At 41.7% G+C, this 57671-nt stretch carries 47 protein-coding genes (1 of these 47 running past the window's edge); 19 read left to right on the top strand and 28 right to left on the bottom strand.

Annotation, left to right across the window (positions count from 1 at the left end):
- The 3 genes from OOA_RS18945 to OOA_RS18935 form a co-directional block, all read left to right on the top strand.
- Positions 1 to 102: the end of a TetR/AcrR family transcriptional regulator gene (locus OOA_RS18945; protein WP_008913788.1), read on the top strand. Its footprint begins 498 nt before the window's first position; 102 of the gene's 600 nt are visible here — the last part of the coding sequence; its start codon lies beyond the left edge, outside the window; its stop codon occupies positions 100 to 102.
- 57 nt (positions 103 to 159) lie between these two features.
- Entirely contained in the window at positions 160 to 1257 is a 1098-nt protein-coding gene (gene nemA / locus OOA_RS18940) for an alkene reductase (RefSeq protein ID WP_008913787.1), read from the top strand.
- A 271-nt stretch (positions 1258 to 1528) separates the two neighbouring features.
- On the top strand, positions 1529 to 2149 hold the full coding sequence (locus tag OOA_RS18935; RefSeq protein ID WP_008913786.1) for a flavin reductase family protein: 621 nt from the start codon (positions 1529 to 1531) through the stop codon (positions 2147 to 2149).
- Positions 2150 to 2417: 268 nt separating this feature from the next.
- Here OOA_RS18935 and OOA_RS20375 read toward each other — a convergent pair whose 3' ends face one another.
- The 11 genes from OOA_RS20375 to OOA_RS18875 all read right to left on the bottom strand — a co-directional run bounded on the left by OOA_RS20375 (position 2418) and on the right by OOA_RS18875 (position 16319).
- Positions 2418 to 3212, bottom strand: a complete 795-nt coding sequence (locus OOA_RS20375) for an AAA family ATPase (protein ID WP_008913785.1) — start codon at positions 3210 to 3212, stop codon at positions 2418 to 2420.
- 229 nt (positions 3213 to 3441) lie between these two features.
- Entirely contained in the window at positions 3442 to 5088 is a 1647-nt protein-coding gene (locus OOA_RS18920) for a Na+/H+ antiporter (RefSeq protein WP_008913784.1), read from the bottom strand.
- Positions 5089 to 5361: 273 nt separating this feature from the next.
- Positions 5362 to 5820 (bottom strand): MarR family winged helix-turn-helix transcriptional regulator, encoded by a 459-nt coding sequence (locus OOA_RS18915; RefSeq protein WP_040691975.1) that lies wholly within the window; start codon positions 5818 to 5820, stop codon positions 5362 to 5364.
- 85 nt (positions 5821 to 5905) lie between these two features.
- A complete protein-coding gene (locus OOA_RS18910; RefSeq protein ID WP_008913782.1) occupies positions 5906 to 6661 on the bottom strand; it encodes a maleate cis-trans isomerase family protein in 756 nt (251 codons plus the stop codon).
- Positions 6658 to 7689, bottom strand: coding sequence for a carbon-nitrogen hydrolase family protein (locus OOA_RS18905; protein WP_008913781.1), 1032 nt, complete (start codon positions 7687 to 7689; stop codon positions 6658 to 6660). Before OOA_RS18905 ends, OOA_RS18910 begins: the two co-directional genes overlap by 4 nt.
- An 18-nt stretch (positions 7690 to 7707) precedes the next feature.
- Positions 7708 to 8619, bottom strand: a complete 912-nt coding sequence (locus OOA_RS18900) for a fumarylacetoacetate hydrolase family protein (protein WP_008913780.1) — start codon at positions 8617 to 8619, stop codon at positions 7708 to 7710.
- A 60-nt stretch (positions 8620 to 8679) separates the two neighbouring features.
- Complete coding sequence (locus tag OOA_RS18895; protein ID WP_008913779.1) at positions 8680 to 9807, bottom strand: cupin domain-containing protein; 1128 nt, start codon at positions 9805 to 9807, stop codon at positions 8680 to 8682.
- A 29-nt stretch (positions 9808 to 9836) separates the two neighbouring features.
- Positions 9837 to 12152, bottom strand: coding sequence for a bifunctional salicylyl-CoA 5-hydroxylase/oxidoreductase (locus OOA_RS18890; protein ID WP_008913778.1), 2316 nt, complete (start codon positions 12150 to 12152; stop codon positions 9837 to 9839).
- A gap of 28 nt (positions 12153 to 12180) precedes the next feature.
- On the bottom strand, positions 12181 to 12603 hold the full coding sequence (locus OOA_RS18885) for an acyl-CoA thioesterase (protein ID WP_008913777.1): 423 nt from the start codon (positions 12601 to 12603) through the stop codon (positions 12181 to 12183).
- A 10-nt stretch (positions 12604 to 12613) separates the two neighbouring features.
- On the bottom strand, positions 12614 to 14110 hold the full coding sequence (locus OOA_RS18880; RefSeq protein ID WP_008913776.1) for an indolepyruvate oxidoreductase subunit beta family protein: 1497 nt from the start codon (positions 14108 to 14110) through the stop codon (positions 12614 to 12616).
- Positions 14111 to 14120: 10 nt separating this feature from the next.
- The gene (locus OOA_RS18875; RefSeq protein WP_008913775.1) at positions 14121 to 16319 is read right to left on the bottom strand and encodes a thiamine pyrophosphate-dependent enzyme; all 2199 of its coding nucleotides are present in this window, start codon (positions 16317 to 16319) and stop codon (positions 14121 to 14123) included.
- 727 nt (positions 16320 to 17046) lie between these two features.
- Here OOA_RS18875 and OOA_RS18870 point away from each other — a divergent pair.
- A complete protein-coding gene (locus tag OOA_RS18870) occupies positions 17047 to 18132 on the top strand; it encodes an AraC family transcriptional regulator (RefSeq protein ID WP_008913774.1) in 1086 nt (361 codons plus the stop codon).
- Between the two features lie 420 nt (positions 18133 to 18552).
- On the opposite strand, the gene OOA_RS18865 is transcribed toward OOA_RS18870, so the two are convergent.
- From OOA_RS18865 to soxR, 9 genes are all read right to left on the bottom strand, one after another.
- Complete coding sequence (locus OOA_RS18865; protein WP_008913773.1) at positions 18553 to 19977, bottom strand: carbohydrate porin; 1425 nt, start codon at positions 19975 to 19977, stop codon at positions 18553 to 18555.
- Positions 19978 to 20224: 247 nt separating this feature from the next.
- On the bottom strand, positions 20225 to 21118 hold the full coding sequence (locus OOA_RS18860; RefSeq protein ID WP_008913772.1) for a SphA family protein: 894 nt from the start codon (positions 21116 to 21118) through the stop codon (positions 20225 to 20227).
- A gap of 81 nt (positions 21119 to 21199) precedes the next feature.
- Complete coding sequence (locus OOA_RS18855) at positions 21200 to 22813, bottom strand: phytoene desaturase family protein (RefSeq protein WP_008913771.1); 1614 nt, start codon at positions 22811 to 22813, stop codon at positions 21200 to 21202.
- A gap of 3 nt (positions 22814 to 22816) precedes the next feature.
- Entirely contained in the window at positions 22817 to 23599 is a 783-nt protein-coding gene (locus OOA_RS21325) for a cyclase family protein (RefSeq protein WP_008913770.1), read from the bottom strand.
- Complete coding sequence (locus tag OOA_RS18845) at positions 23596 to 24156, bottom strand: flavin reductase family protein (protein ID WP_008913769.1); 561 nt, start codon at positions 24154 to 24156, stop codon at positions 23596 to 23598. The genes OOA_RS21325 and OOA_RS18845 overlap by 4 nt, the downstream gene beginning before the upstream one ends.
- Before the next feature lie 9 nt (positions 24157 to 24165).
- Positions 24166 to 25410 (bottom strand): styrene monooxygenase/indole monooxygenase family protein, encoded by a 1245-nt coding sequence (locus OOA_RS18840; protein WP_008913768.1) that lies wholly within the window; start codon positions 25408 to 25410, stop codon positions 24166 to 24168.
- A gap of 46 nt (positions 25411 to 25456) precedes the next feature.
- Positions 25457 to 26242, bottom strand: coding sequence for an SDR family oxidoreductase (locus OOA_RS18835; RefSeq protein WP_008913767.1), 786 nt, complete (start codon positions 26240 to 26242; stop codon positions 25457 to 25459).
- Positions 26243 to 26674: 432 nt separating this feature from the next.
- Entirely contained in the window at positions 26675 to 27145 is a 471-nt protein-coding gene (locus tag OOA_RS18830) for an SMI1/KNR4 family protein (protein ID WP_008913766.1), read from the bottom strand.
- A gap of 58 nt (positions 27146 to 27203) precedes the next feature.
- Positions 27204 to 27701, bottom strand: a complete 498-nt coding sequence (gene soxR, locus OOA_RS18825; RefSeq protein ID WP_008913765.1) for a redox-sensitive transcriptional activator SoxR — start codon at positions 27699 to 27701, stop codon at positions 27204 to 27206.
- A 153-nt stretch (positions 27702 to 27854) separates the two neighbouring features.
- Between soxR and OOA_RS18820 the strand changes: the two genes are divergently transcribed.
- Genes OOA_RS18820 through OOA_RS18805 form a run of 4 tightly spaced genes read left to right on the top strand, consistent with a single transcriptional unit; the run spans position 27855 to position 32699 of the window.
- Complete coding sequence (locus OOA_RS18820) at positions 27855 to 28286, top strand: DoxX family protein (RefSeq protein WP_008913764.1); 432 nt, start codon at positions 27855 to 27857, stop codon at positions 28284 to 28286.
- A 9-nt stretch (positions 28287 to 28295) separates the two neighbouring features.
- Positions 28296 to 29405 carry an efflux RND transporter periplasmic adaptor subunit gene (locus tag OOA_RS18815; RefSeq protein ID WP_008913763.1) on the top strand — a complete coding sequence of 370 codons (1110 nt, stop codon included), beginning with the start codon at positions 28296 to 28298 and terminating at the stop codon, positions 29403 to 29405.
- Between the two features lie 10 nt (positions 29406 to 29415).
- Positions 29416 to 32520, top strand: a complete 3105-nt coding sequence (locus OOA_RS18810) for a MexW/MexI family multidrug efflux RND transporter permease subunit (protein ID WP_008913762.1) — start codon at positions 29416 to 29418, stop codon at positions 32518 to 32520.
- Positions 32517 to 32699: a hypothetical protein gene (locus tag OOA_RS18805; RefSeq protein ID WP_008913761.1), complete on the top strand. Its 183-nt coding sequence runs from the start codon at positions 32517 to 32519 to the stop codon at positions 32697 to 32699. Before OOA_RS18810 ends, OOA_RS18805 begins: the two co-directional genes overlap by 4 nt.
- A 198-nt stretch (positions 32700 to 32897) precedes the next feature.
- Here OOA_RS18805 and arnT read toward each other — a convergent pair whose 3' ends face one another.
- The 5 genes from arnT to OOA_RS18780 all read right to left on the bottom strand — a co-directional run bounded on the left by arnT (position 32898) and on the right by OOA_RS18780 (position 41070).
- Complete coding sequence (gene arnT, locus OOA_RS18800; RefSeq protein ID WP_008913760.1) at positions 32898 to 34547, bottom strand: lipid IV(A) 4-amino-4-deoxy-L-arabinosyltransferase; 1650 nt, start codon at positions 34545 to 34547, stop codon at positions 32898 to 32900.
- Positions 34548 to 35176: 629 nt separating this feature from the next.
- On the bottom strand, positions 35177 to 36451 hold the full coding sequence (locus tag OOA_RS18795; RefSeq protein WP_008913759.1) for a bifunctional O-acetylhomoserine aminocarboxypropyltransferase/cysteine synthase: 1275 nt from the start codon (positions 36449 to 36451) through the stop codon (positions 35177 to 35179).
- Between the two features lie 406 nt (positions 36452 to 36857).
- Entirely contained in the window at positions 36858 to 38216 is a 1359-nt protein-coding gene (dcuC, locus tag OOA_RS18790) for an anaerobic C4-dicarboxylate transporter DcuC (RefSeq protein ID WP_008913758.1), read from the bottom strand.
- A gap of 567 nt (positions 38217 to 38783) precedes the next feature.
- Positions 38784 to 39239: a regulatory protein RecX gene (locus tag OOA_RS18785; RefSeq protein ID WP_008913757.1), complete on the bottom strand. Its 456-nt coding sequence runs from the start codon at positions 39237 to 39239 to the stop codon at positions 38784 to 38786.
- 376 nt (positions 39240 to 39615) lie between these two features.
- A complete protein-coding gene (locus OOA_RS18780) occupies positions 39616 to 41070 on the bottom strand; it encodes a DUF4026 domain-containing protein (protein ID WP_008913756.1) in 1455 nt (484 codons plus the stop codon).
- A gap of 411 nt (positions 41071 to 41481) precedes the next feature.
- Here OOA_RS18780 and OOA_RS18775 point away from each other — a divergent pair, with 411 nt between their 5' ends.
- From OOA_RS18775 to OOA_RS18755, 5 genes are all read left to right on the top strand, one after another.
- Positions 41482 to 41664 carry a hypothetical protein gene (locus tag OOA_RS18775; RefSeq protein ID WP_008913755.1) on the top strand — a complete coding sequence of 61 codons (183 nt, stop codon included), beginning with the start codon at positions 41482 to 41484 and terminating at the stop codon, positions 41662 to 41664.
- Between the two features lie 699 nt (positions 41665 to 42363).
- Entirely contained in the window at positions 42364 to 43170 is an 807-nt protein-coding gene (locus OOA_RS18770; RefSeq protein ID WP_008913754.1) for a protein bax, read from the top strand.
- 272 nt (positions 43171 to 43442) lie between these two features.
- Positions 43443 to 44861, top strand: a complete 1419-nt coding sequence (locus OOA_RS18765) for an MBOAT family O-acyltransferase (RefSeq protein WP_008913753.1) — start codon at positions 43443 to 43445, stop codon at positions 44859 to 44861.
- Positions 44848 to 46014 (top strand): SGNH/GDSL hydrolase family protein, encoded by a 1167-nt coding sequence (locus OOA_RS18760; RefSeq protein ID WP_008913752.1) that lies wholly within the window; start codon positions 44848 to 44850, stop codon positions 46012 to 46014. Before OOA_RS18765 ends, OOA_RS18760 begins: the two co-directional genes overlap by 14 nt.
- A complete protein-coding gene (locus OOA_RS18755) occupies positions 45986 to 47218 on the top strand; it encodes an SGNH/GDSL hydrolase family protein (protein ID WP_008913751.1) in 1233 nt (410 codons plus the stop codon). Before OOA_RS18760 ends, OOA_RS18755 begins: the two co-directional genes overlap by 29 nt.
- A gap of 57 nt (positions 47219 to 47275) precedes the next feature.
- On the opposite strand, the gene gntU is transcribed toward OOA_RS18755, so the two are convergent.
- The 3 genes from gntU to gntR form a co-directional block, all read right to left on the bottom strand.
- Positions 47276 to 48634, bottom strand: coding sequence for a gluconate transporter (gene gntU, locus OOA_RS18750; protein WP_008913750.1), 1359 nt, complete (start codon positions 48632 to 48634; stop codon positions 47276 to 47278).
- Positions 48631 to 49173: a gluconokinase gene (gntK, locus tag OOA_RS18745; protein ID WP_008913749.1), complete on the bottom strand. Its 543-nt coding sequence runs from the start codon at positions 49171 to 49173 to the stop codon at positions 48631 to 48633. Before gntK ends, gntU begins: the two co-directional genes overlap by 4 nt.
- A gap of 193 nt (positions 49174 to 49366) precedes the next feature.
- A complete protein-coding gene (gntR, locus tag OOA_RS18740) occupies positions 49367 to 50362 on the bottom strand; it encodes a gluconate operon transcriptional repressor GntR (RefSeq protein WP_008913748.1) in 996 nt (331 codons plus the stop codon).
- Between the two features lie 324 nt (positions 50363 to 50686).
- Between gntR and OOA_RS18735 the strand changes: the two genes are divergently transcribed.
- The 6 genes from OOA_RS18735 to OOA_RS18710 all read left to right on the top strand — a co-directional run bounded on the left by OOA_RS18735 (position 50687) and on the right by OOA_RS18710 (position 57314).
- Positions 50687 to 51724 carry an ABC transporter substrate-binding protein gene (locus OOA_RS18735; protein ID WP_008913747.1) on the top strand — a complete coding sequence of 346 codons (1038 nt, stop codon included), beginning with the start codon at positions 50687 to 50689 and terminating at the stop codon, positions 51722 to 51724.
- Positions 51721 to 52725, top strand: coding sequence for a FecCD family ABC transporter permease (locus OOA_RS18730; RefSeq protein WP_008913746.1), 1005 nt, complete (start codon positions 51721 to 51723; stop codon positions 52723 to 52725). The genes OOA_RS18735 and OOA_RS18730 overlap by 4 nt, the downstream gene beginning before the upstream one ends.
- Complete coding sequence (locus tag OOA_RS18725) at positions 52722 to 53489, top strand: ABC transporter ATP-binding protein (RefSeq protein WP_008913745.1); 768 nt, start codon at positions 52722 to 52724, stop codon at positions 53487 to 53489. Before OOA_RS18730 ends, OOA_RS18725 begins: the two co-directional genes overlap by 4 nt.
- A 10-nt stretch (positions 53490 to 53499) precedes the next feature.
- Complete coding sequence (locus OOA_RS18720) at positions 53500 to 54318, top strand: class I SAM-dependent methyltransferase (protein WP_008913744.1); 819 nt, start codon at positions 53500 to 53502, stop codon at positions 54316 to 54318.
- Complete coding sequence (gene modD, locus OOA_RS18715; RefSeq protein WP_008913743.1) at positions 54315 to 55169, top strand: ModD protein; 855 nt, start codon at positions 54315 to 54317, stop codon at positions 55167 to 55169. The genes OOA_RS18720 and modD overlap by 4 nt, the downstream gene beginning before the upstream one ends.
- Positions 55170 to 55304: 135 nt before the next feature.
- Complete coding sequence (locus tag OOA_RS18710) at positions 55305 to 57314, top strand: TonB-dependent receptor plug domain-containing protein (RefSeq protein ID WP_008913742.1); 2010 nt, start codon at positions 55305 to 55307, stop codon at positions 57312 to 57314.
- Positions 57315 to 57671 lie beyond the last annotated feature (357 nt).

Raw genomic sequence — 57671 nt, 5'->3', positions numbered from 1 at the left:
TGGCTGGGGGCGAATTTACAGGCTAAAATTTCGCGTAATGCTAGCTCACTTGAAAGTGCGTTAGCCCATGTGAAAACTATTATTGCAGTGCCGAGCCCATAATCGCTGGCACTTTTTATTTATGTCATCACTAATCGACCGGTCTATTAAGGAAGCGATATGTCACAAGAAAAGTTGTTTACGCCGTTGAAAGTGGGAGCGATTACTACACCAAACCGTATATTCATGGCACCACTAACTCGCCTGCGTAGTATTGAGCCAGGTGATATTCCAACACCATTAATGGGTGAATATTATCGTCAACGCGCTAGTGCCGGATTGATTATCTCTGAAGCAACGCAAATTTCTGCTCAAGCTAAAGGTTATGCAGGTGCTCCAGGATTACATAGCCCAGAACAGATAGCAGCATGGAAAAAAATTACCGCAGGTGTTCATGCTGAAGGTGGTCGTATTGCAGTACAGCTTTGGCATACAGGCCGAATCTCTCATACTAGCCTCCAACCTAACGGCGCAGCACCGGTTGCACCTTCAGCTCTTAGTGCTGGTACTCGTACCTCTCTTCGTGATGAAAATGGTCACCCAAACCGTGTTGATACCTCAATGCCACGCGCATTGGAGTTGAATGAAATTCCGGGAATTGTTAACGATTTTCGTCAAGCCGTTGCGAACGCCCGTGAAGCCGGATTTGATATGGTTGAGCTTCATGGAGCCCATGGTTATCTATTGCATCAGTTTCTTTCACCTTCTTCTAATCATCGTACTGATCAATATGGTGGCAGTGTCGAAAATCGTGCTCGCCTCGTCTTAGAAGTCATCGATGCAGTCAGCAAAGAGTGGAGTCCTGAACGAATTGGCATTCGTGTTTCTCCGATTGGGTCTTTCCAAAATGTTGATAATGGCCCGAATGAAGAAGCAGATGCGCTATATTTGATTGAAGAATTAGCGAAACGTGGCATAGCTTACTTGCATATGTCTGAACCAGATTGGGCTGGTGGCGAACCGTATAGCGAAGATTTCCGCCACAAAGTACGTGAACGTTTTCAAGGTGTGATTATTGGTGCAGGCGCTTATACCGTAGAGAAAGCTGAAGATTTGATTGCTAAAGGCCTGATTGATGCCGTTGCATTCGGCCGTGATTTCATTTCCAATCCGGATCTGGTCGCTCGTTTACAACGTAAAGCTGAGCTTAATCCAAGTCGACCAGAAACCTTTTATGGTGGTAGTGCGGAAGGTTATACCGATTATCCATCGTTATAATTCTTCCATTATTCCTCTATTCATCGCATGACATTAATAGCGGCAAGTTTTGCCGCTATTATTTTAATTCTGCCAATCTTCTTAATAAATTTTTCTCTCAACGTTATGACAACTATCAGTATTAGAGATACTCGAGAAGAGATTAGTCCACTCGCCAAAAACAACTCAGTTATCCGATTACTGCCATCGCTGTACTTTGACTGCCTTTTTCATGCATCATCTCGACGTATTAAATCAATATCCGTTAGGATAGCTTAAAAAGGAGCCCACAATGACAACTGAATTTTATAGCTATCAACCCACAAAGGGACATGAATTACCCCATGACCCCATTCCAGCTTTAATTGGTCCACGCCCTATTGGCTGGATATCGACCAGTGATAAACAAGGTCGCACTAATCTTGCGCCCTATAGCTTTTTTAATATTTTTAATTACTCACCACCGATATTGGTATTTTCAAGTGTAGGTAAAAAAGATACGGTCACGAATGCTATCGAAACCGGCGAATTTGTTTATAACCTTGCTACGCGCGCATTAGGTGAGCAGGTTAATATTAGCAGTGCCAGTTTACAAGCTGGTGAAAGTGAGTTCCCATTGACGGGGCTTACTACGTTACCTTCTACTCTTATTGCCCCGCCACGTATCGCACAAACTCCAGTTTCGATGGAATGTGTCGTAACGCAATACCAACAACTAAAGCGTGCCGATGGCAGTTTATTAGATACTTGGATGGTGATGGGGGAAGTTGTTATGGTACACATTAACCAGCAAGTACTCGAGCAAGGTGAATATAACACCGCACAACAACAGCCTTTATTACGTGCCGGTGGGCCTGCTGACTATTTCTGGATAGAAGAACAACAAAAACTGCAAATGTATCGACCAAAATAATTCAAATTTCATGTATGTATTAAGCAAAGCTAGCCCTAGCTTTGCTGCTTATTTTTACTGCATCAATCGGTTTAAATAACAGCAATTTAACGATACCAAATATTAAAATAATTAAAAAACATCACCACAAATTAAAATGCCCTTCGGGTTCGAATAAAAATTGACCTTCAAAGATCAACAGTCCCTCGGATAGTTGAATGAGATCACTGTGGATACAACTTAAAGCATGACGAATAGATTTTTAAGTCTAAACTTCAGAGATATCAACTCAATCATCTTGGCAAATAAGCTGCTCATCATCACTTGGATAAGAGAAATGTTGGGTAATCAAATCAAACTCCGCATCTGAGGTTTTAAACGGATTATCCCCGACTTCATTTCGCTTAGATAATCGTCGTTTACATTCATCTGAATCAACTTTAAGCACGTGAAAGACATAAGGGACACCAGATGATTCGGCTAATGATTTTAGCCACTTTCGTTGTGCTGGCGTATTGGCAGGAAAATCCATTACCACTGTATTTCCCGCTTTTACCAATTGCGGGATATGCGTTTCTAATACGCTTTTTATCAACGTACTTTTCTCAATGTAGTGAGAAAGCTCCGTGATCTGCCCCGGATACAATGTTGATAACCACGCATCTTCACTGATTAAAACTGTACGTGCTTTATAGGCTAAAGTCTTGGCGAGCGTCGATTTACCTGAAGCAATTTTCCCACATAAAAAATGTAACCGCGCTTCCGCTGCCGATTTTAATAAATCTGTTCCGTAGGAATTATCAATAACACACAGCCATTGGTCTTCTATGAATTTAAAAACATAGGTCGCCTCTCGCACAGTGTCAAAATCGGCACCATTGTGCATTTTGGCGTTCAGTAAGGTTTCGGCTAAAACCAATGCGCAGTCTTCTCCAAAAATAACTTTCACAGTACCTTGAGCGACCTGCAAAGTATGATTAAAAAATTCGGCAATCGCGATAAATGCTTTTCGTAGGCTTTCTTTTCCGCTGACATGTAAATCATCTTTAACGACTAGCGAACCATTTTCAGAGTAAAAATTCATCAAATAGGTAAAATCTTCATTAGTGATAGCTTGATCAGCTTTGGCGATTAATTCAACTAATTGCTGTTTATGTAATTCGATATTTGATGGATTAAATATAGTGGCCCCTCACTGAGATTTTTAGTATTTTATTGTTTTTTTACTCAGAAAATTACTTATCATCCGTGTTTAATTTTCTATTTTTCAGGCTTAAAAAAAGCCAGAATAGATATTCTGGCCATTATTTTAATTAATGCTTTTTACTTTTATGATGATTTAGTGTCTCTTCTTTGAGGTCTAACTCATCGCGCAGTCGATGGTAAACGCGCTCATTGATATTTTTGCCTTTACGCATTTGATACAGTGCATCGCGTTTTACTTGTAAGGCTGAGCGAGACATTGCGCGCTCCATATCAATCATTCTATGAAGGTCATAAATATCAGATTCAGTTTCATCTGTGTTATCTAAACGTCTACCATAGATTTCTAATAACTGTGCGCCCACTTCAGTACGCATCGCAATTTCATCCATGTTTTCCGATGGATGGTTCATCAGTTCACGTAGGTGTGCCATTGCAGCTTCATTCAATGCCATTCGAGCACGAATTTCGTCATTATCATAAGGCAAATCCTGCACAAGACCTTTCGTTAGAACAGGTAATGCAATACTCGCAATGAGCAATGAACATAAAATAACGCCCATCGCTAAGAAGATAGCCAAATCACGATTTGGAAATAATGTGTTATCTGGCATTAACAGTGGCAAGGTCAAAATACCTGCTAAGGTAATCGCCCCCCGGACACCTGCTGTTGCCATAATAGCCATCATTCGGATGTGTAATACATCAGCATCTTTACCACGACGACGCTTGTGGAATACCGTTAATGTCATCGATATCCATACCCAGCTAAAACGTAATACAGCCAGCGATACCGTAATGACTATTACATACACAAACAACATCCATGGATGACTTGCTCCAGCTGCTTCAGCAACTTGTGGCATGTTATTCCACATACTAGGAAGTTGCTCGCCCAGTAAAATAAAGATCATACCGTTAAGTGCAGTTTGTACTGTGTCCCACACTGCTTTGCTTTGCATACGCGTTGCCGCCTGCATACGCCCCGCGATTTTCTCATAGTGCATTGCGATACCCGCAACCACTGCAGCCAAAATACCCGACACATGAAGATGTTCAGCCACTAAATAAGCACTGAATGGCATCAATAGGCTGATCATAATCTGAATGGCAGGTTCTTCACCGGTACGCTTAACCAAAAATTGGTTTAACCAGCCAATGACCCAAGCAACCAACAGACCGATAACAATCCCACCAACCGCAACGAAAACAAACTCTCCCGCAGCTGAAGCTAAAGAGAATGTCCCCGTTAATGCTGCAGTAACTGCGAAACTAAAGCAAACAAGGCCTGTTGCATCATTCAGCAGTGATTCACCTTCAAGAATATGTGCCATACGTGAAGGGAGTGGTGAATTCACCGTCATAGCGGAGACTGAAACTGGATCCGTCGGTGACAAAATCGCAGCCAATGCAAAAGCAACGGCTAATGAAATCGCAGGGATTAACCAATGAATAAAGAAACCCATTCCGATCACGGTCACAACAACGAGACCAATCGCCAATGACATGATAGGTTTTAATTCTTGGAATAAAGCCTCTTTTGGAATACGCCAACCATCCAAAAAGAGTAATGGTGGAATAAATAAAAATAGGAACAGATGAGGTTCAAACTCAACCGTAAAGCCCAACACTGACAGCCCTGCACCGAGTGCTATCTGAATAATAGGTAAAGGAATAATATCCTTAAGTAGCCGTGAGATAAAAACACTCACAATGACGGCTAATAAAAAAACTAAAACAAGTGTCACAACTGACATGAATGTGCTCCGATATTAAGCTAAGCATAGGTTATCAGTAGTGAAGTAAATAGATAAATCGAATCGATGTAAAGTCTCGATTTATCATAAAGACAAAAAAACAGAATTATCATAAAACTTTCATGAGAATCATTCTATTACAGAATATTACAGCCATTCTCAAAGTTTCTTTAATTGAGCGTTATCATTATGATAAGAAAATATTTATTTAAACTTCATATGATAAATACTCGGTTGGTTTTCAGATCTATTGATCTCTTTTCGCTATTTTTATTATTTTTTCATATCCGTAATGTTATGACGTTCAATCAACTCCTGTAAAACCTGCTTTAGCATTTTGCTTTTACGTGTGCCAAGTGGCGCTAAAACCGATTGTTCGTGTAATTCTGCTTCTTTAAGCAATCCTTCGACTAATAACATGCCGCTAGAAGTCATACTCACAAGAGTAATCCTTCTATCACTACCATTATGATTATTGTGCCTAATCACATGCCCTTGTTGCTCTAGTCTTTGCAATACACGCGTAATAGTCGGCTGCTTACTGACTGTTTTTTGCGAGAGTTCAGTAATTCCCATAGAACCATTATCAGCAAGTGTCGAAAGTACACGCCATTCCAATACAGACAAGCCATGTGCCTCAACAACGGCATGAAACTCTGACGATACCAGCATCCATGCCTGCCCCAGTAGGGCAGGCAGATAATTATCAACAAATATTTTAGAGTCTGACATCTGTTCCTCTTGTCTAATAGAATGTGTAATTTCATTCGATATTAAAAGGTTAGCAGAAGAAAAACGACCACTTAACATAATTTGTTTAAAACTTTCCAGTAAGTAGTGACCCAAAACCATCAACCCGAGTGTCCAAACCCAATTTTTTCAGCATCATGTAAGTTGTCGCCACTGATGATGACAATACAGGTAAACCGATACGATCTTCGATCAATTGAACGGATGGTAATGAAGGCATTTGTACACAAGCAGAAGCAACTATCACATCTACATTGGTATTCAGCTTTTTAGTAATTTCAACGGGCGCTAACGGATCTTGGCGGCCAACATCAAGGTTATCCGGGATTTCTAACGAAATACTGTCAACGACTTCAATTCCTTCACTTTCAATATAATCGATAACCAACTGAGTTAGCGGTTTCATGTAAGGCGTTAGAATTGAAATACGCTTGGCACCCACAGCATGTAACCCATCAACAAGAGCGCCAGCACTGGTCACGACAGGTGCAGAGTGACCATTGTCTATTGTTCGTTGAAACAATCGCTTTTCAGAAATACGATGGTAGCCTTTCCCCATACTCATAATCGCTACTAAGCAGGCATAGCCTAATACATCAACCGCAGCATCAGATAGCTCAATAGCGCAGCGATCACTATCAGCATCCATTTTCGCTAATTCATCTTTCGTTACTTTCTTCATACGCATACGACTTGAATGGAAAGTAAAGCGCTCGGCAAACAGTGATTCACGCGCTCGTAAAATAGCGGGGATCTCCGTTTCCATTGTGGTATTAGAAGAGGGCACGATTTGCCCAATACGAAATGTACGTGCGCCACTCATAGCCCTTTCTCCTGTAAACCATCATCTTGTTCTGCGAATTGATTGAGTTCATCGACATCTTGCCCATCATGATGAAAATGTGCAGCGGTCAATGGACGGCGATTCACTTGTAAATCGAAAATATCAAAACGATTATAGTGGCCAGTAATATCATGCATTTGGCGTGGTTGAATGCAGCGATTTAAATCGATATCTGCATAGACAATGCCCTCTTGGTCTATCAGAGGTTCGCCGATTACACGCCCATCTGGCCCGATAATGCCCGAAAAAGCACTATTAGGACGCGCGAGTAATTCGCGTGATTGCGGATGTGATTGTGCCATGGCTTCTACAATTTCCTCTGACACTGTAGAGCAAGAAACGATAGTGAATACTTTACCTTCAAAGCAGTGAGCCGCAGCCCTTAACCGAATCGCCTCAGCCATATCATAATCTTTAGGCGCAACAGGTAGAGCAATGTAGCTAGCAATATGCACTAGCTCGCCTTGGGCTAATAAAGAGAAACGTGCAAGCGTATTGGTATTCTCACCACAAGCCAAAGCACCTAAAGGCCCAATACTGGTTTTGTGAACTTTCAAAGATGATGCATCACCATTTGCCCAAGTCAATTTTTCTGCCCACGTTGGCACTAATTTGCGATGACGGCCTAATATTTTACCTTCATCAGAAATTGTCACTAAGGTGTTATACAACGTCGCGATCCCATTTGGATTACGTTCATTCACCCCAATCACTACGTTGATATGGTGGCGAGCGGCTGCTTGAGCAATTTTACGAATTTCAGGGCCGGGTACTTCAATCGCTGATTTGCACAGTTTCTCAAACCATGGGCTACCCTCAATCGGGTTCATTACCCAGCTCCAATAGGGATAACCAGAAACAAATACTTCAGGGAATGCGACAAGCGAAGCACCATTATCCGCGGCCTCTTCGATGAGATGGCACACTTTATCGACAGTTGCATCCGTATCAAGGAAAACAGGTGCGGCTTGAACAGCCGCTGCCTTAAATTGAGGTAAATTTAACATTTGCTGCTCTCCTTTGCGTTATACCGCAACAACTGGGTGGCGCAATTCACCAATTTTTTCGACATAAGCCTCAATCACATCACCCGGCCATACCCACTCTTGCGGTGAACGCCCTGCTCCGACACCTTCTGGAGTACCCGTTGCAATAATATCGCCCGATTCAAGAGTGATCCCTTTGCTGATATCTGCAATCAATGCGTTGACGTTAAACAGCATATGGCGAGTATTGGAATCTTGCTTGATGATACCATTCACTTTTAGGCTCAGATTTAAGGAATGTGGATCAGGAATTTCATCCGCAGTAACAATACAAGGGCCAAATGGTGCATAAGTATCTTGACCTTTTGAGTAAATCCATTGACCTGCACGACGGCAGTCACGCGCGCTCATATCAATCATCAAGCTATAACCAAACACATAGTTCAATGCGTCGGCTTCTGAGACACCTTTTGCCCGTGTTCCTATAATCACCGCAAGCTCAACTTCCCAGTCCAGTTGTTGGGTAATATTACTGTTATGCTCTATTGCATCGCCGGGTCCAATCACACTTGTTGGTGGCTTAGAAAAAATAACCGGCTCTTTTGGTAACTCTTTTGATGTATCTAATGTGCGACTAGATTCAGCAACGTGCTCAACATAGTTCAAACCGATACCAAAAATATTTTTTCTTGGTTGAGGAATTGGCGCTAAAATTTTCACATTCTGTACAGGCCAAGCAGTGCCTGCGGGAAATTGTCCTTGATACACATTTAATAACTCAGTCCCAGAACGTACACCTTGCGGCCCAAGATCAATGAAGTCCAACATATTATCTGGCAGATATTGCCCTCGCTCTTCCGCTAATCTAGCTAAATCAACCACCTGATTATCAACAATGGCACCTAAACGTGCGGCAGCGGTAACATCTGAACGATAAGTAATAAGACGCATAATTCTTCTCCTTTTGTCAGGCTCACCTGACTTAAATCTTCACGTAAATGATTAAAATAATTAGCCAATAATTTTTTGGTGCCCGTCGTTTTCAGCGAGCGCTTCTTCGTAATACAATCCAAGTGAGTTCATCACGGGTAAATCGCTAAAGCAGAACAGACAAGCATCATCATTCTGTGATGTGTTGACATGTTCATGAAACATCCATGACGGTACACAGAAGATATCGCGCTCTTGCCAATCAAACCGCTGACCGTTAATCACCGAATAGCCTTGGCCTTTAGCAACTTGATAAATAAAACTTCCCGTATGACGATGAGCTTTACCCACAAAACCCGGTCGTAATAGTTGCATACTGGCGCCAATGGTTGGCATCACAGGTCCACCCGTTAATGGGTTGGTGTATTGCATGAGAATGTCATCAAACGGTGATCCATCAGTGGCTTTGGCTGCACGCTTCAACGCTTCGTAGGTTGGCCCCCACTGATATTTAAAAAGTGGTGAATAAGGTTTATCCCAGCCAATATGATGCGGGCGTAGTGCCGCGCCACCCCACATACCTACGGGATAATCTACTGGGTGAGTTTCCACTTGATGCATGTCTGGGTGTACTTTGTAGAAGCCTGCTTCCATCGCGTTAACCAATGGAATATCTAAGCCATCTTGCCAGATACAAGGTAGGCCATCTGCTGCAACACCATGCTCATGCCATGTACCATTTGGCGTTAATACAAAATCATTCGCTTCCAACATCATTTTTTGCCCTTCAACGATGGTGTAAGCGCCTTTGCCTTCCATAATGAAGCGCAGTGCTGATGAAGAGTGTGCGTGAGCTGATGCCGCTTCCCCTGGATGCATCACCTGCAAACCTGAATAGAGCCAACCCACTGCTGCGGCAACATCTTGTCGACCTGGATTATTTAAATAAACCACCCGACGCCCTGCTTTTTCAGGTGTAACTAGCTCGACCGAGCGTAATACATGGTCGCGTAAGTCACGATAACGCCATAACACAGGAACTGACTGAGACTTTGGCTGCCAAGGCTCAATTTTGTTAGCAACAGTCCATAACGCACCTGTTTTTAAGTTAGCTAAATCTTTGTAATACGCCACCAGCTCAGGCGTATCTTCGACATCAGCACGTCCTGCAACATTTTCTCTATATTGATCATGGGACTGAGTACTCATCGGCTTTACTCCTATTCGGGTGATGGCGATTAGCGGCTTTTGGATTGCTGTAGCAGTTGTTGGCGACCATATTCATATGGAGCAGGCCAATTCACTGAATTCCAGCCAAAACGGGCACACTCATGCAGAACCCAAGCAGGGTCGGACAATAGTGGGCGCGATAATGCACATAAATCAGCACGTCCTGAAGCAATGATACTATTAACTTGATCCGCCTCAGTGATGGCACCAACAGCAATAACAGGTACATTGCCTTCATTACGAATACGGTCAGCCATTGGTGTTTGATACATACGTCCATATACAGGTCGTTGTAATGGTGAGACTTCACCAGAAGAGCAATCAACCATATCCGCGCCAGCCTGATGCATCGCTTGCCCTATCAGCACAGCTTCATCAACAGTTGTGCCACCTTCTACCCAATCTGTTGTTGATATACGTACTGAAAGCGGTTTGTCACTTGGCCACACATGCCTAACTGCACTGACTACTGCCAAAGGAAAACGCAGCCGATTTTCTAAAGTGCCACCAAAGCTATCAGTTCGTAGATTGGTTAATGGTGAAATGAAGCTCGATAACAGATAACCATGACCGGCCTGTATCTCAAGCCAGTCAAAACCTGCTTTATCTGCGCGTTTCGTGGCTTCAACAAACTGTTCAATGATTTCAACCATCTGAATTTCAGTTAGCTCAGAAGGTATCTGTGAAATATTCGGTAAGTAAGGTAACGCTGATGCACTAACTAAAGGCCAGTTACCTTCTATTAATGGGTGATTTTCTTTTTCCCAACCACGTTGAGTCGAACCTCGACGACCAGCATGGCCTAACTGAATACCTATTTTTGCATCAGTTTTTTGATGAACAAATTGAGTAATGTTTTTCCAAGCATCAACTTGCTGATCATTCCAAATACCTGGACAACCTTCAGTCATTCTTGCTATCGGTGAAATTGCGGTCATTTCAGTCATGATAAGACTGACTCCGCCTAAAGCTCGGCTACCTAAATGAACGAGATGAAAATCGCTGACAAGCCCATTAGTTGCACAATAAAGCAGTGTTGGTGAGGCAATGACACGATTTTTTAGCTCGATGCCCCTTAAGCGATAAGGCGTTAACATTGGTGGAATTTGTTGCGAATCTGAGCTGGCTTCGATACCGGATTTTGTCGCAAACCAGTTCTCATAATTTTGCAGCCATTGTGCATCGCGCACCCGCAAATTCTCATGAGAAATACGTTGTGAACGGGTCAGCAATGAATACGCGAACTGCTCTGGCTCAAGGTTTTCGTAGCGACTGATATTTTCAAACCACTCAGTTGAGTTACGCGCTGCATTTTGAATTTTTAGAACTTCAACACTACGCACTTTTTGGTAGTGTTCTAAGCCTTTGCGCAAGTTACCGTGTGTTGCTTTTAAGCTTTCAGTTAATTCAATTGCATCTTCAAGTGCTAACTTAGTCCCTGAGCCAATAGAGAAGTGTGCTGTATGCGCTGCATCGCCCATCAATACCACTGGTACGTCTTTACTGCTTGTCGGCGTTGTCCAGTGCACCCAGTTGTCACAAATGACGCGAGGAAAACGGATCCAAATAGCGGCTCCACGTAAATGGGCGGCATTTGCAATTAACTTTTCGCCATCCAGCCATGGAGCAAACAGAGTTTCACAGTAAGCAACGCCCTCTTCCTGAGACATTTGATCGATGCCAGCTTTTAACCAAGTCTCCTCAGTGGTTTCAACGATAAACGTTGATAAACCTTCTTGGAATTGATAGGCGTGAACTTGAAACCAACCGTGTTCGTTCTCAGCAAATAAGAAAGTAAATGCGTCAAAGATCTTCTTCGTCCCTAACCAAACAAAACGGCAACGACGCTGATCAATATCGGGCTTAAATACATTTTCGTACCGAGTACGTACTGCGCTATTGATCCCATCAGAAGCAATGATCAGATCTGCGTCATATTGACGTGCTATTTCTTGATCGTCAGTCACTTGCGTTTCAAATACTAACTCTACGCCAACTTCAAGGCAGCGATCTTGTAAGATATTCAGTAACTTTTTACGCCCAATACCAATGAAACCATGACCACCACTGCGATTACAGACACCTTTAAAGTGAATATCGATATCATCCCAATGACTAAATTCAGCCGAAATGGTTTCTGCCGACACGGGATCAGCTCTACGCAAGTTACTTAATGTGGCATCAGAAAATACGACTCCCCAACCAAACGTGTCATAGGGACGATTTCGTTCAACAATCACAATACGATTTCGTGGATCCTGTAATTTCATCAGTAAGCCGAAGTAAAGCCCTGCGGGACCGCCACCGATACAAACGATATTCATGGAGTTTCTCCTTTGCTACGTTGTGCCATCACACAGGTTGCTGCTGGGTTAAGGCGTGATAAAGCTCATCAGGGATAGCAATCGCCTGATGTGTTTCTAATGAAGTCGTGACAAAAGTTTGAGTGACTTGCATACGTAGCTCGCCACTTACGCTGGTGCAGGTTTGGTGTAACGTAATGGATTTCCCCCCAATACGCTCAACCTGTAATTGAAGTTCAACATCATCACCCATCCGACTAATCGCCTTAAATTCAGCTTCGAGATAGACAGTCGGTAAACCAAAACGCTGTTCAAGAATGTAACCCGCAAACCCTTGGGGAATCAGTTGATCTACCCAGTGCTCTAATAGATTGTTAAACATAATGAAATATTGCGGATAAAAGACAATTCCCGCAGGGTCACACTCTGAGAAAAGAATTCTATGTGGTCGAGTAAATTTAAGCAGACTCATAATATTTTCCTTATTCCATAGCCAAACGTTGGCGGCACTTGCGCAATTCATTACCATGCTCATCGGCTAAAGCGGCCTCACGTAACTCACGTAAATTAGCCGGAGCGAGTTGAGCACCATAGCGTTCAACAATTTCCATTAAGGTTTGGAAGTTACGTAGCCCGCGAGAATGTGTATCGCTATAACCTTTCACGACCCGCTGACATTGCGCAATTTCGGTCGCAAGTGCAGGGTTAGTCTGAGCCGCCTTTTCTACCGCAGATAGCCAACCTTCAATTCGCTGAGTTTCTAGCTGATAGCGTAATGTTGTGCGCCGACCGCGTCGCCATGCTGCAAGTAGATATAATTGTAAGAAGCCGCCCAACGAACTGGTAGTGATCGTGCGACCCTTTTGGGTGAATTTGCGAACCGTTTTGTGTAACCAATGTGGCCGCATCAACCACGTACCAAGGTTTTTGGGAAGCGTTTCGCAAATTTCTTCAATTCTTGGATGCATAAATTCATTGATATCGAGTAACTGGCTATCATTTGCATGTACTTCGTTGCGAACACGTTGAAAACGGCTGTCTCGAATTTTTAGATCTGCCACCCGAATGGTGTCTTCATAAGACATCCAAAGCGCTAAATGACGAACTAATGCACGCTGTAAGCGCGCATCACTACCACCTTCTTGGCTAAATAGTTGTGCTACGCGGTCTAAATAAAGGGAGGCATATGCTGGGTCTTGATAATCAATTAATCGGCGTACCCCCTCAATTGCCAAATAATGAACATGTTGGGGAAAATCACGTTCAACTCGTGCCAATAATTCGGCTACGTGCTTATTTTTTGCGGTATGAGGTGTTATCTGAGCTACTTGTGTTTCGTGAGGTTCTTCAGGATGAGCAGCCTTTTCAGCGCCAAGAGAAAATGCCCGTAAACTTGGTTTAACACCGACACCACCCCGCACAATGGTTTCTTCAAATTGTGAGCGGCTAAAAGGGAGAACACCAGAGCCGAACAAAGCACCAAACAATACGGCACTGATCACGCTACCGCTTTGCTGCGCCGCTTTTTCCATATCAAAATGAATAAACTGACGCGCAGCAAGTCCGGCATGGCGAATTAAGGCTTTGCTATCAACACGACCATCACCCATTGCCGATTTTTCCGCAATAGAATAAACACGGTGTGTCGAGCTGACTAATGTCGTACGTTCTGGGGTGACAAATCCGCGCTGCACCGCTCGCCCAGCTTCCATCAGTTCAGAGGCTAACACTACATCAACATCTCCCGGCATTGGCATTAATGCCAATACAGGTCTTGGCGTTAATGGGTTATCTGCTCCCGGAAATAACTCAACATAATAAATCGTCGCGCCAGTACGCTGAGCAACACCGGGTACAGAAGTTGTTTGCGCAAAGTAGCCATTATCCTCACCTAAGTTCACAATCCAGTCAGCGAGAACACCACCACCTTCACCACCCATAGCTAAAATTGCTATTTTGATGGGTTGTAATGCAACCATATCATCCCCCTCAGAAACTCAGTTGTTCACGACGACGTGCATCACGGCGTTGCAAATAGCCAATAAACCAGCCGCGAACGCGATGGCGTAATTTGTCCCAACCATTTGGATTGGTAATGATCTGTGCTTTAAAAAATGAAGGACATAAAACCGCAGCATGAGAAATTTCACCACAAAGACCACAGCCTACGCAGCTATCCATCACGGTCGCCACGGGATCAGTACGTAAAGGATCTTGATTTGGCTTGATCGATAAAGACGGGCAACCTGATAAACGAATGCAAGAGTGATCACCGGTGCAGGTATCTGGATCTATACCGAAGCGCTCCCTAACCACTCGCTTACCTGCGGCAACATCACTACGCACTTTTTTCTTTTCACGACGTTGCTTGTTCAGCATGCATTCACTTTGCGCAATCAATACTTTTGGACCTTTTTCTTGAGTGGTTAGGGCTTCGCGCAATGTATTCGTCATTGTTTTCAGGTCATATGTGCGTTTAATGGTCTTAACCCAATTCACGCCAACACCTTTGACTGCTTTTTCAATTTCATGGCCTGTACTACGAGTTGGATTCAACGCGGTAGATGACAAAATGTCTTGACCCCCTGTCGCTGACGTATAGCTGTTATCAACAACAATGGTTAAATTATCACTACGATTAAATACACTATTGGCAATCCCACTGGTTAAACCGTTATGCCAAAAACCACCATCCCCCATCACCGCTATCGCCCTTTTGCCAGCTTTAGCATTCAATGCAGCAGCACCCGCACCACCTAACCCATACCCCATTGTGGTATTACCCAAGTTGAAAGGCGGTAATATTGAGAAAAGATGACAGCCGATATCCGCACTGATGTGGTGCTCACCAAGTTCACGCTCAATTAATTTCATTGCAGTAAAAATGGGACGTTCTGGACAACCAGTACAAAAACCGGGAGGACGTGCGTGAACAGTTTCATTCAAGGTGGGTTCAGCCGCATTAACATATTCCGGTTCTGCTGAATCAACTTCCAGTTCAGTAACCATAATTGTTGGAATACGAATTTGTTTTGCTGCGGCCTTAACTTGCGGTTCAATTTTGCTGTAGCGTTCTAAAAAGGAACGCACACCCGCTAGCACTGTTGCTGTGTTATATTCGCCCGCCATTGGCAGAATATCTTTGCCATGCAACGCAACGTCGATATTGCGCTGACGCAAAATGTTTGCGATATTCTGCTCAACAAAGTTAGGTTGACCTTCTTCCAGCACAAGAATGGATTTTTTGTTGCGACAAAAACGCTCAAACTCATCATCAATTAATGGATAAGCCACATTCATCACATAAAGTGGTATTTTGCTATTTCCAAATACATCCGCTAAACCTATTTGATTCAATGCACGGATCAGCGTGTTATAGCAGCCACCTTGCAGTACAATGCCAACATCATCAGCCTCTTCGGCAAAAAACTCATTCAACTGACGTTCTTGAATAAATTTCACCGCCGCAGGCCAGCGTGCTTCAATTTTTTCTTTTTCATGCAGGAAACTAGCGGGAGGTAATACGATGCGACTGACATCCCTTGTTGGATTTTCCAATGCGTCTTTAACTGTAAATTTTGGATGTAGATTATCCGAACAAACAAACTGCCCATGAACATGGCAAGAACGGATACGCATCTGTAACATAACCGGTGTGTTACTCGCTTCAGAAAGATCAAAACCATCTTTTACAGCCTGTACAATCGAAGGCAAATTAGGACGAGGATCTAACAACCACATTTGTGATTTCATCGCAAAAGCGTGACTACGCTCCTGCATAATAGAAGAGCCTTCACCGTAATCCTCACCAACAATGATCAACGCGCCACCCAGTACACCACCGGATGCCAAATTAGCCAGTGCATCTGAAGCAACGTTAGTACCTACTGTTGCTTTAAATGTTACAGCACCTCGTAATGGATAGTTGACTGAAGCGGCAAGCGTTGCAGCTGCAGTGGCTTCACTTGCACTATTTTCAAAACGAATACCATAATCGGAGAGGATATCCTGCGCATCAGCAAGAACATCCATTAAATGAGAGATTGGTGCGCCTTGGTAACCTGCTACATATGAAACGCCGGACTCTAATAACGCTTTAGTGACAGCAAGGATACCTTCTCCACTAAAAACCTCACCCTGACCTTGTCGTAATTTTTGCACTTCTTGTACAAACGATCGCTCAGCCATTTTAACCTCACAATGAACGTCAGAACGTTATTATCTTTTTTGTGTTTCCATCTTGTATCTTTTTTGTTACCAAGTGGTCAATGCATGATTAATCATGGATATTAGATTTATGCAGAGAGTGGATAGGACTTGCAGAGAGCGGATAAATATCTTGCAAAACAATCACAAAATACTATTTGTATGAAAGGTTATAAATACACCAAATGAAAAATGAAGAGATCAATAATCATCATAAATAAGCAAAAAACTGCCAATTATCCATATTATTTATAAGGGAATAGCACAAACAACCCATGACTTATCTAAAAGAGTTATTATTTATGCTTTTTATACATAACTGAAGAGAATAAAACATACAACAATATGATTAATCATGAATATTCCACTAACCTAAAATAAAAATAACTTTATTTTTTATATTGTTAACGCAATCACAATAACCATACTGTTTCTATAATTATGCATTTTTTGGATAGATTTTGCACATTATTGGCTAGGTCAACTATATTGTTTATGCTATGTTCAAAACCTAACTAGTTACAAATAGTTTAACAAAATGTTAATAAATTTATCTCTGTTTGGTTTTGTCATCCCTTGAAAAGGCTTATGGATAAATACTCCCTTAATAATTAAAGATGCGTCTAGGCGTCAACCTAAGCTATCCGGATAATCAGTACAGATATGATTCGGATACTAAATAGTCGCCAACAACAGTGCAGCTCAAAATATGACGGGAATGAATGGATCAGGCACCAGCAGAGTACATAACAATAATAGCCTGACGACTTTATTTGGAGATCCTGCGATGCTGAGCAACTCGTGGTCCCATTCATCTGCACCCCAGATTGAAAATCAACTCTGTTCAACAGAGCGTTTATTATTCACTTCGGCCGATCCAGAAGAGATCAAATCTATGGTTGGCCGAGTGATGAAACCACATCAGTTTAATTTACTAAATCCACATCAACGTCTTGATGCTCGTATGCATTATATTCCCATGGGCGATATTGCATTAAGCCGCCTTCGCTATGGTGCTGATGTGCTTATTTCACCGGGTCAACTCCAAGATTTTTTTCTCGTACAAATGCCTCTATCGGGTAGCGCTATTATTGAAAGCGGAGGGAAATACTTAGAATCGACGCCAAAAATGGCATCATTACTCAGCCCAGAAGAATCGACAAGTATGCGTTGGAACAGTGATAACGATCAGGTAATGCTACGAATTTCACGCTCGCTGCTGGAAAGGTCATTAGTCGGTCAGTTAGGACATACGCTTGATAAACCGCTCGTTTTTGAGCTTGGTTTCGAATGGCAATCTTGTACTGCTTGGCGTACTTTAATGAATTATTTGATTGAATGTGCTACTCGCTCACCAGACCTCCTGCAACATAAGCTGATTGCTACTCAAGTCGAGCAATTAGTCTCTGTTACCTTACTATCCACCCAGAACCATAATTATACTGAGGACTCAGGCATGCGGCGTGCAACTATCCGTCCGAGGCATGTTCGCCGTGTGCAAGAGTATTTAGAAGCCCATGCTCATGAGCCAATTACAGTTGAACAACTTGCACATATTGCAGGCGTTAGCCTACGCAGTTTATATGCTGGTTTTAAAGAATTTTTAGACATCAGCCCGATGCAGTACTTACGTGATTTAAGAATGGAACGTGTACGATCAGAATTATTATCAGGTGAGGCGGCAAGTGTCACGGGGGTCGCACTACGTTGGGGCTTTGCGCACATGGGACGCTTTAGTGCCGAATACAAACAACGTTATGGTGAAAGCCCAAGTCAAAGTATTAAAAAAGCTTAATTTAATAAGTAAGCATTTATATCTAAGCACCTAGGGGCTGTTGATCTTTGAAGGTCAATTTTTATTCGAATTACACGTCTTTAGTTAAGACAAAAAGAAGCAAGGAGAGTGGCTCGCCGCCTAGTGGACTCGGCAAGAGTCGCTCAACACAGCGAAAAATCACGTTTAATTGAACCCGAAGGGCGCTTTTCATTTACGGTTTAGGGTTTTTGGTGATGTTTTTTAGGCGCCCAAGTACGTGACATGATGATATTGCTGTTACTTAAACCGATTAGTACGGTAAAAATCAGCAGCAAAGACAAACAGCCCTAGTATACTATAACTATTTTAATCGTCGGGCCAAGTACCTTATTCCATTGATTGGCTACAATAAATATAATGAAATAAGGTACATAAAATAAGAATCATTTAATAATTACGCTAGAAAAAATATTTAAAACGAGCGCGAACACCATAACGATCATCATCTTTAGCACTAATCATATTACTATTTTGTGCATTAATTTTAGAATAGTAAGCGCCTAAATAAATTTTATAATTATCTAAATCCAAAATTTTAGGGATCTCATAAGAAGCATAAATAGTATGGATATCATATTTACCCGGTACACCATTTAATATGTCATCTGAATTTTCTGAAAGATTTTCGGCGTTAAAATCTTTAATGTCATTATGCGCAAAAATATAACCTAGCTGCGCACGGCGCCACAAACCATATCCTCCAATTGATAAATCTTTCTCTGATGTTGCATCCAAATATGCGGTACTCAGCATAAGCTGAAGTCCATTTTCAGGATCTTTTTGCAATGTATCCCAACCAAGCGTCATACCATAACCGTTACGCTTCGACATATCTTTCCACTTACCATCAACGTTATCGCCATAAGCATTATTAATAACTTGTGATTCCATCGCGACAGCGACTTTAAAATCATTCGGTTGCCATGCAATGACAGGCCTTAGATAAATGACATTTTTCTTATTATCTAATGTATAACCATGATAGGTGCCATCATCAAATAGAGAAGTTCCATCTTCAACGAGGGCATTAATTTCAAAATACCAATCATTCAGTGATTTGGATAATTGTACACTTCCACCATCACCAGAACGACCTCGTCCCTCTTTCATCATATAAATGTAGCCAAAACCATCACCATAAAGATCATTCGCAGTATTACCTGAATACTCGACAAAAGTATCTTGGCCTAAAGGGAACATATCATAGGCTTCATAACGCCCTAATTTTGCTTCCCAACTATTTTGTTGGCCGAAATAAAATACAGCATCATCCAAATTCATCTTACCTGTCATATCAGCAAGAGGCTGCACACTAAAACCAGCATAATTGCCATTGCTAATCTGATGCTTACCATCAATACCAATTAAAATACGCCCATTAATATCCCAATTATCACTTTTACCCGGTTCATTATCTTTACCTAACGCTGTGCTCACAGAGGTGATTTGGCCTTTGCGACTTGCCGCATCCATATTAAATTCAACATCCCCATAGAGCTTTAATTCACCAAACTCATTGTTATATTGAACACCAGATAGTTGATTCGCTGCGGGCTTAGATGGAGATGTAGTAGACGGTGATAATGTTGTGACGGCTAATGATGGCTGGCTAGTTTGAGGAGATGAACTTTGAACCGTCATCATTTTTTCAAGTTTTTCAACCTTACGCTCTGCGGTCACAGCTCGTTGTTCTGCCTGTTCTGCTCTTTTTTCTAATGCTTGTAATCTTGCTTCAATAGCACTTAAGTCTACCTCTGCTTGGCCACTGATCGGAAAAATAGTAACAAACGCAGTCGCAATGACAGACAAATAAAATTTTTTCATGTTTATGCCTTTTTAAACCAAACTTTAAATAATGATTTACAGGGTAGCTATTCAGCAATTTTACTTATTCATTGTTATGCTTAAATTATCGTTGTATCTTACAGCACTCAAAATGTTAACGTTAACACTTTTTGGCGAAAATGATAAAATGCTCACACCTTAATGCGTATTTAGTCATTCAATATAAAAAAGATAGCTCAGCGAATATTTACTGAGCTATATGCGAAAAGACAAAAAATTTAATTTATTAAAATGGAATTGATGCTTTTAAGAAGATTTGTGAACCTTCTGGACGATTTCTAACCTCAAAATCTTTTTCCCATTTGGCTGTAAATAGCCAACCTTGCTGATTAGCATAACGGATTGATGGACCAATTGCATAAGCTCGTGCCTTACCCTGTGCCGAGTTTGGTCCGCTATCTTCTGTTGTTTGCCAGAAGGCGTAGCCACCCAAGCCTGCGACCCAACCATTACCAAATCCCCAGCCTAATGCATAGTCTGCGTGTAATGCCTGTCCTGAGCGTGTTTTAGTATCATTATTACGGAAATTAAAGTCATACATCATTTTTAAATCCGCATTAATACCAACGGGTGGAATATAACTAATGGCCCAGACTGGCTGTAACGCCCAGTAATTTTTTCCTAAACTCGACGGGTCGGTTTTACTGTATTTCCCCGTAGGCGCATAAGCATCTAAGCCCACAACATAATGTAAGTCAGCTGAAGGATGAAAACCTAAAGCGGGACCAAATGTCACATCCCCCAACCCACGGCTGGTATCTTTTTTTCCTGCTGCTTTTGCGGTGACATCAAGTAATGGAATGATGGTATGAAAAGCCAGATCACCACCTAATATCTTTTGATCTGTTACCCAAATCAAACGAGGTGCCAATAGATTTACGTTAACACTAAATCCGGGGATTGGGATTTTGTCGCCTTTATTATCGCGAACGCTGTCATAATGCATATTACCGCCATACATCAAAACATGAACACCTGATGGAGGCAGTGCTCCCGACATAAAGTTCTCTAATCCATTAGGATAGATCCCTAAGCCGCCGCCCTCTGTTGCGATTGCTCCAAATGAAAGAACACCGAGACATGAACCAGCTATAAGCTTACTGATTTTTTTCTTAATCATTATTTTTCCTGCCTTAATGGGTTGCGGTGATTGCTGTGTTAACCTTTGTTTTTTATTGTGTGCATACCGTTGCTGTTATCATTACGTCCTACGTTTTGCTGCTAATGTTTGTGCAACTAGATAGCCTGAGCCGCCACCCAAACCGGGCCCCGGATGAGTTGATGCACCAATATGAAATAAATTTTTGACCGCAGTTTGGTGTGTTTTTGTTTGCCCTGAAGCTGCAAAAGGTCGTAACCAAAAAAATTGATCTGGAGAACAAGTACCTGAATAGGGATCTCCACCGACAAGATTGCAGTTATAGTTTTCCAGATCCGCGGGAGAAATTGCGGTGCGCCCAACAATCAATGATGAAACACCCGGCATCACTTGTTCTAAACGCTGTTGAACACGATCCGCTACTGCTTCACGAACTTGTTCATTCCAACGCCCGTCAGCAGGTACGCTAACTTCCCCTGCAGCATCCCCTTTCAATTGACGCGGTAACTCTTGCATTTGGATCCACAAGATCCAACCGCCCTCAGGCGCACGACTTGGATCTAACGTCGTCGGTTGTCCAATTCCAAAGGTTGGCTTATCAGGCAAATAACCGTTATTTGCTTGCGTAACCGAGAGACAAACTTGTTCCATACTTTCAGTAAAATGTACCAATGGCACATTAAGTAATTCAGGATTACACCATGGTGGAGGAGCGCTTAATGCAAAATGAATTTGCATTCCTGCTCGCCCATAACGGTAGCCTTTCGCACGTTGCGCTACCTGTGGTGGTACATCATCAAGCAAACTGCCATAAAGCTGAGTTGGCGTTACATTACACACCACACTTTCTTGAGCCGTGATCATTGCTCCATTCACGATGACACCCTTAGCACGCCGTTGCTTACCCGTACCATGAGTTATGATTTTCTCGACATGCATGGAAGTTTTTAATTGACCACCGTGTTGTTCAATCACTCGAGATAATGCCTCGACAATACGAAAGCTTCCCCCTTTAACAACAGGCATTCCACCCGCAACAACCGCAGCAAAAGTTAATTTGCCAATTAATGCAGAACTTGCTTCATCAGGCCCTAGCCCCGTATGCAATACCCAAGGTGCGATCAATGCTCGGCTAAAATCATGCTGTAATTCGCGCTCTGACCAGCGACGAAAACTCTCAACGCCTGCTTTAGTAAAGTCGAGTAATCCATCCACACCACGCTTACGCCACTCGCTAAACAATAGCTTTAACATGCTACCGCTATAAGGGTTCTGCCCCAGTAAACCAAAGGTCAGAGAGGCATCCTCACCGAATAGTTTTTCTGCCATTTGACGAAACATGGTTCCATCGCCGGGTGCTAGCTCATCGAGCTGTTTTGCTGCTTCACCAATATCACGTTTTAATGCGATAGATTGCCCATTAGGCTGAACCAGTCCTGTTGAGTAGTCACATTGCGCAAATTCCAGCCCTTGTTTTTTTAAATGAGGCTCAAGCTCTTGATAGCCAGGGCTTCCCACAAATAGCGAGTACCAACAAGAGAGCAAATCATGGGTATAACCCGGATAGAGACTTTCTGTTCGAATGCAGCCTCCAAGCCTATCGTTGCGCTCTAATACCAATACCGATTTTCCGCGTACCGCCAATAAGGCGGCACACATCAAGGAGTTCATTCCGCTACCTACAACAATCACCTGTGGGCTGGGTTGTATGGTCATAACTCACCCCACCAGCGCTAGAACGCGTAATGGACTCCCCGAGCCTCCTTCAATCTTTAATGGCGCAGCAACAATAACAACACCAGTTGCTGGTAACTGATCGAGGTTTTTCAGGCACTGTAGCCCATATTTATTATTACCGTGCATTAAGGTGTGGCATGGATAAGGGATAGGCCAGCTATAAGATTGCCCCGCATCCGTATTGATAGTTTCTACTCCAAAGCCTTTAATATCACGCTGCTCAATAAGCCATTCAACCGCTTCCTGTGAAGGGCCCGGCGTGTGTGCGCCATTTTCACGCATATTCACAAATGCTTCTGGGTTATCGGCTTTTTTAGACCAATCAGTTCGTAATAAAACCCATGCTGCCGCAGGAATTTTGCCGTGTTTAGCTTCCCATTGTTGTAAGAAATCAACGGTTAGCACCCAATCGTCATTTTCAGCAACTTCTTTACTCGCATCAACAACCACCGCAGGAGCAACAAAGTGGTGTACAGGAATAGTATCTACCGTATTATTGGCTTGATCTTTACCACTAATCCAGTGGATCGGCGCGTCAAAGTGGGTACCCGTATGTTCACCACAACTAAAATTATTCCAATACCAACCGGGGCCATTTTCATCATAGCGAGAGATTTGCTCCATACTAAATGACCACACTTGACCAAATTGCTCAGGTAATTGCAGCGCAGGAAATGACGGTGACAATGTTTGAGTCAGATCGACAACTCGAATGTGCCCATTCTGTAATTCAGTGGCAAATGACATTAAAGTTTGCTGGTTCATAGTGTCTCCTGCGCTAATTGCGCATCATGTAAGGCAGTAAAACTACCGCTGTGAAAAATTAATGGCTTACCGTTTTCGCTGCCAATGCGGCGAACATGGCCAATCATCAATAAATGATCGCCAATGTGATCCTGCTTATGATTCTCACAAACTAAGGTAGCGATCGCTCCATGTAAGGCAGGGATCCCTTCAGGTGTGATATGCATTGCAACATCCTCAAATTTATTAGTGATCCGAGGATTGGCAAAGCGCAGCGCAAGTTCTTGGTGATCTTTAGCTAAGATATTGATCGTGAAGTGGGTGCAATCACGAAATACATCTAAGTTGGGTGAATGGTTAACTAAACTCCAGAGCACCAGAGGTGGATCAAGCGATAATGAAGCAAACGAATTGATTGTCAGACCCACATCACGTCCATCAGCCGTGCGTGTGGTGACAATTGCTACCCCTGTAGGGTAACAACCTAATAAATTGCGCAAAGCCTTCGACTCAAATTCAGTATGTCCCCATTCGCTTTCACACATCAGCCTATCCTCTGCAATCATTGGCATATTCATAACTTCCCCTTAAGCGCGGGCTTCTTCGATCATTTGAGATTGAATATAAGATTCACAGGCATGCCCATCTTTCCACCATGGAAATAGCACTGGTGGGTAGTTAAAGGCATTGGCAATGGTGTGTGAAAGTGCAGGTAATTGTTGGGCAGCACCCAATAAATTTAAGATATGTGGCTCAGGTGGTGCTAATAACGAATTCGTCCATTCAACGACATGACGCCCGTATTTCCAGAACTGCTCAAATGTATCGGTCATCCACTCCTCAGTAAATGGCTTGTCGCCATGCATAAGGATCGCATCGTAATAGACTTTGCTGGCTTTCGTTGCGTTGTTAGAACCTTGCCCGGTCAGTGGGTCATTGGTTACTAATGCATCTCCTAAACCGAACACTTTTTTACCTGAAGGTAATGTGAGTACTGGCTTGCGTACAGTTGGTGCAAAGCGACCGGCTAAAATGCCGTTATCGTCGGTCAATTCAATATGTCGACAACGATCAGCTTCCCACGGCAAGTAGGTTTCGAGGATTTTTTTGCTGTATGCCAAGTGATCTTGAGGAGTTCTAGCGTCATTCCATTGATCCATTGGACCTCCCGGAATCCCTTCAAAAACCATAATATGGCAGTCACCTGTGTTAGTGAGTGATGGGAACACAAAGTACTCACCAACGCCGGGGATCAGGTTAAAAGAGACTTGTGAATATTCAGGTGTTGGTAACATGCCATGCACATAGGTTAGTGCTAATGCACGTTGCGGCTTATCATACGGGGAGCGAGAAGGATCACGTTCTAGTAACTTAACGATTTCTCCTTTTCCACCCGCTAATATCACAAGATCATGAGTGTCAGCCAGTTTTTCCAACTCAGCAACGCCAACATCTTCAATATGCAGATTGCCACCACGTGCAGCAAACAGCTCCATCCAATAAGGCATTTTAATGCGCTGATCGACAGCTTGCGCATAATTATCAAGACGTGAGCGCCATGTAATCGCTTGCTCACCGGGTTTTTCTGGATGAGGGACAGTAAAACCAATGCCTTCTACTGGTGGGCATTCGTCTTCCCAAAAGTTGATCCCTAAATCACGTTCAAATTGCAGTGAGATATCGAACATACACTGACTGGACATGACGCGACCATTTTTGACATCATCGGGAGTTCGGTTGGTGGCTACTGTAACTTCATAGCCTTTATCTAATAGCCCTAATGCTAATGGCATACCCGCCTGACCACCACCTACGATTGCTATACGACGCATAGTTTTTTCCTCAATACTTTTTCACAAAAATCAAAGTCACCGTGTCTTACTCAGCAAGACGAGGGATTGCAGGTTTGGCCTGTTCTGGCCCCATCGCGGAGTAACCGCCATCAACAGCGTAATCGGCGCCAGTGACAAAGCTGGCAAGATCAGACAGTAAAAAAGCAACGACTTGCGCCACCTCTTCTGGGTCACCAACCCGTTTTAATAGGTGATAATCGGCAGCCACTCGGTCAGTTTTTTGGCGATCACCGCTGGTGATTTCATCCATCACTCGCGACCAGGTCCAACCCGGCGAAACTGAATTTACTCGAATGCTATCTGGCGCATAGTCCATCGCTTGACTGCGTGTCACTTCTAGCATGGTGGCTTTGGATGCGGGATAGAGCCAACGACCCGTTTGAGCAACGGATGAGGAGATACTGGTAAAATTGACGATTGCACCCTTGCCTGCTTTGACAAAATACGGTTGTGCAAATTGCGCAGCCATCACAGCACTTACTACATTAATATTCAGAGCAGTTATCCAATCCTGCCGTGAGGATGACTGGCCTTCATCAAGATAAGTGGCGGCCAGATTAACTAAAAAATCGAATTGTCCATACTTTTGCGCAACCCTGTCGATGCCCTGCTTAAGTTGTTGGTCATCGGTAATATCAATAGCCAAAAAATCAATGCTCGGCTCAGATTGAGCCACTTTTTCACCATTGACTTTATCAATATCAAAAATGGTGACTTTCACACCATATGAGCTCAATATTTGGGCAACGGTTGCACCGATTTTGGTTGCGCCTCCGGTTACGATTGCCACTTTGTCATTTAAACCTTTCATTTTTGTGCCCTCTTTTCGCTCATTCAATCACAATAATTTCACAATTGATTAACATGATTTATGATTGCGCAAAATGGCAACAAGCCTGTAGCCGTTGCACGCAATAATTATCCACCCTGCGCGGCTATTTGATATTTAACCTAATGATATAAAGAGGAAAATAGCCATTATTCGCAGTTGCTATCCAGATAATGAAAACTGTGATTTATAGCAAATTGGGTGAGTGTTAGGATTTGAAGTGATAAAATAGGAGGATCGTAAAAGAATCGGCTAGGTTTTGTTAAGTTAGAAGCAGCAAAAATAAATCCAGAAGAATCAAAAATCGCTTATTAGAAATATACTGATAGTCGCCAAAAATAAAAACCCGTCAGAGTAAACTGAATTGCTGTTATAGATAAGCCTTCAGACGATTGTGAGGATAGCGCTCTATATCTATAAATCTTCAATTGTTCGCGCTATTTCTACTAATAAAAATTCAGAAAAATTATCAGCGATAATCGTCTTTATTCCTGTGTATTTAAATGATAATTCAGTTTCAACAATGACAGGCTCCCCTGATTTACCAAGGATCTTAGTATCGATAGAAAATGAAGGCCCATAGCCTGATGATTTTATTTTAATCATGCCATCATCAATATCACCCATTTCTCTAGCGCCTTTCGTTACAAAAAGTACGCAAGGAACACTATTGCCATTTATACCTTTTCTGGTGATACCATAAAAACTTTCACCACCAAAAGCTAAAGTGCCGTATTTTTGTAAAAATATTCGATAGGATTCAGGGAAGATGACGCCAAGTGACAATTCAAATAAGTTAATTGTTTCAAGATCTGTAGCATTACTTGAGAATATATCCTCTCCACTTTCCTTCATCTTTTTTTCGATTAAGTCTATATAGTTCATATGCTTCTGCTCCCTATCTAAAAATTAAAAAGCGACAATGAAAAACCAAACTAACACACTAAGGTCGTTCCAAAATACGTGCACCAGGACCTTTACGCCCTAAAATATCATCAGGGTTACGTAATGGGCATTCGCTAAGTGACAAGCATCCGCAACCAATACAGTGATCTAACTCGTTACGTAAACGAGTTAACTGCTTGATCCGTTTATCTAACGAAACTTTCCATTCGGTTGACATTTGCTTCCATTGCTCCGAAGTCAGCTTACTGTTAGCTGGAAATTTCCCTAAAGCGTCTTGGATCTCTTTTAAGGGGATCCCAGTGCTTTGAGCCACTTTAATAATCGCAATATATCGCAGCACTACAGGGGGAAAGCGGCGCTGGTTACCCTGCGTTCTTGTACTCTGAATAAGCCCTTTTGTTTCGTAAAAGTGTACCGTTGCAACAGAAACTCCAGAACGTTTTGCCACATCACCGACAGTTAAAGCCCTTGTAAAATCTATTGTTTTTTCAGGCTGCTGCGGACCTTTTATCGTTTTTATGTCTTTTTCTACCATTTTATGAACCTTCTCTTGACCTCAACCTAACTTGAGGTTTTATAGTGCCAGCCACTGAGTTTGTCAATTCAGATTGTTCGATTCAATTTTCGCATGTGTGGTGATAGCACCTATTTATGGCATGCGGGCTAACGTTGTTTAAGGGGATTGGCTATGCCAAAGGTAATCGCCAAAATTTTAGAAAGTCATGTGCTGTGGTTTATTGCTCGCATACTGATATTGATAGTGTTTGTCTCATCTGGATTAACCAAAGTTTTTAATTATGAAAGCAGCCTAGCCGAAATGCGTGCAGCAGGTTTACATCCAGATTGGTTTTTCAATATTGCCTCCGCATTTGTCTTAATAGCAGGTTCTCTTTTGGTGTTTTTAAATCGCCTACTCTGGCTAGGCGCGGGGGCTCTTGCTGTCTTTTTATTTCTAACCATCGTCGTGGTTCACACTTTTTGGAGCTATACCGGCTTAGAAGCAAAAATTGCCATGTTTTGGGCCATTGAACATCTATCTGTGATTGGTGGATTAATCGCTGTCGCCATTTCTGGGCATTTCCGTGACCTTCATTTCACTGCAAAAAAGCAGAAGTCCTAGGTAATTATAATGAATAAAAAAACGATTGTTATATTGTGTGCGGTACTGATTACTGCAGGTGGTGGCACTGCCATCTACAACTTTTACGCACAAGATGGGAAAAATGAGCAAGACGCTTATCAGTATCCCCCTATCAAAGTCGCTTTAGCGCCTGTCACTCAAGATAATGCTCCCCGTACATTTTACGGCGTTGGAGAATTAGAAGCAGGTCGACAAGTGTTTGTCGCAGCGGAAACCAGTGGCCGTATCACAAGAATTGATTTTGAATCCGGTCAACAAGTTAAAAAGGGGCAAATTCTTGTTCAACTCAACGATGCTGTTGAACAAGCGGATCTAGCTCGCTATCAAGCTCAACTGCGTAATGCAGCACGTTTGCATGATAGAACACGCTTACTGGCAGATAAAAATTTAGTCGCAGAAGCGCAAGTTGATAGCACTCGTGCGGAACGTGATATCGCGCAAAGTCTGATTCAACAAACTCAAGCATTGATCGCACAAAAGGCTATCCGTGCACCATTTAATGGCATCATTGGTATTCGTCAAATTCATGAAGGGCAATATATCAATCCCGGTCAGAATATCGCCAGCCTCGTCGATACGCAAATATTGAAACTAAACTTTTCACTGGATGAACAATCCTCACCCGAACTGTATATCGATCAACTCGTTGATATTAATGTCGATGCTTATCCCGACAGAACCTTCTCCGCTCGAATTAATGCTATTGACCCTTTAATTGGTAAGTCACGCACTGTGCAATTACAAGCCACCCTCGAAAATAGCGATGGCGCAGTAAAAGCTGGCATGTATGCCAACGTCAATGTCGTTCGCCAAGCAAATAGTAAAGTACTAACTGTACCTGAAACAGCCGTCACTTATACCGCTTATGGCGATACCGTTTTTATTGCTGAAGGCAATGGTGAAGCCATGACGGCTAAGCAAGTTTCAGTCAAAACAGGCCAACGTTGGGATGGAAAAATTGAAATCGAACAAGGTCTAAAAGACGGTAATATGGTGGTCACATCGGGACAATTACGCCTCAACAATGGGTCGGCTATCACGCCTGTAACACAAGATACATTAGCAGAATCAGCCGTTATTACCGCCCCGAATTCGTAAGGAAGGCGCCATGAAATTTACTGATATTTTTGTACGCCGTCCTGTTTTGGCATTGGTTGTGAGCGCATTAATCGTGTTAATGGGATTATATGCTTTAAGTAAGCTGCCTATCCGTCAATATCCTCAGCTAGAAAGCTCAACCATTACTATCACCACCCAATATCCCGGCGCATCTGCAAAATTGATGCAAGGGTTCGTCACTCAACCTATTGCACAAGCCGTTTCCTCCGTTGAAGGTGTCGATTATTTATCATCTTCATCAGTGCAAGGTAGTAGTGTAGTGACAGTCAGAATGGAGCTTAACCGCGATTCAACTCAAGCCCTCACGCAAGTGATGGCTAAAGTAAATCAAATTGGCTACAAATTACCGAAAGAAGCTTATGACCCGGTGATCGAACTCTCTTCAGGTGAATCGACAGCCGTCGCATATATCGGTTTTTCCAGCACAACACTGTCGATCCCCGCACTGACTGATTATCTGTCACGGGTAGTTGAACCAATGTACTCATCTATCGAAGGGGTGGCAAAAGTAGAAGTATTTGGTGGACAACAATTGGCAATGCGTTTGTGGCTAGATATCGATAAGCTAGCGGGTCGTGGTCTTTCTGCTGCGGATGTCGCACAAGCAGTGCGCCAAAATAATTACCAAGCCGCGCCCGGTAAGGTGAAGGGTGAATATGTTATTTCCAATGTTTACGTCAATACTGACCTTACCAATATCGCTGAATTTCAAGATCTCGTTATTCGCAATGATGGTAATGGATTAGTCCGTTTGCGTGATGTGGGAACCATTGAGCTAGGGGCAGCATCGACTGAAACGAGTGGATTGATGAATGGGGAACCCGCGATTTATTTAGGCTTATTTGCGACGCCAACCGGTAACCCGCTAGTAATTGTCGATGGCATGAACAAATTGATGCCTGATATCATTAAAACCCTGCCACCTAATGTCAAAATTGAAATGGCATTTGAAACCTCTCGCTTTATCAAAGCCTCGATTAATCAGGTATTCAACACGTTAGTTGAAGCTTTACTGATTGTGATTGTAGTTATCTATCTGTGTTTGGGATCCGTCCGTAGCGTCATCATTCCTATCTTAGCCATTCCATTATCCATGTTGGGTGCTGCTGCCTTAATGATGGCGTTTGGCTTTAGTATTAATTTGTTAACGTTACTTGCGATGGTGCTGGCAATCGGGCTAGTGGTAGATGATGCGATTGTGGTGGTTGAGAACGTTCATCGCCATATTGAAGAAGGCAAATCCCCTGTATTAGCAGCATTGATCGGAGCCCGTGAAGTAGCAGGTCCCGTTATTGCTATGACCATCACCCTAGCCGCAGTTTATGCCCCCATTGGTTTGATGTCTGGCTTAACGGGTGCTTTATTTAAAGAATTTGCACTGACATTAGCGGGTGCAGTGATTGTTTCAGGTATCGTCGCCCTCACGTTATCCCCTGTCATGAGTTCTTTCATGCTGAACTCAAAGCAGAATGAAGGTCGTATGGCTCTCATGGCAGAGAAGTTTTTCTCCCGCCTTGCCAATTATTACACCAAAGGGCTAAATTTTTCGTTAAACCACCGCTGGATCACCGGGATCATTGCAGTATGCGTATTTATCAGCTTGCCACTACTCTACCAATCTGCACCTCGTGAACTGGCACCAGTAGAAGATCAATCCACTGTCTTAACGGCTATCAAATCGCCACAACATGCCAATCTTGAGTATGTCGAACGTTTCTCTCATAAGCTACATGATGTATTTACGAAACTTCCTGAAACCGAAAGTACATGGATAATTAATGGAACTGATGGACCATCATCCAGTTTTGGCGGCACCAATTTAATTTCGTGGGAAAAACGTGACCGCCCAGCTTCTGAAATTCAATCAGACTTGCAAGGCATGGTCGGCGATATAGAAGGAAATAGTATCTTTGTCTTCCAATTACCCGCACTTCCCGGCTCTACTGGGGGTCTACCAATACAGATGGTATTAAGAAGCCCACAGGGATATCCGGTGTTGTATAACACGATGGAAGAGATCAAAAAACAGGCTCGTGAAAGCGGATTGTTTATGGTGGTGGACAGTGATCTTAATTACAACAACCCTGTCGTTGAGATCAAAATTAATCGTTCAAAGGCCAATAGTCTTGGTGTCAGTATGCAAGATATCGGTGAATCTCTCACGCTACTGGTCGGCGAAAACTATATTAACCGCTTTGGTATGGATGGGCGCTCCTATGATGTGATCCCACAAAGTGTTCGCAACCAGCGTTTAACTCCCGATACACTTTCGCGCCATTATATAAAAACACAAGATGGCACCATGATCCCGTTGTCAACCGTGGTCAATATTAATACACAAATTGAACCAAACAAGTTAACTCAGTTCAACCAGCAAAACGCAGCTATTTTACAAGCCATCCCAGCATCAGGCGTGACAATGGGACAAGCCGTTGAGTATTTGGATAAAATCGCAAATGAATTACCCGCTGGCTTCAGCCATGACTGGCAATCTGATTCACGTCAATATAAGCAAGAAGGAAATACCCTCGTCTTTGCATTTATGTCGGCACTAATCATCATTTATCTAGTACTTGCTGCGCAGTATGAAAGTTTAATCGATCCGCTCATTATCTTAATTACAGTTCCCTTATCGATTTGTGGAGCATTAATCCCGCTTGCACTGGGATACGCCACGCTAAATATTTATACGCAAATTGGTTTAGTTACCTTGATTGGGCTGATCAGTAAGCACGGTATTTTAATGGTTGAATTTGCGAATGAATTACAAGCTCATGAAGGAATAGATAGACGCCAAGCAATCTTGAAAGCCGCACAAATACGTTTACGTCCAATTTTAATGACTACGGCAGCGATGGTAATTGGTTTAGTGCCACTATTATTTGCAACGGGTGCAGGGGCGAATAGCCGCTTCGGACTTGGATTGGTGATTGTGACAGGTATGTTGGTCGGTACGCTATTTACCTTATTTGTGTTACCTACGATCTATTCATTACTTGCACGTAATCATAATGCGGCCGCTTTAACACCACGACGCTATGAACTTGCCGAAGCGGATCGCTTACTCAAAGCTGAAGAGGAAAAAATACAATGAATAAAAGCATAAGGGCTCGTCATCCAAAAAATAACGCTGACATCAATGATAATGAAATGAACACAATGAATAATAGTGTTGCCATGCTGATGATTTATCATGGTATTGCAGATACAACAGCAAAACCAGATTGTCTTAAAAATACATCTAGCTCATTTACATTGGTATATCCAGAATAGCTCGGGTCGAATGTCAGCGATAAGCGCAACTCAGTGAGATAAAAATTAAGCTCACTGAGTTAGTCGCAGATCAAAAAAGCCGCTAAGGGTTAATTTAGCGGCTCAAATAACTAATTGTATTTACGAACCTAATCATCATGCAATGGTTTCATCAAAGCCGCATAAAGTGATTCTTATGCGGCTTTTGGTTATTGGTGATTAATTTCGGCCTTCATAGAAAGCAAAGACTAAATTACCTTCTTTGATAATTGTTGGTTTGCCAGGCAACGCTGATAATATTCGATCTTGGGATGCTTCAACCACCACCGCTATATCTTGATAATTATGCTCTTCCAACAATCCTGGTAGTTGGTCCAAACGATAAAAACGCTTTACTGCGTCGGGGTATTGCAACCCATAACCCAGCTCACCAGTTTGATGCAACATAGTGATATCACTGCGTTTTAATACCCAAGCCAGTGCTGTGCCTAATCCAACATTATTAGTTAATAAATACGTTTTATCTGACAACTGCGCACGATATTTTTCGATCAGCTTTTGTGGCGTATTGTTACTGGCAATTTTATCCGGAATTATTGACCCGACACTTAAGCTCAATACAACTGTACAGGCTGCGGCGAATGCCCAAAAGCGACGGTTAAACGAGATAAAACCAATCAACGCCCAAAATAAGAATGCACCCGTTGCGAGTAATAATTTGTCGCTCTCATCCGCCGAATAAAAATTAAGTGCTTTAAAGTGAGACGAGAAAAATATGGCACCCGCAAGCAATAAGCCGATACTAATATTAATCACCGCATTGAGGCGGATCGCCCCCACTTGTTTTTGCTCTAGCACTTTATCAATATAAGCCGCCATCAGAACCGCGATAGGCGCAATACAGGGTAAAAGATACGTAAGTAACTTGCCTTTGGTAATACTAAAAAACACAAAAGGTACTAAGAACCACAGCAGAAAATAGATATGTTGGCCTTTTTGACGAAAACTATTTACTAACGCGGCAAATAAATAGCCTAACCAAGGCAGCACAGCAGCAATTAAGATGGGAATATAAAACCAGAAAGGTGACCGATTTTGCGCATTGTCAGCCATAAAACGCTGTACATGTTCAACCCAAAAGAAATAATGCCAATAGTCTGGCTCACGGCTTGCGACAATTATCGCCCACGGTAAGCAAACAATAAACATTGCGCAGAGTGAGACAAAAGAAAAAAAGAATACTTCCTTGAACTGTTTATAGTAAATCGAACAAAAGAAAATCACTAATGCGGGCAAGACTAAAACCAAAAAGCCTTTAGTCATCAGCCCAAGACCACCAGCTACGCCTAATAAAATAAAGGCGATCAACTTTTGCGAGAAATCTTTAGCGGCTAATCCCCACTGGAAAAAGAACATGACCATGGTCAAAAATGCCGTCAAGATTGGATCTAAAACATTATAAGTCCCAATAGTTAACACCATGAACATGGAGAGATAGATTAAGGTCGCATTGAATGCGAGGTTGTTTTTTTTCCATGCCATTTTGGCACTAAGGTAAACAAATAATGCACTGGTTAAAGTGCTAAACACTACCCCAAGCCTAACGGATACATTATTTTCACCAAACAACATTTGAAAAAATGCATTGACCCAATAACCAAAAATGGGTTTTTCGAAATAACGGATATCAAGAAGCTCAGGAACACTCCAGTTATAGCTGGAGATTAATTCACGACTTATTTCTGCATAGCGCAGTTCATCTGGTTGCCAAAGGAGCCGGCCATTAAGAGGAATAAAATAAGTCAGTAATACAAAGCAAAACAGCAGGCACCACTTAAGGTAGGCAATCTTAGTATTTGCCATATTCATTTTATTTCAACCATTCTTTTATAAATATTTATTATTATCATGAGGTTATGCGATAATCACTCGCCTTCACCTGACATGTCACATTGAAGCACTTAGCATTTTTATAGCTCATTAAACCATTATCATCAGCATGAATAAACCTCATATAAACAAATAGAGAATTAATCATTCTGAATGCAACTATTCTGCAACAATAAATATCTCAGTCATACTTTAAGTTACTGCTAACTGCTTATAAACCTAAAGCTTGCAACCTAAATCACGCTATTAACTCTGCTTTCTATTATTTTATACTAATGACATCATTTGTTATCGATATCGCATCCTTATTATTTAATCTAAAAATGAATATAAAATAGACTGTTAGTTAAAATAAAACATAATAATATTTATTATCATTATCAATAAGTTAATCTTATATTGGAAAGTGACATAGACGCTGAGTATTAAAAATAGCGGGATTAAATGAAGTATGGCGTTATATTTTGAATTGTTTAAATGGTTATTAGAAACACATCATTAAAGGTGTAAAATATTAAAATAAGATTAAAAGGTATTAAAAAGCGGCTACCAATAAATATAACTTTATCAATAACCGCTATAATATCTCGACTAAACGTTAAACAACTCTATTTAGCTGCATCTAACGCCTGTTCAAGGTCTGCTAAAATATCATCAATATGTTCGATACCAATAGAAAGACGGATCATATCGCGTGATACGGCAGCTTTAGCTAACTCGGCATCATTGAGCTGACGGTGAGTGGTTGAAGCAGGATGGCATGCTAATGATTTGGCATCCCCAATATTCACCAATCTAAGGATCAATTTTAATGCATCAATAAAACGAGCTCCTGCTTCTTGACCACCTTTAATTCCAAATGACAAAATTCCTGCCGGTTTACCATTCATGTATTTTTGCGCTAAAGCGTGCTCTGGGTGGCTAGCAAGACCTGCATATTTCACCCAAACAACTTGAGGATGTTTCTCTAAATATTCAGCGACTTTCTGAGCGTTTTCAGTGTGGCGTTCCATGCGCAATGCTAACGTTTCGAGGCCTTGTAAGATCAGGAATGCGTTAAATGGTGAAAGTGCTGCACCAGTTCCACGCAATGGCGCAACACGGCAACGCGCAATAAAGGCCGCTGCACCAAAGTGCTCAGTATAACTCACACCGTGATAAGCAATATCTGGCTCAATCAATAGTGAAAAGCGATCTGCATGCTCAGTCCACGGGAATTTGCCTGAATCGACGACCATGCCGCCAATGGAGTTACCATGACCACCAATATATTTAGTCAGTGAATGAACAACAATATCCGCGCCATGTTCGAATGGGCGGCATAAATAAGGTGTAGCAACCGTGTTATCGACTATCAATGGTAAGCCATGACGATGAGCAACCTCGGCTAATGCGGCGATATCAACAATAAATCCAGCAGGGTTCGTGATCGTTTCACAAAATACGGCTCTGGTTTTATCGTCAATTAGCGCTTCCAACTCAGCTAAATCATCATGCTCAAAAAAACGAGTTTCAATACCAGAACGCGGTAAGGTATGTGCCAACAGGTTATAGGTTCCACCATACAGTTTCGCGACAGAAATAATGTTATCACCTGCCTGAGCAACTGTTTGGATAGCATAAGTAATTGCCGCCATACCAGATGCAACCGCTAATCCAGCAATACCGCCTTCTAAGGCAGCGACACGTTTCTCTAATACATCATTGGTTGGGTTCATGATGCGAGTATAGATATTGCCTGCAACCTTTAAATCAAATAGATCGGCACCATGTTGGGTATCATCGAATGCATAAGATGTTGTTTGGTAAATAGGAACAGCAACCGCTTTTGTCGTTGGATCTGGTGAGTAACCTGCGTGAATCGACAATGTTTCTAATTTCATTTGTTATCCTTATTATTACGCTGTAAATAATGCAAGCCGATGTGGCATCTATTTATTTACTGCATGTTTGTTATACCCAAACTAGTTCAAGTTGTATGTAACGCCCGATGAATATAAAAACATAACTGATTCAGGTTTGTGAGCAATGACTGATATTGGCAACACGCCCTATATAGCTTGAAATATGACGAGTGAATAACTGTAGATATTACCTAAGAGTCTGGATCAGGCAAGCCATCCAAACTTGAAATTATTTCATATAGATTAATATCATGTCGATTAACGCGACGGTCGTATTCTCTAGGTGCCATCTGCTATTTATCTGATTATTGCTTATAACGTTATGGTATAAAAAAAGGTTGGAAAACCAAGTTTCCCAACCTTCTTAATCAGACAACATAGGTAATTAGAGATACACTGGCACTAAAATTTCTGTCGCAATCACCACGACAATTAACCCCGCGAGTACAGGTACGGAGGTTCTCTTAACCACTTCAAATGGTGAGATTTTAGCCATACCGGATACCGCAACAACAACACCTGAAACCGGTGATAACGTCCGTCCTAGGTTAGATGCTTGTAGCATTGGGATGACCAAATAGGCAGGGTTAACGCCCATTTGCTTAGACAGAAGCGGGATCAGCTCGACGAAAGCATAGAAAGGTGCGTTTCCAGACCCTGTTGTCATCGCTGCTAGCATCGTAATAATCACCAAGGCAATCATCATGATAATCGCACCAGAACCGAAAGATTGTGCTAAATCGATCAGACCTTTAATAAAGCCAATCGCACTTAAACCTTGCGCAAAGATACCCGCAGCAACTAATAGCATTACAACTGTTGCAAATGCATCAGCCATACCTTTGTAACAAGCATCAAGACCTGTATACACATGCTTAGCACTGAAGCTACGGACGAACTCAAGAAGTGCTGCGATAATGATACAACCGACAATAATGGTGACAATGTGTAGTTCTGGTGCCCATTTACCATCAAAGACTAAAACACCAATAATCGGGGAAAATGGTAAAATGGCATAAAAAGCAGGAGCGTGAGTTTTGATTTCATTCACGTCCAGCATTTCCATTTTTACATGTTCTTTTCTATCAAGATAACGCTGCCAAAAGAAGTGCGCTATAGCCATTGCGACAATTGCAGCAATCGAAATCGGTAAAGTCGTTTTAAAAGCAAAATCAATAAGAGGCATTTCAGCTGCTTGCGCTGCTAATATCACATCCCCTGAAGTGGGTGCCAGAATAATAGCTGCTGGTGAGGCACAAATTGCCGCCGCTGCTCCTCGACTGATACCCACATTGACCATAACAGGGAACAATGTCGCCATTAACAACACGCCAAGCCCTGTTGCCGAAGATACCGCCAATGACATTAAACATGCCACAATATAAGCCGCAACCATCAGCATATAAGGTGAGTTGATCATTTTTAATGGCTTAGATGCAATTTTTACCACAACATCATTCGCACCGATATGGGTCATATAAGATGCAAACCCACACAACACCATGATCATCATGCCAAGATCGCCACCGCGGCTCATCAGCAAGAATTTAATGTATTCCAGAATATCAGTACTGCGCCAACCTGTAGGCTTTACTGATTCGGGTAAAATACTTTTTCCCATTGAGACGGCGATAATCAAAAGTAAAATACCACCTGTCATTAGCACACCCGTCGCCGAGTAGCCTTTGATAATATAGCGCCCTACGCCAATAACGACGATGACACCGATTAACAACTCAATCATTTATATCTCCTGCCCATGTCATTTTTTAATTTTATCAAACCGTACTCTGCCCAAAAAATAAGCCATGCTTACTGATGCGGATCATGCCGATATCAGATTTTTATTATAAAAATTGCTTAACAATATATAGAACGATAAATAGTGTTTGGGGGGAATGAAATATAAAGGCTATTTCTACAAATTTACACCGTTTTTTGAAATAAAAATTCAAAATAGATTAGTCACTAGATGTTCTATCTAAAATATCCATGATAACTCTGATTTGAATAGTGCTAGCTGACCAGTTCCAACTGAATATTTAAGCCAAAAATACCTAAATAATCTTTATAATTATCCAACTTAAAATATTAGGCGACCAATAATCGGTATGTGCGGTAGATAAACCATACTTGTTGATAAATTTTTAGCGCTTTATAAGTTCGATAAAATAAAGAATACGATTTGATGACTTATTCTAATAGTCGCCAGAATATGAGTGAGGCTTGAGAAAAGATGAGTTATACAAGGACAGCTATAGAATGATAATTTAATGCAGTTTTCGCTAAGACAATACTATCAATAATTGTTTCAGCGAAATTGTTCAAAAATCATATCACCAGAAAAACCCCGATATTGTAGATAACGAATTTGTTTACTCTTTTCTTTAAAGTCGGTAGGAAGTACATCACCAAACTTTTTACTGCGTACATTGGCAGCCAGTTCAAACCAATCAACAGTGATATTTTCAAATTGTTGGTCGATTAAAACAGAGGTAAACCCTTTTTGCCTCAGCTCTTGCTTAATACGCAATGGCCCATAGCCTTTACGGATATAGCTCTGGGTAAACGATTCGAGCACTCGAGTATCATCAATAAATTGCTGTTCACTCAATCGCCCAACCACGAGCTCGATCAATAACTCATCAACAACCCCATCATTCTTTTCATACATACGACGTTTCATGCGTGCATGTAATTCTGCCGTCCCATAGTCACGGCGAGAAAGCAAAAAAAGTGCATATTGATATAGTTCTGATTCATTCATATTTCAACCCTTGTACTAAAGCCGCAAAAGTCTGTAATTCATGGGGAGACTACGCCACAACGTCAGCAACTGCAACTTGGAGTAAAAGCGGATGCCCTCTATAGAAGAGACTTATAAAACGCTGTATTGTAGCTTCCCATTCGGTGCAGTTGGTTTTTTGATATTGTTCTGCGCAACTAAATCAGGACACTTTTCTTAGGGAATTTTGTTCGTACTCTACCGATGATAGAGCACCATTTGCAGTATGACGGGTGTATCCTAAATAATTCGAGTTGCATATAGCGACAAACGAAGCTACCCCAAGGAGCATATATAAGTATCTAACTCGGGGAGCTGAGTGAAATCAACAACAAGGTAACTCGAAGTATGACGGGTACTAGTGCACTTGGGTGCCACTGAACAACTTATATATCGAATCTGGTGTATAAGTACCGTCTTCAAAATAAATCGTCCAATCCGTAATATCATCACGAGTTAGTGGATAAACTTCCCCTTCTTGCATCGTTTGTACATAGAAAGGATGGTTAATCAGACGTCCTTCAAATTGGTCACCGTTCCATGAAACTGGCTCAAACCACATATGTTCATGACCATCATAGCCTTCTTCTGCATCTTGATAACCAATGCCACATTTTACTAAGAAGCGCCAATCGCTATCCGCTTCTTCTTCCGCTTTTCCGAGCAATTTAGCCAGAAAACCTTTTTTCTGCACGACAGGCTTTGGTCCGTAATTGTCCAACATGTGCGTGAAGTATTGCCAGCGTAATTTCGCTTTGCGAGACATATCAGCGGTTTCTTCATCAGTACGCATAAACATCATGGCGTTTTGATCTTCAAACCCTTTAAAGAAGCTCCCTAGAATTGGATTTTCCTGAGTCACACGAAATAGCATTGCAGAAGGATGTTGATGTGATTCATCGCGATCATGCCAATCCCCCATAAAACGTTCTGAGCTTACATCGCCAAACTCATAGTTCATATCTTCCAGCGGTTTCAAATCATCAATATTTGTTGATTGCCCCACATGCCTTAAACCTTCTTCAAAAGGTAACGCGACTAAATATTCATAGCCTGCTTGTGTTTGACCAATAAAAATAGGTTCATTGAAAACAATCTTACCGTTAGTAATGCTGTTATTGACAAAGCTCCAGAACAGTTCAGGGATACCATAATAAGACGCGATTGGGTGTGGAATAATAATTTCAGCTTCTGATAACCCGCAACGTGCAAGGCCATGGGTATGGAACCAATACATAGTCGGTCCATGTTCTTCACCCTCTTGCTGATCTTCGTTTTCATCATGGTCATAGATAGCATGGACTACATATAGAGAATCAATGCTTGGCATCAAATCATCAATAAGTTGGAAATTGAGCCACTCACGAGTAAACACTTTTCCAGCCGCTGAGAGATCTAGGCCCAATAATAAATCAGGAACGAGAATTTGAATGATCTTTAATTGATGTAGGTAGCTGACCAAAGGTTGGTCTTGAAAAATACATTCTACAATAACAGCTTGAGGTGCAGCGCTAGCTTCAGCATATAACTCAGGGCTAATAGGATCTGTCGCAAAATAAGGATTAATCACATATTCAGGGTCGCTATCAACTAACGATATAAAGAAACGTAGTTCTTCTTCCCCGCGTTTACAAGAAAAGAAAAAACCGCCTTCATCTTCATCAATTTCGCCTTCAGTAAAATAGTCTTGCTGTTCTAAACGCTGCTCTAAGGTTAATGATGTTAATTCAGAAGTAGGGATGGCAACCATCATTGATGCTTCTTTTTCACCTTCACCAGCAGCAATATCAAGGTATTGTTGTTTATTATTCATTATGTAGACCTATAATTTATTCACTCATTAAAGAATAACAGCTTAGTTTAATGATTTATATTGTGAATAATCTTAACGATTTCATATTATCAACAAATAGCTAACATTTACCTTAAGCAAGAAAATCATCATTATTAGACATGCTATAAATAATTCGAGTTGCATGTAGGCGACAAATGAAGATAGGCGGGGAGCATAGATAAACACTGTGACTCGACTAGCTGAGTGCAGTCAACAACCATGCAAATTGAAGTATGACGAGTACAGTGTGTTATTCTACTTTTCATCAATTAATCAGTCAGGCACAATAGAAAAATATCAACAATTCGACATACCCTAAATATGCCAAGATACTTCTTGACGTATCATGGATGTCACCCTTGTGCTATCTCGAATACAGGTTGTAAAAATATGGCTGATTTAACCCAAAAACAAAAAGATTATCTTGATGAACTTGCAAAGGAACGCGTTTTTGACATGAATAATGACGATATCGTCGTCAATGCACTCGAACAAAAAGTTCATCAAATGGAAGATCATTTAAAAGCGTATTTCCACGAACGTGTCCATTTTCATAAAAGCACCCAGAAATAATTTTCAACTTAATGACTAATGCCGATGTTAACCTTTAATATCGGCATTCATGATCGATAATTCACTCGTCTTAAATCTATTTTCTATCAGCCGATGTTTGCCCTCTTTTATCTCCATCCAAGATAATGATTATTTGCATCACAAAACTGGATGATAAGCCCCCCACATCCTTCGTGTATAAAACAAGAGAAAGAGTTACTTATCTGAAATTTTTGCACTTAAATTAGTTTGAAAATGGGTGATGATTTTTCATTTCAAATCCTTTTTTGGATTTAAATTTTACTCATCTAATTAAGGTGAAAAGCTCATTTTTTAGCCGTTTATAACGCCCATCTTAAGATCTTAAAACTAAGTCAATAGGTCAAAATTATCAAAATGAACAAAAAACAGGCTGCTAAGCGTCTAATAATTAACCAAAATACCCATATTATAATGGTGTGTATTGTGCTTTATTTGATCGAATTTTAGTTATGCACACTTTGATTTTTCAATAAATGATTAGATTTATTTGTAAGTTTCATTAATGACAAATAAATTAACTTATAAATTACATTTTAAATCAATACATTATATGTTTTCATTTTTCAATACGCAAAAACACAGCAATTTAGATAAAGTCAGCCGGATAAAAGTAGCTCCTCCAAAAATATTCTGTTACTATTCGGTCGATTTTTGTTCAGAGAAACTTAGGAGAAGCAAATGCCCTCTCGAACGATGAGGACAAAAGCCGTCTTCGCTTTCTTACTTTTATTGTTATTTTCGGGTTTGAGTTTCGGCTCAACTAGCACTAGTTTCACACTCAAGAAAGAGTATTCTCACAAGGCTGTGCAGAGCTCAAATCAGGCTCAAACATCCCTGCCTGATTTGCGAAAATACCCATCGGGTACGCCACGTAAGAAAGCGTTTTTGAAAACGGTTGTCCCTGTGATTGAAAAGGTCAATCAAGAAATAATGTCAGAGCGTAAATGGTTGCTCTCTGTCCGCGCCAACAAAAAATGGAGTGCACAAGAACTACGTCGCCTTGCACAAATTTGCAATAGCTACGGTATGACGTGCACCAGCCCAAAACGTATTAATTGGGATAAACTGTTGAGCCGTGTTGATATTATGCCAACACACCTAGTTGCTACTCAAGCTGCAACAGAATCAGGCTGGGGAACCTCACAGCTGGCACAACAAAATGGTAACCTGTTTGGGATGAGATGCGGCAGTGGTTGCCAAATCAAGCAGGGAAAAGTGAAAGGCTATTCAGCATACGACTCTGTCGAAGATACTGTTTCTGCCTATATGAAGAATATGAATACCCATAACGCCTACGAGTCACTTCGATCGTCAAGAGCAAAACAGCGCCAATCTAAAGATGAATTAGATACCGCAAAACTGATCAATGATATGAAAGGGTATTCACAGTTAGGTTCAACTTATAACCGTTATTTACAAGAGATGTACGCGAGCAATGAAGAATTGATTACACAAGCTCAAACAACGGCATCGACTCGAATTTAGTTTGTATCACCAGGTACAAGTTTCTACCAAAATCCACTTTTTGATAAAGTGGATTTTTTCTTATTGCAACAAAGTTGATTATTAATATGATGGTGAACGTTCTTCTACCACATCCGTCATATTTTAAGTTGCTGTTGGCTGTATATACTAGCTAAAACTCGTCCAAGTCACGTCGTCGGTGACCTCTGGCTACAATAAGGGTAATTACGTGGTTAGCTGGCATGCAACTCGAATTATTTTGGGCTTACAATAATTAACAATTTGAGTCTAATATGAATTTTTTCTCATTTGAGTTTCTTGGCTCTTTTTTAGTATTTTTCCTGATTTATTGGAGCTGCCAACCTAGTGCAAAGCTTCAAAATGGGCTACTGATTACAGCCAGTTACTTTTTTGTTTATTCATTCAACCCTGATTTTGCTTATATTTTATTTGGATACACACTCTTTATTTATTTCTTAACCAATTGGATTTCAAATTGGCTTTCTAATAAATGGGTTTTCTCGATACTGGCCGTAGGAATTATTAGCTGTTTTACCGCATTCAAATATTATTCGTTTTTCCAAGAGACACTTCAGCAGACATTCGATAAATTTGGGTTCAGCGTAGGGCTACCCATCATTGAGCTATTAGCCCCTATCGGGCTGTCTTTCTACGCATTCCATTCGGTAAGCTATACCGTTTCCGTTTGCCGTAAAGAAATCCCCAAAGCAGACTTCTTTGATGTCACACTATACCTTAGCTTTTTTCCGAGTATTGTCGCAGGTCCTATCAATCGTGCTAAAAACTTTATTCCACAGATTCAAGCTGAAAGCCGTGAAATATTGGATCCAAGGAAAGCAATTTTACTAATCTCATTAGCACTGGTTAAACTATTCTTGTTTAGTTCATACTTAGCTGAAAACTTCGTTAACCCTGTCTTTGATGCTCCAGCAGGTTTCAGCGCAGGTGAGATATTAGTCGCGACCTATGCTTACGCATGGAATATCTACTTTAACTTTTCGGGTTATACCAACTTAGTCACGGGCATCGCTTTATTATTAGGCTTCCGTGTCCCTGTTAACTTCAATGCGCCTTATATGGCAGCTAACTTAAAAGAGTTTTGGGCTCGTTGGCATATGAGCTTATCGACGTTTATTCGCGACTATATCTATATTCCACTTGGCGGGAACCGAAAAGGTTTTAGCCGTATGAATACCAATGTTTTCTTAGCCATGGTGATCTCCGGTTTATGGCATGGCGCAGCAATGACATTTGTCGTTTGGGGAGCAATTCATGGTCTTGGGATTGTCTTGCTCAACCTTAAGAGTTTCTGCATGGAAAAACTTGGTTGGACAAAAACGTTCCCGAATAAAACTATCTCGACGTTATTTGCGCGTATTTTCACATTTCATTTTGTTTGCTTTGCATGGATATTTTTCCGCAGTCAAACCTTTGATGATGCTTTATTGCTCATCTCGCAAATAGGTGCGTCTGGCTTTATCGCATCAATCGGTTCAAGCATAGGTTTATTAATCGCATTTTGGGCATTACTGTTGCTCTACCCTTACTTTGTACAGTCATATCATTATGCAGCGAAGAAGTATCAGGATATCGCTTGGTACTATTATCCGATTCCTCTCGCTATCATTCTGACTATTATGTTTATGCTTTCGCCTTCTGGAATGCCGGGATTTATTTATGCTAACTTCTGAGTTTAAAAGAAACCTGATAAAAACCGGACAAGTCCTGTTTATTGTTTTGATCGCAGGATTGTTATTGATTTGGCTAAACCAAGGTTCATTAGAACGTTTTTGGCAGCAAAAATACCACCGTGATACCCCTTGGGCTGCGATATCAGGCAATCCTGTATGGGATTATGGAGCGTATTTACATGATGGCACACAGGCCGCTGGAGGCGCTTTCCTGTATCATACCTCTGGGCAACAAGCATTTGATGCAAAAGAAGCTGAAGCAATTGCTCTCGCGAATGAAAACAGTAAACGTACCTTCCCTGAAGGTTTTCAGGTTGGGCTGCACTTTGTTAACGGCTATATTTACCCTGCTGAATCACTGTCAATCACATTCCCTGAGCTATTAAAACGCCAACAAGCACGAGAACCGTTAAAGGCAAGCAAAGCCGGTCCAGTCAAAATTAGCAATACCGGGCCGATTATTCCGAAGCGCTTCGCCAAACTTGAAAAAGGTAATGAGGTTCTGTTTGCGGGTGATTCGATGATGCAAGGCGTCGCACCACAGGTTAAGAATATGCTGTTGAAAAAATATAATATCGACAGTATTAATCTCAGTAAGCAAAGTACAGGTCTGGCTTATCCACGCTTTTTTAACTGGCCGCAAACCATTGCTAAAGCCTTGGATGATAATCCGAATATTAAAGTTTTAGTGGTTTTCCTTGGTCCTAATGACCCATGGGATATGCCCCCCGAAGCTGGTTATAAATATGTGAAGTTCAAAAGTGAAATTTGGGAGCAGGTGTATCGTTCTCGCATTAGTGATATATTAGCGGCAGCTCGCCAACACAATGTCGATGTTATCTGGGTTGGTCCTCCCAACATGCGTAAAGCTAACCTGTCAGATGGTATGAAGTTCTTAAGGGGCCTATACCAGTCCGAAGTCGAAAATAATGGTGAAATTTATTTTTCTGTTAATGATGTCTTTAAATATAAAGATCAGACTTACTCCGACTATTTCGGCGACGATAGTAGTAAAATCAAATTAAGAAGTGGTGATGGAATTCATTTCAGCCCGAAAGGACAACAAGCAATCGCTGAAAAAGTTTTTTCATTAATCCATTTTGAAGAGGAAGAAAAGGAACCTCATGAAACTGAACAAACTGCTTCAAGCTAAAACAAAATTAGCAGCAGCCAGCGTGATTGCGTTGTTATCTCTAAGCCTACTGTCTTGCCAACAAGACGCAGAGCGAAAAGGGAAAGGTTCAACAAGGGGTGATGTACTCACGGATGTCAACGTGCAAGGGCAACTGATTGATTACTCTGAGCCTAATATCAACAAGCTTAAGAACAAACTTAAGCAAGGCAATCAACAGGTTCATATTGTTCAAATTGGCGATTCCCATACTGCCGCTGACTTTTTTAGTGGCGACTTAAGAACAATGTTCCAGCAACGCTATGGTGATGCTGGCCCAGGTTTTGTCCCTGCAATTTCAGTACCGGGGCAACGCACTGCGACAATTAATCGTAAAAGTGATAAAAAGCAGTGGGAGCTGTTTAGTAGCCGTAAAGATGAGCGTTTTGATTACCCATTAGGTGGCTTAATTGCCCTGCCTATGGCAGCCAAAAGTACAGTACAGCTGGTACCATTGCAGGCAGCAAACGGAGTTTATCAACTTCAAGCGCTGTACCAGGCCTCATCAGGAAGCCAGATGAGTGTGTCTCCGGCAGCGTCATCGCCTGTTGCATTACCAACAACGGGTAACTCGTGGCGTTTTTCTTCGCCAATCAATACCCAATTACCCGCCGAAGTTGCGGTTAGCAAAGATAATAATCTCAAAATTGGCGGTTGGTTACTTCGCTCTAATCACCCGGGTGTGATGTTATCTGCAATTGGTATTAATGGTGCGACGATTAATATGTTCGATAAGTGGCAACCGCAATGGAGTGAAACATTAGCACAAATGTCGCCAGATATGGTGATCCTTGCTTATGGTACTAACGAAGCCTTTAACGACAACTTAGATTTAGTTGCCTATCAACAAAACTTACGTGAGAAAATTCGTCTGATCCGCCAGCGTATGCCGGACAGCGTGATTTTATTGATAGGACCAAATGATTCAATCAAGTTTAGTAATGCATTGAGTTGCCAAGCTCAGATGCCTGTCCATCTTGCGAATGTGATTCAAATTCAAAAAACGGTCGCGGCTCAAGAAAATACGCTATTTTGGGACTGGCAAAGCTTTATGGGTGGCCCTTGTTCAATTCGCTCTTGGGTAGCCAAAGATCTCGCACGCCCTGATAATGTGCACTTATCTGCTGAAGGCTATAAGAAGAGTGCCCAAGGCCTTTACAGCCAACTAAGCCAGATCTTGAATTAATTCACTAAAAGCAAAAAACCCGTTCAATGAACGGGTTTTCTTTTCACATTCTGCCTGTTACAAAAATACGAAGAATATCATTCCAACAATCGCACCCGTTGTGCCCAGAATAGTCTCCATCACGCTCCACGTCTTCAATGTTTGCGCTTCAGTTGCTCCTGTGAATTTCCCGTACAACCAGAAACCAGAATCATTAACATGACTTAAAATGATAGAGCCGCCCGAAATACAGGTTGCCAGTGCGGCTAATTGCGCACCTGAATAACCTAACTCGCCAATCACAGGTAGCACTAAACCAACTGTCGTTAAACATGCGACGGTAGCAGAACCTTGGATGACACGAACCGCACCTGCAAGAATAAAACACGCGACAGCAATCGGTAATCCTGCGCCAATTAATGAATCACCTAATGCAGGACCCACCCCTGAGTCCACCAAGATTTGTTTGAATACGCCACCAGCACCAGTCACTAAAAGAATAATACCCGCAGGTTGGATCGCCGCTGAGCACACTTCCATTACTTTTTCTTTATTCATGCCATAACGGAAACCTAGGCCATAAATAGCCAGTAAGCACGCTAGCAATAATGCCGTAAATGGGTGACCAATAAATTCAAGCCAGTGCTCTAGGTTTGAACCTTGTTCTACGAAATGCGTACCAATAGTTTTTAGTCCGACTAAAATCAAAGGAAATAGGACTAAACATAAACTAAAGCCAAAACTTGGCATTTTAGATTTTTCTGTTTCCGGTGCTTGATAATCTGCTGGAATATCAATGTTAACGTGCTTGCTGATAAAGCTACCGAAAAGTGGCCCTGCTAAAATCATACCGGGGATTGCTGCACACAAACCAATTAAGATCATCCAGCCATAATCTGCGCCCATCTGTGAGGCTACCAGCATCGGTGTCGGGCCCGGTAATAAGAAAGCCGCCGCCGCCGCAACCCCTGCAAATAAGGGAATAGCCAAACGAACAACGTTATGACCCGTGCGATTTGCTACCGCAAATACCACGCCGATCAATAAAACGATAGCAACATCAAAAAATAGTGGCAATGCGCATATCAAACCAGCAATACCAACTGCATAATGTGCGCGCTTCTCACCGAACAGATTCAGTAACTTGTTTGCGACTTGATCGAGCGCGCCAGTTTCGTGCAGGATCTTACCGAACATGGCACCAAGTGCGACCACGATCGCTAAGAACCCGAGAGTCCCCGCCATCCCTTTTTGCATGGTTTCCGTGATCTGTTGAACTGGCATTCCCGAAAATAATCCAGCGCCAATAGAGACAACCATCAGTGCAATAAAAGCATGTAAACGCGCATACATGACCAGAAATAGTAGTAAAACAACCGAGCCAACTGCCGTTAGAACTAATGTTAATGTACTTAATGTTTCAACTGGGGTGTTCATGGATTCCCTCCAGAGATAATTTTTTGAATAGCCGTACGAGTATTTTCAATCACCTCATCGAGTGATGGGCGAATATCGACAACATAAACATCCTGTTCTTCTGATGTAGGCTCTTGCAGGGTTTGAAATTGGGTGACCAGCATTTCAGGTTTAAAGAAATGACCTTTACGGGCTTTGAGGCGACTTTCAATGAGTGCGGCATCACCCTTTAGGTAGATGAAATAGAGATTTTTATTACCTTCTCTTAATTTATCGCGATAGCTTTTTTTCAATGCTGAGCAAACAACCAATGAAATTGCATTCGTCCGCTGCATCGCAAAAATAGCGTCATTTAATGCAGCCAACCAAGGCAGACGATCTTCATCATTAAGAGCCTGACCCGAGGCCATCTTTTGAATATTGGCTCGCGGATGTAGGAAATCACCATCTAAAAAAGCGGCATCCGTTTGCTGTGCAACGCCATTTGCGACTACCGATTTGCCACTACCCGATACCCCCATGAAAACAAATGTATAATTTTGTGTTTGGGTATCACTCATTGGAAGCTCCTCAGGTGTTAAATAGAAAATAATGCTAATTATATTTATTTACCGATGATACAGATTGAATTGTTACCGGTAACAGTTACCAGTAACATTATCAGTAGCGATGTTATTTTTAGCAATTATATTGAAGGGGAAAAAAGTGGATATGTGATGCCTCTCTCACTAATCGATGCATCACATTTTGGTTTCAGATACTTTCGCCGATCAATACCTCAAAACCGACATCAAACATATGGTTTGTCAGTTTTTGGCCATTGATACGAGCAAGTAATATTTCTGCAGCTTTACGCCCCATTTGGTCTCTAGGGGTCAAAATACTGGCTAGTTTCGGGGTCATAACCTGACCAACATCATGACCATGAAAGCCTGATATCGATAACTCTTCGGGTACTTTTATACCAAGCCGTTGGCACTCAAAAATAGCTCCGATTGCCAGATCATCATTAGTACAAAACAAGCCATCAGTTTCAGGGTATTTTGCTTTACAATCATGAAGTAATTTTGCCCCTAATGAATAGGATGAGCTAACCTGCGTCATCACATTACGTGGTTCGTAACCAGCATCGCGCATCGCTTGCTCATAACCTTGTAAACGAATAAGGGTACGTTCGTCATGGCGAGCGCCGAGGTAAACTATATGTTGGCAACCGCGTGCCAACATTGCTGCAGTCATCTGTCGAGATGCCTCAAAATTATCGATTCCCACAGCAACATCTAAACACGGAGATACGCTATCCATAATTTCGACAACGGGGATCCCTGCTGTTTTTAACATTCTCAGCGTTCGATCGGTATGCGTGCGCTCCGCTAAAATAACCCCATCAATATTATAAGAGAGCAAAAATGTCAGACGCTCTTCTTCTTTTTCAGGTTGATAACCATAGTGTGCCAACATAGTCTGATAACCATGACTATCAGTCACCGCCTCAATACCACGGATCACTTCTGCGAAAACTTGGTTAGTCAATGATGGTAGTAATACACCAATTGCATGGCTGGTGGCGTTTGATAATAAATCAGGGGCTTTATTCGGTATATATCCTAGTTCCTCAACCGCTTGCGCAATTTTACCTCGCAGTGATTCAGAAACTTGCTCAGGGTTTCGCAAAAAACGGCTGACAGTCATTTTAGTCACACCGACTTGATCGGCAACATCCTGTAATGAGGGTCTTTTTTTCTTCATATATCCTGTGTACTTAGGTTTGCTGATCTTTTTAGCTTAAATTGCCACAACTTTAGGGGAAAGGGTTTAATCAGATAACGATAATGCTTATTTGACTAAATCAAGATATCACTTTCAAACTAAATACCTAAACCAAAAAATGAGTATTTAACGAGTAATGACTATGTTCAGCGATCTGTTTATGGATAGCAATCTCTGTTCCTGATTTACATCACAGAATAGCTGAGTTTTCTGTTTAACCACGCTTTTATTGTTGACTCTGTGAGATGACTTGGTTAATTTTCGCTGTATATTAATAAATACAACGAGCAACCTCTAAGCCCTATGGGAATCAATCGTAGATACTTTTTAAAATCCTGCGCTGCATTGGCCGCACTTTACTATTTACCTGCTTATGGGCTAAGTAATAATAAAGTTGAACAAGCACTTTTTGGTGTACTACCAAAGCCGGATAAAATTCAACGCGTCATTAGTTCAGGGCCGCCTTCTGATCTGCTGCTATTTGCTTTAGCACCTGAAAAAATGGTCGGATTTTCCTCGATTAACTTACAAAAAGGACATTCCGATTTATTCGCGGTGCAATGGCGAAACTTACCTATCTATGGACGCTTAGCAGGACGGGGCAGTACGTTATCGTTGGAGAAGCTACTCGACTATAACCCTGAACTAATTGTCGATACTGGCAATATTGATGAAACTTATCGTTCACAAGCCGAAAAAGTGGCTAAGCAAACAGGTATTGCTTATTTATTACTGGCTGGAGGGCTACAAGATGCACCTCAACAATTACGCCAATTAGGTGAGGTACTGAATGTTGATCAACAAGCTCAAAAACTCAGTAATATTGCTGAACACTACCTTCAAGATGCCAAACAATTCGCCGTACAGAATCAATCTCATGCTCTAAGCTTTTATTTAGCAAGAGGAGCAAAAGGCTTACAAACAGGAACTAAAGGATCAATTCATACCGAAGCAATTGAAATGTTAGGTTTTCGTAATGTTGCCGATATTCCCGGTTTTCATGGTTTAACCGAGGTATCAATGGAACAACTGTATGACTGGAACCCCGATATTATCATCACTCAATATGAAGAAGTTGAAGCGCTGATTAATAGCTCTGCCTTGTGGAAAGGGTTAACAGCGGTTTCATCTAACCACTTACTCTCTTTTGGTGGTATGCCATTTGGGTGGATTGATGGACCACCCGGTGTGAATCGGCTGCTAGGTATGCGCCGATTACAAAGCCATTTTGACAAGCAAATCGAGTTGACTATTCGTGATGATATCAAACAGTTCTTTGATTTGTTTTATCACTCAGAGCTGACAAATTCACAAGTTGATATGTTGATGGAACATTCATGAGTCGCACAGCAAAACAGCTTTTACTAGCGATTATTTTTATCATCTGTTTCGCCATTGCTTTAACTAGTGGTAAGTATTCACTAACTTTTAATCAGTTGTTCAACCTAATTGCATCTGAATTTAGTTCTCAAGCCGTCATTGACGATCCACGCAATGCGACCGTTTTCTGGCAGATACGTTTTCCACGCACACTTGCGGCTATTTTGATTGGTGGTGGGCTTGCTATTGCAGGCGCTGCCTATCAGGGTATGTTTCGTAATCCGTTAGTTTCACCGGATATCTTAGGTGTTTCTGCGGGTGCGGGTGTCGGAGCTGTTATTGGCATATTTTTCGGCCAATCCCTCGTCTTCATTCAACTTGCCGCATTTGTCGGTGGCTTAACCGCAGTCACATTGGTTTGCCTCATTGCGCGAATGGCTCGTCAACACGATCCTATTTTGTCATTAGTATTAGTCGGTGTTGCTATCAGTGCGTTATGTGGCTCAGCTATCTCCTTGATGAAAATATTGGCAGATCCTTATACACAACTTCCATCAATCACTTTTTGGCTGCTCGGTGGACTTTCATCGATTACACAGAGCGACCTGCTATCCGCGTTACCGATTATGTTAATTGGCATCATTCCGTTACTGCTATTGCGCTGGCGAATGAATCTGCTCAGCCTATCAGACGAAGAAGCCAAGAGCCTCGGCATTAATGTGAATTTAATTAGAGCCATTTTTATTGTCTCTGCAACATTGATTACCGCCAGTGCGGTCTCTATTGCGGGAATTATTGGTTGGATAGGGTTGATTGTTCCCCATATCACTCGAATGATAGTGGGTGCTAACTTTCGTTATCAGCTCCCTGCATCAATGGCTATCGGTGCCATCATGTTACTGATTACTGACACGCTTGCCCGTAGTATTGCCGCGATTGAACTTCCTCTGGGAATATTAACCTCTGCAGTTGGCGCTCCGTTCTTTTTAGCAATTCTATTGCAAACACGGAGAGTAAAATGAGCCTAATTACTCTCGAAAATGTGGCCATTGGCTATCATCATAAAGCCATCATTAATCATATTAGCTTCACGTTAGAAAAAGGGGCGATGACCTGTCTTTTAGGCGCGAATGGCTGTGGCAAAACAACGTTGATGAAAACCTTGCTTGGTTTAATTCCAGCCATTAATGGCGATATTTTATTACAAAAAAAATCTATCAAGGCCTATAAACCGGTTGATATCGCGAAAGTTATTGCTTACGTACCTCAAGCTCATGATACACCATTTACTTTCACGGTGATTGACATGGTGATGATGGGATTAACACCTCACATCTCATTATTTTCAGTGCCCGGAGCTAAAGAGCGGACTTTAAGCTTACAACAACTTGAAAAATTGGGTATAGAACACCTTGAATCTCGCTTATATAGCACCTTAAGCGGCGGCGAAAAGCAACTCGTCTTAATTGCCCGAGCCTTAATCCAAAACCCGCTAATACTTATTATGGATGAGCCTGCTGCAAGCCTTGATTTTGGTAATCAAATTCGTTTATTAAAGCAAGTTGAGCAACTAAAAGAACATGGCATTACCGTTTTGATGTCAACCCATCATCCACAACATGCCGCAGCAATTGCCGATAATGTTATCTTGCTGGATAGACGGCAAGGCGCTAGGCAAGGCACCGCCCAAAGTATGTTAACACTTACTAACTTAGCGGAGCTTTATTCCATAGACGAACAAAGTATTGCGGCTCATTTTCAGCTTCCTTCTAATTTTACTTGTTAAGGCCAGAGTTATGCTAATCGATCAATTAGATTTTGCGAGTATGTACCAACAACATATGCAACAAGCTCAGCGTACACGCAAAGAACCTGAGCATTGGGATAAAAAAGCACAACAAATGGCGCAGACATGCGCAAATCCACAAGATCCCTATTTAATCTGTTTCCGTGAGTTAATTGATTTTTCAGATGCGAAAACTTTACTGGATGTCGGTTGTGGCCCCGGTTCCGTCTGTTTAAGCCTTGCTAATCACTTCACATCCGTTATTGGTATCGACTATAGCCAAGGCATGTTAGATGCGGCACAAGAGCGTGCAAATGCGCTCAACATTCACAACGCCCACTTCGAGCAACTGGCATGGGAAGATAGCTGGGAAAATCTACCAAAAGTGGATATTGCCGTCGCCTCGCGCTCAACTTTAGTCGATGACCTTAAAGCAGCACTACTGAAACTCAATCAACAAGCTAACTTGCGGGTTTATACCACGCATACCGTTAATCCAACCTTTATCGATGAAAATATCATTCGTGAAATCGGGCGAGAAGTTATCCGCCTGCCCACCTACATTTATGCGGTCAATATCCTGCATCAATTGGGTATCAATGCACGTGTTGATTTTATTAATAGCCCAGATAAAGGTGGATTTGATAGCTTTGATGCTTTTGTCGATAGCGTAAACTGGTCACTCAAAAATCTGACATCTGAAGAGACAGACAAGCTACGCAAGTATTACGACAAGCGCATAGCGTCAGGTCAACGTATTCCTTATCCTTCCCGCAGCTGGGCAATGGTGTCGTGGGATGTCGTTGATGAAGAGTGCCTAAAGGTATGATTTATCTTCCCGACAGCCTAATTGATCAACTACTACTGGATGATATTCAGTATGGTGACCTAACAACTCGCTCTCTTGGCTTGCAGACCCAGCAAGGCACCATGACATTTACCTCTAAGCAAGGTGGCTGCGTTAGCGGCATTGCCATTGCGGCACGCATGCTTGGCAAACTAGGGATTGATTACCAATGCCATTATCGTGATGGTGAAGTTGTTGACACTAACAGCTGTTTAATCGCTGCATCGGGCACAATAGAGGCGCTTCATCAAGGGTGGAAAGCTGTTCAGAACGTCCTTGAGTGGTGCTGTGGTGTAAGTCATTACACTCACCAAATGGTCGCGATACTTAAACAATATCAACCGACAGCGCAATTAGCTTGTACCCGAAAAACTGTTCCAGGTACTAAATTTTTAGCACTCACAGCGATTATTGCTGGTGGTGCTATTATTCATCGCGCTGGCAGTGCGGAGAGCATTTTGCTGTTTACCAATCATCGCAACTGTTTATCTGTACCTGATGATTGGTCTTCCCATGTACAAACATTAAGAATAGCAGCCCCCGAAAAGCAAATTATTGTCGAAGCCGATAATAGCGAACAAGCCCTACTCGCAATCGAAGCTGGCGCCGATATTATTCAGTTAGATAAATTTAACCCGCGGCACGTTCGTGAATTACAGCAAGAGATTCGTGACCGAAATAGCTCATGTCGCTTATCGGTTGCTGGTGGCATTAACTTACAAACAATTGAAGATTATGCCCAAACTGGCGTTTCTCTATTTGTAACCTCAGCACCTTATTACGCACCACCAAGAGACATCAAAGTTCAAATTTTTACGCAAAAAACCTCGTAACCATATGATTTAATAGAGTGCAATTTAAGAGAGCTATCTGGCAAGTTTGTCGGTTTGCTTTCTTATATATGAGTAAACGATAGCTATCGTTATATAACAAAAAATATACCGAGTTAAATAAACTGGAATAGAAGAATGAAAATAAAACAAATAACGTATTTAGTTGGGATGGCTTTATGCACCACAAATAGTTTAGCTGCCACAGCAGAAGAAAAAACAAATCGTGATGTAATGACTGTGTGGAGTACCCCACTCGCCGCAGATGAGAATGTTATTACTCAATCTCAAATGAAATTACTCAACAAAACCAATGTTGCACAAGCGTTGAGTACCATGCCGGGTGTTGCGATTCAAAAATCAGGCAACCGTAACGAAACTCAAGTGAACGTTCGTGGTTTTGATAGCCGCCAAGTTCCTGTGTTTTTTGATGGCATTCCAACTTATGTACCTTATGACGGTACATTAGACCTTGGTCGATTTATGACCAGCGAACTATCTAGTGTTGAGCTATCAACGGGTTATACGTCATTACTACAAGGTCCAAACTTGATGGGAGGTGCCATTAACCTTACTACCGCCACCCCCAAAAAACCATTTGAAGCCAATATCAGCCTAAACCAAGGTTTTGCTCGCGGAGCTGACAATGCTCATAACGTCAGTGCGCGTATCGGTGGACGTAATGACCTAGGCTTTATTCAAATCAGTGGTAGTCAGTACAAGCAACGCTTTATGGGGCTGCCCGATTCAGATGATAATAATCCATTAGCTGGCAGCCACGGGCGCAGAACTAACTCCGCGACTGACGATAAACGTCTGATGTTAAAAATGGGTTGGACTCCACGTGAAACTGATGAATATGTGGTGACTTACCTGAAACAAGATGGCGATAAAAATAGTGCACCAAGTGCTAGTAACAAAAATCAGCAAATTTGGCAGTGGCCTGAATATAATAAAGAGAGCATCTATTTTAGTGGTACCACTCAGGTAACTGAAGATATTGCGCTACAAAGCCGTCTATATCACGACACCTTCAAAAATACGCTCCATCAATATACTTCCGTTAAAAATTATAAAGATGGCAAGTATAACTACAGTCACTATGACGATTACAGCAACGGTGCGGATATGCGTGTTGATTTCACGCTGCGTGAACTCGATATGCTGTCATTTGCGGCACACTGGAAAGAAGATGTTCACCGTTCCCGTGGTAATAAGGTTGTTCCTTACGATCGTTATAAAGATCAAACATGGTCAGTAGCGACTGAATACCAATGGGTTGCAACCGATAAGCTCGATATTATTGGCGGAATTGGCTATGACTGGCGTAGTAGTGATGATGGAAAACGCTACCTCTATAATAAGCAGAACGTCGTCACCGGTATTGAAACCTATGAAGATAACCGCCAGCGTGCATTTAACTGGGAGTTAATGGCGCGTTATCACTTAGAAAACAATGATACTATTCAAGCTTCTGTTTCGGATAGAAGCCGTTTCCCAACGCAAAAAGAACGTTATACCAAAAACAAAATGAAAAACAATGATTCTTTTATCATTAACCCTCATCTTGATGCGGAACGTGCTCTGACCTTTGATCTGACTTATAAAGGCCACATCACACCAGATTGGTCATACAATGCAAGCGCCTATTATAACCATGTCTCTGATGCCATCATGGCGCACTATATGGGCTACAATGCAGCTGAAGAATCTAATGTTTACCAGAACCGTAACAGCGGTAAAGTTAACTACGCAGGGATTGATTTAGGGACAAATGGAAAACTGACCGATTGGATGGAGGCAGGCTTAAGCTATAGCTATATCCATGCTGATCCTAAACATGAAAGTGTCCGTCATGTTGCCGAACTACCAACGCATAAAGCCTTTGCTTGGGTTAAATTTACGCCTTACGAACCATTTAGCATTACAGTGACTGAAGAAGCAAGAAGCTGGGGCTACAACTATATCGACAGTAACGATAAAGTGAGTGGATTTGCTAAAACAGATGTTCGTTTAGATTATGATTTAGGATATGGAGTTTCAGTCAATACCTCCGTCAATAACCTATTGGATAAATCATATCAGTACACAACGGGTTATATAGAAGAAGGCCGTAATTACTGGTTAGGCATTGAATATAACTATTAATCACAGCGACATTAGGTAAGGGGGTTCCCTTTACCTAACAATAAAAAATGGCTAACTTTCAATAAGTAGCACCCAATCTACTCATCAAACGTTATTTTTATTATTTCGTTATGTACTCGAATTCAACTTCTATAACTCAATACTTTTATACTTTTATACTTTTTATACTTTTTATATCTTTTATGCCTTTTATGTCTTTTATGTCTTTTATGTCTTTTATGTCTTTTATACTTAGAATAATTGATGGAAATAAATACCCTAAATAATTCGAGTTAGAGCTAGGCGACAAGAGAATGAGACGCTAGGAGCATAGATAACTATGTGACTAGTGCGAATGAACGTAGTCAACAGCGCTAT

It is taken from the genome of Providencia burhodogranariea DSM 19968 (assembly GCF_000314855.2).
GTDB classification, from domain to species: domain Bacteria; phylum Pseudomonadota; class Gammaproteobacteria; order Enterobacterales; family Enterobacteriaceae; genus Providencia; species Providencia burhodogranariea.
Note: the sequence above shows the minus strand (reverse complement) of the source record. Positions and strands in the feature narration are given on the sequence as shown.

What these genes read in the sequence shown, in the direction of transcription:
- nemA (WP_008913787.1), top strand. Translation starts at nt 160, where the DNA reads ATGTCACAAGAAAAGTTGTTTACGCCGTTGAAAGTGGGAGCGATTACT.
- OOA_RS18935 (WP_008913786.1), top strand. Translation starts at nt 1,529, where the DNA reads ATGACAACTGAATTTTATAGCTATCAACCCACAAAGGGACATGAATTA.
- OOA_RS20375 (WP_008913785.1), bottom strand. Translation starts at nt 3,212, where the DNA reads ATGAATTTTTACTCTGAAAATGGTTCGCTAGTCGTTAAAGATGATTTA.
- OOA_RS18920 (WP_008913784.1), bottom strand. Translation starts at nt 5,088, where the DNA reads ATGTCAGTTGTGACACTTGTTTTAGTTTTTTTATTAGCCGTCATTGTG.
- OOA_RS18915 (WP_040691975.1), bottom strand. Translation starts at nt 5,820, where the DNA reads ATGTCAGACTCTAAAATATTTGTTGATAATTATCTGCCTGCCCTACTG.
- OOA_RS18910 (WP_008913782.1), bottom strand. Translation starts at nt 6,661, where the DNA reads ATGAGTGGCGCACGTACATTTCGTATTGGGCAAATCGTGCCCTCTTCT.
- OOA_RS18905 (WP_008913781.1), bottom strand. Translation starts at nt 7,689, where the DNA reads ATGTTAAATTTACCTCAATTTAAGGCAGCGGCTGTTCAAGCCGCACCT.
- OOA_RS18900 (WP_008913780.1), bottom strand. Translation starts at nt 8,619, where the DNA reads ATGCGTCTTATTACTTATCGTTCAGATGTTACCGCTGCCGCACGTTTA.
- OOA_RS18895 (WP_008913779.1), bottom strand. Translation starts at nt 9,807, where the DNA reads ATGAGTACTCAGTCCCATGATCAATATAGAGAAAATGTTGCAGGACGT.
- OOA_RS18890 (WP_008913778.1), bottom strand. Translation starts at nt 12,152, where the DNA reads ATGAATATCGTTTGTATCGGTGGCGGTCCCGCAGGGCTTTACTTCGGC.
- OOA_RS18885 (WP_008913777.1), bottom strand. Translation starts at nt 12,603, where the DNA reads ATGAGTCTGCTTAAATTTACTCGACCACATAGAATTCTTTTCTCAGAG.
- OOA_RS18880 (WP_008913776.1), bottom strand. Translation starts at nt 14,110, where the DNA reads ATGGTTGCATTACAACCCATCAAAATAGCAATTTTAGCTATGGGTGGT.
- OOA_RS18875 (WP_008913775.1), bottom strand. Translation starts at nt 16,319, where the DNA reads ATGGCTGAGCGATCGTTTGTACAAGAAGTGCAAAAATTACGACAAGGT.
- OOA_RS18870 (WP_008913774.1), top strand. Translation starts at nt 17,047, where the DNA reads ATGACGGGAATGAATGGATCAGGCACCAGCAGAGTACATAACAATAAT.
- OOA_RS18865 (WP_008913773.1), bottom strand. Translation starts at nt 19,977, where the DNA reads ATGAAAAAATTTTATTTGTCTGTCATTGCGACTGCGTTTGTTACTATT.
- OOA_RS18860 (WP_008913772.1), bottom strand. Translation starts at nt 21,118, where the DNA reads ATGATTAAGAAAAAAATCAGTAAGCTTATAGCTGGTTCATGTCTCGGT.
- OOA_RS18855 (WP_008913771.1), bottom strand. Translation starts at nt 22,813, where the DNA reads ATGACCATACAACCCAGCCCACAGGTGATTGTTGTAGGTAGCGGAATG.
- OOA_RS21325 (WP_008913770.1), bottom strand. Translation starts at nt 23,599, where the DNA reads ATGAACCAGCAAACTTTAATGTCATTTGCCACTGAATTACAGAATGGG.
- OOA_RS18845 (WP_008913769.1), bottom strand. Translation starts at nt 24,156, where the DNA reads ATGAATATGCCAATGATTGCAGAGGATAGGCTGATGTGTGAAAGCGAA.
- OOA_RS18840 (WP_008913768.1), bottom strand. Translation starts at nt 25,410, where the DNA reads ATGCGTCGTATAGCAATCGTAGGTGGTGGTCAGGCGGGTATGCCATTA.
- OOA_RS18835 (WP_008913767.1), bottom strand. Translation starts at nt 26,242, where the DNA reads ATGAAAGGTTTAAATGACAAAGTGGCAATCGTAACCGGAGGCGCAACC.
- OOA_RS18830 (WP_008913766.1), bottom strand. Translation starts at nt 27,145, where the DNA reads ATGAACTATATAGACTTAATCGAAAAAAAGATGAAGGAAAGTGGAGAG.
- soxR (WP_008913765.1), bottom strand. Translation starts at nt 27,701, where the DNA reads ATGGTAGAAAAAGACATAAAAACGATAAAAGGTCCGCAGCAGCCTGAA.
- OOA_RS18820 (WP_008913764.1), top strand. Translation starts at nt 27,855, where the DNA reads ATGCCAAAGGTAATCGCCAAAATTTTAGAAAGTCATGTGCTGTGGTTT.
- OOA_RS18815 (WP_008913763.1), top strand. Translation starts at nt 28,296, where the DNA reads ATGAATAAAAAAACGATTGTTATATTGTGTGCGGTACTGATTACTGCA.
- OOA_RS18810 (WP_008913762.1), top strand. Translation starts at nt 29,416, where the DNA reads ATGAAATTTACTGATATTTTTGTACGCCGTCCTGTTTTGGCATTGGTT.
- OOA_RS18805 (WP_008913761.1), top strand. Translation starts at nt 32,517, where the DNA reads ATGAATAAAAGCATAAGGGCTCGTCATCCAAAAAATAACGCTGACATC.
- arnT (WP_008913760.1), bottom strand. Translation starts at nt 34,547, where the DNA reads ATGAATATGGCAAATACTAAGATTGCCTACCTTAAGTGGTGCCTGCTG.
- OOA_RS18795 (WP_008913759.1), bottom strand. Translation starts at nt 36,451, where the DNA reads ATGAAATTAGAAACATTGTCGATTCACGCAGGTTACTCACCAGATCCA.
- dcuC (WP_008913758.1), bottom strand. Translation starts at nt 38,216, where the DNA reads ATGATTGAGTTGTTAATCGGTGTCATCGTCGTTATTGGCGTAGGGCGC.
- OOA_RS18785 (WP_008913757.1), bottom strand. Translation starts at nt 39,239, where the DNA reads ATGAATGAATCAGAACTATATCAATATGCACTTTTTTTGCTTTCTCGC.
- OOA_RS18780 (WP_008913756.1), bottom strand. Translation starts at nt 41,070, where the DNA reads ATGAATAATAAACAACAATACCTTGATATTGCTGCTGGTGAAGGTGAA.
- OOA_RS18775 (WP_008913755.1), top strand. Translation starts at nt 41,482, where the DNA reads ATGGCTGATTTAACCCAAAAACAAAAAGATTATCTTGATGAACTTGCA.
- OOA_RS18770 (WP_008913754.1), top strand. Translation starts at nt 42,364, where the DNA reads ATGCCCTCTCGAACGATGAGGACAAAAGCCGTCTTCGCTTTCTTACTT.
- OOA_RS18765 (WP_008913753.1), top strand. Translation starts at nt 43,443, where the DNA reads ATGAATTTTTTCTCATTTGAGTTTCTTGGCTCTTTTTTAGTATTTTTC.
- OOA_RS18760 (WP_008913752.1), top strand. Translation starts at nt 44,848, where the DNA reads ATGCTAACTTCTGAGTTTAAAAGAAACCTGATAAAAACCGGACAAGTC.
- OOA_RS18755 (WP_008913751.1), top strand. Translation starts at nt 45,986, where the DNA reads ATGAAACTGAACAAACTGCTTCAAGCTAAAACAAAATTAGCAGCAGCC.
- gntU (WP_008913750.1), bottom strand. Translation starts at nt 48,634, where the DNA reads ATGAACACCCCAGTTGAAACATTAAGTACATTAACATTAGTTCTAACG.
- gntK (WP_008913749.1), bottom strand. Translation starts at nt 49,173, where the DNA reads ATGAGTGATACCCAAACACAAAATTATACATTTGTTTTCATGGGGGTA.
- gntR (WP_008913748.1), bottom strand. Translation starts at nt 50,362, where the DNA reads ATGAAGAAAAAAAGACCCTCATTACAGGATGTTGCCGATCAAGTCGGT.
- OOA_RS18735 (WP_008913747.1), top strand. Translation starts at nt 50,687, where the DNA reads ATGGGAATCAATCGTAGATACTTTTTAAAATCCTGCGCTGCATTGGCC.
- OOA_RS18730 (WP_008913746.1), top strand. Translation starts at nt 51,721, where the DNA reads ATGAGTCGCACAGCAAAACAGCTTTTACTAGCGATTATTTTTATCATC.
- OOA_RS18725 (WP_008913745.1), top strand. Translation starts at nt 52,722, where the DNA reads ATGAGCCTAATTACTCTCGAAAATGTGGCCATTGGCTATCATCATAAA.
- OOA_RS18720 (WP_008913744.1), top strand. Translation starts at nt 53,500, where the DNA reads ATGCTAATCGATCAATTAGATTTTGCGAGTATGTACCAACAACATATG.
- modD (WP_008913743.1), top strand. Translation starts at nt 54,315, where the DNA reads ATGATTTATCTTCCCGACAGCCTAATTGATCAACTACTACTGGATGAT.
- OOA_RS18710 (WP_008913742.1), top strand. Translation starts at nt 55,305, where the DNA reads ATGAAAATAAAACAAATAACGTATTTAGTTGGGATGGCTTTATGCACC.